Origin of the sequence: Rhodococcoides fascians NBRC 12155 = LMG 3623 (assembly GCF_001894785.1) — a bacterium.
In the GTDB taxonomy this organism is placed as follows: Bacteria; Actinomycetota; Actinomycetes; order Mycobacteriales; family Mycobacteriaceae; genus Rhodococcoides; species Rhodococcoides fascians.
On sequence record NZ_BCWW01000007.1, the window covers coordinates 229,656 to 286,357 of the forward strand.

General features: G+C 65.1%; 54 protein-coding genes and 1 riboswitch (2 of these 55 cut by a window edge). Of the genes, 35 read left to right on the forward strand and 19 right to left on the reverse strand.

Annotation, left to right across the window (positions count from 1 at the left end; all coding sequences use genetic code 11):
- The 6 genes from alr to tsaD all read left to right on the forward strand — a co-directional run.
- On the forward strand, positions 1-100 hold the 3' portion of the coding sequence (gene alr / locus RFA01S_RS16280) for an alanine racemase (RefSeq protein ID WP_081371352.1). Its footprint begins 1,103 nt before the window's first position; the window shows 100 of its 1,203 coding nt (coding positions 1,104-1,203); its start codon lies beyond the left edge, outside the window; its stop codon occupies positions 98-100.
- A 3-nt stretch (positions 101-103) separates the two neighbouring features.
- Positions 104-1,117, forward strand: coding sequence for an alpha/beta fold hydrolase (locus RFA01S_RS16285; RefSeq protein WP_027496355.1), 1,014 nt, complete (start codon positions 104-106; stop codon positions 1,115-1,117).
- A complete protein-coding gene (tsaE, locus tag RFA01S_RS16290; protein ID WP_032365613.1) occupies positions 1,110-1,637 on the forward strand; it encodes a tRNA (adenosine(37)-N6)-threonylcarbamoyltransferase complex ATPase subunit type 1 TsaE in 528 nt (175 codons plus the stop codon). The genes RFA01S_RS16285 and tsaE overlap by 8 nt, the downstream gene beginning before the upstream one ends.
- Positions 1,638-1,761: 124 nt before the next feature.
- Positions 1,762-2,436, forward strand: a complete 675-nt coding sequence (gene tsaB, locus RFA01S_RS16295; protein ID WP_032365683.1) for a tRNA (adenosine(37)-N6)-threonylcarbamoyltransferase complex dimerization subunit type 1 TsaB — start codon at positions 1,762-1,764, stop codon at positions 2,434-2,436.
- Positions 2,433-2,921, forward strand: a complete 489-nt coding sequence (gene rimI / locus RFA01S_RS16300; protein ID WP_032408018.1) for a ribosomal protein S18-alanine N-acetyltransferase — start codon at positions 2,433-2,435, stop codon at positions 2,919-2,921. Before tsaB ends, rimI begins: the two co-directional genes overlap by 4 nt.
- The gene (gene tsaD / locus RFA01S_RS16305) at positions 2,918-3,955 is read left to right on the forward strand and encodes a tRNA (adenosine(37)-N6)-threonylcarbamoyltransferase complex transferase subunit TsaD (RefSeq protein ID WP_032365611.1); all 1,038 of its coding nucleotides are present in this window, start codon (positions 2,918-2,920) and stop codon (positions 3,953-3,955) included. The genes rimI and tsaD overlap by 4 nt, the downstream gene beginning before the upstream one ends.
- On the opposite strand, the gene RFA01S_RS16310 is transcribed toward tsaD, so the two are convergent.
- Positions 3,940-5,625 (reverse strand): DUF7159 family protein, encoded by a 1,686-nt coding sequence (locus RFA01S_RS16310; protein WP_052055055.1) that lies wholly within the window; start codon positions 5,623-5,625, stop codon positions 3,940-3,942. The two genes, tsaD and RFA01S_RS16310, sit on opposite strands and share 16 nt — an antisense overlap.
- A gap of 521 nt (positions 5,626-6,146) precedes the next feature.
- Here RFA01S_RS16310 and groES point away from each other — a divergent pair.
- Positions 6,147-6,446 carry a co-chaperone GroES gene (gene groES, locus RFA01S_RS16315; RefSeq protein ID WP_008718149.1) on the forward strand — a complete coding sequence of 100 codons (300 nt, stop codon included), beginning with the start codon at positions 6,147-6,149 and terminating at the stop codon, positions 6,444-6,446.
- Positions 6,447-6,544: 98 nt separating this feature from the next.
- Positions 6,545-8,158, forward strand: a complete 1,614-nt coding sequence (gene groL, locus RFA01S_RS16320; protein WP_032408017.1) for a chaperonin GroEL — start codon at positions 6,545-6,547, stop codon at positions 8,156-8,158.
- Positions 8,159-8,236: 78 nt separating this feature from the next.
- On the opposite strand, the gene RFA01S_RS16325 is transcribed toward groL, so the two are convergent.
- Positions 8,237-8,530 carry a WhiB family transcriptional regulator gene (locus RFA01S_RS16325; protein ID WP_027496361.1) on the reverse strand — a complete coding sequence of 98 codons (294 nt, stop codon included), beginning with the start codon at positions 8,528-8,530 and terminating at the stop codon, positions 8,237-8,239.
- Between the two features lie 686 nt (positions 8,531-9,216).
- On the opposite strand from RFA01S_RS16325, the gene RFA01S_RS16335 reads away from it, so the two are divergent.
- From RFA01S_RS16335 to RFA01S_RS16345, 3 genes are all read left to right on the forward strand, one after another.
- Entirely contained in the window at positions 9,217-10,059 is an 843-nt protein-coding gene (locus tag RFA01S_RS16335) for a hypothetical protein (protein WP_139278457.1), read from the forward strand.
- A 135-nt stretch (positions 10,060-10,194) separates the two neighbouring features.
- Positions 10,195-10,773 (forward strand): sigma-70 family RNA polymerase sigma factor, encoded by a 579-nt coding sequence (locus RFA01S_RS16340; RefSeq protein ID WP_027496363.1) that lies wholly within the window; start codon positions 10,195-10,197, stop codon positions 10,771-10,773.
- Complete coding sequence (locus RFA01S_RS16345; RefSeq protein WP_052060833.1) at positions 10,766-11,782, forward strand: anti-sigma-D factor RsdA; 1,017 nt, start codon at positions 10,766-10,768, stop codon at positions 11,780-11,782. Before RFA01S_RS16340 ends, RFA01S_RS16345 begins: the two co-directional genes overlap by 8 nt.
- An 89-nt stretch (positions 11,783-11,871) precedes the next feature.
- Here the strand turns inward: RFA01S_RS16345 and RFA01S_RS16350 are convergent, their stop codons facing one another.
- Entirely contained in the window at positions 11,872-12,276 is a 405-nt protein-coding gene (locus RFA01S_RS16350; protein WP_027496364.1) for a DUF5319 domain-containing protein, read from the reverse strand.
- 300 nt (positions 12,277-12,576) lie between these two features.
- Between RFA01S_RS16350 and guaB the strand changes: the two genes are divergently transcribed.
- From guaB to guaA, 4 genes are all read left to right on the forward strand, one after another.
- Complete coding sequence (guaB, locus tag RFA01S_RS16355) at positions 12,577-14,100, forward strand: IMP dehydrogenase (protein ID WP_032365609.1); 1,524 nt, start codon at positions 12,577-12,579, stop codon at positions 14,098-14,100.
- Between the two features lie 55 nt (positions 14,101-14,155).
- A complete protein-coding gene (locus RFA01S_RS16360) occupies positions 14,156-15,295 on the forward strand; it encodes a GuaB3 family IMP dehydrogenase-related protein (protein WP_027496367.1) in 1,140 nt (379 codons plus the stop codon).
- 204 nt (positions 15,296-15,499) lie between these two features.
- Positions 15,500-17,254 (forward strand): FAD-dependent oxidoreductase, encoded by a 1,755-nt coding sequence (locus RFA01S_RS16365; RefSeq protein WP_032408015.1) that lies wholly within the window; start codon positions 15,500-15,502, stop codon positions 17,252-17,254.
- Positions 17,255-17,304: 50 nt separating this feature from the next.
- Positions 17,305-18,894 (forward strand): glutamine-hydrolyzing GMP synthase, encoded by a 1,590-nt coding sequence (gene guaA / locus RFA01S_RS16370; protein WP_032365606.1) that lies wholly within the window; start codon positions 17,305-17,307, stop codon positions 18,892-18,894.
- 5 nt (positions 18,895-18,899) lie between these two features.
- Here the strand turns inward: guaA and RFA01S_RS16375 are convergent, their stop codons facing one another.
- Together RFA01S_RS16375 and RFA01S_RS16380 are read right to left on the reverse strand one after the other, a co-directional pair.
- Positions 18,900-19,157 (reverse strand): hypothetical protein, encoded by a 258-nt coding sequence (locus tag RFA01S_RS16375; RefSeq protein WP_032408014.1) that lies wholly within the window; start codon positions 19,155-19,157, stop codon positions 18,900-18,902.
- A complete protein-coding gene (locus RFA01S_RS16380; RefSeq protein WP_032408152.1) occupies positions 19,154-20,545 on the reverse strand; it encodes a PspC domain-containing protein in 1,392 nt (463 codons plus the stop codon). Before RFA01S_RS16380 ends, RFA01S_RS16375 begins: the two co-directional genes overlap by 4 nt.
- A gap of 277 nt (positions 20,546-20,822) precedes the next feature.
- Between RFA01S_RS16380 and RFA01S_RS16385 the strand changes: the two genes are divergently transcribed.
- Genes RFA01S_RS16385 through RFA01S_RS16395 form a run of 3 tightly spaced genes read left to right on the forward strand, consistent with a single transcriptional unit; the run spans position 20,823 to position 23,775 of the window.
- Complete coding sequence (locus RFA01S_RS16385) at positions 20,823-22,070, forward strand: sensor histidine kinase (RefSeq protein ID WP_045842100.1); 1,248 nt, start codon at positions 20,823-20,825, stop codon at positions 22,068-22,070.
- Positions 22,067-22,714 (forward strand): response regulator, encoded by a 648-nt coding sequence (locus RFA01S_RS16390; protein ID WP_032365604.1) that lies wholly within the window; start codon positions 22,067-22,069, stop codon positions 22,712-22,714. Before RFA01S_RS16385 ends, RFA01S_RS16390 begins: the two co-directional genes overlap by 4 nt.
- A 53-nt stretch (positions 22,715-22,767) precedes the next feature.
- The gene (locus tag RFA01S_RS16395; protein WP_032408013.1) at positions 22,768-23,775 is read left to right on the forward strand and encodes a DNA polymerase III subunit beta family protein; all 1,008 of its coding nucleotides are present in this window, start codon (positions 22,768-22,770) and stop codon (positions 23,773-23,775) included.
- A gap of 22 nt (positions 23,776-23,797) precedes the next feature.
- On the opposite strand, the gene RFA01S_RS16400 is transcribed toward RFA01S_RS16395, so the two are convergent.
- Positions 23,798-25,018 (reverse strand): serine/threonine-protein kinase, encoded by a 1,221-nt coding sequence (locus RFA01S_RS16400; protein WP_174557273.1) that lies wholly within the window; start codon positions 25,016-25,018, stop codon positions 23,798-23,800.
- A 205-nt stretch (positions 25,019-25,223) separates the two neighbouring features.
- On the opposite strand from RFA01S_RS16400, the gene imuA' reads away from it, so the two are divergent.
- Genes imuA' through RFA01S_RS16425 form a run of 4 tightly spaced genes read left to right on the forward strand, consistent with a single transcriptional unit; the run spans position 25,224 to position 28,956 of the window.
- Positions 25,224-26,087, forward strand: a complete 864-nt coding sequence (imuA', locus tag RFA01S_RS16410) for a DnaE2-dependent mutagenesis accessory factor ImuA' (RefSeq protein ID WP_032408012.1) — start codon at positions 25,224-25,226, stop codon at positions 26,085-26,087.
- Complete coding sequence (locus RFA01S_RS16415; RefSeq protein ID WP_027496378.1) at positions 26,084-27,658, forward strand: DNA polymerase Y family protein; 1,575 nt, start codon at positions 26,084-26,086, stop codon at positions 27,656-27,658. Before imuA' ends, RFA01S_RS16415 begins: the two co-directional genes overlap by 4 nt.
- A 20-nt stretch (positions 27,659-27,678) precedes the next feature.
- Entirely contained in the window at positions 27,679-28,437 is a 759-nt protein-coding gene (locus RFA01S_RS16420; RefSeq protein WP_032371036.1) for an alpha/beta fold hydrolase, read from the forward strand.
- Positions 28,438-28,446: 9 nt separating this feature from the next.
- Complete coding sequence (locus RFA01S_RS16425) at positions 28,447-28,956, forward strand: hypothetical protein (protein ID WP_032408011.1); 510 nt, start codon at positions 28,447-28,449, stop codon at positions 28,954-28,956.
- A gap of 13 nt (positions 28,957-28,969) precedes the next feature.
- Here RFA01S_RS16425 and RFA01S_RS16430 read toward each other — a convergent pair whose 3' ends face one another.
- Genes RFA01S_RS16430 through RFA01S_RS16440 form a run of 3 tightly spaced genes read right to left on the reverse strand, consistent with a single transcriptional unit; the run spans position 28,970 to position 33,848 of the window.
- A complete protein-coding gene (locus RFA01S_RS16430) occupies positions 28,970-29,629 on the reverse strand; it encodes a methyltransferase family protein (protein WP_238325155.1) in 660 nt (219 codons plus the stop codon).
- 54 nt (positions 29,630-29,683) lie between these two features.
- Entirely contained in the window at positions 29,684-31,684 is a 2,001-nt protein-coding gene (locus RFA01S_RS16435) for an SDR family oxidoreductase (RefSeq protein ID WP_032408010.1), read from the reverse strand.
- A 34-nt stretch (positions 31,685-31,718) separates the two neighbouring features.
- Positions 31,719-33,848: an MMPL family transporter gene (locus RFA01S_RS16440; protein WP_032408009.1), complete on the reverse strand. Its 2,130-nt coding sequence runs from the start codon at positions 33,846-33,848 to the stop codon at positions 31,719-31,721.
- Between the two features lie 127 nt (positions 33,849-33,975).
- On the opposite strand from RFA01S_RS16440, the gene RFA01S_RS16445 reads away from it, so the two are divergent.
- Together RFA01S_RS16445 and RFA01S_RS16450 are read left to right on the forward strand one after the other, a co-directional pair.
- Positions 33,976-37,251 (forward strand): error-prone DNA polymerase, encoded by a 3,276-nt coding sequence (locus tag RFA01S_RS16445; protein ID WP_032408150.1) that lies wholly within the window; start codon positions 33,976-33,978, stop codon positions 37,249-37,251.
- A 56-nt stretch (positions 37,252-37,307) separates the two neighbouring features.
- On the forward strand, positions 37,308-37,808 hold the full coding sequence (locus RFA01S_RS16450) for a metallophosphoesterase family protein (protein ID WP_032408149.1): 501 nt from the start codon (positions 37,308-37,310) through the stop codon (positions 37,806-37,808).
- A gap of 19 nt (positions 37,809-37,827) precedes the next feature.
- Here RFA01S_RS16450 and RFA01S_RS16455 read toward each other — a convergent pair whose 3' ends face one another.
- The 3 genes from RFA01S_RS16455 to RFA01S_RS16465 all read right to left on the reverse strand — a co-directional run bounded on the left by RFA01S_RS16455 (position 37,828) and on the right by RFA01S_RS16465 (position 41,652).
- Entirely contained in the window at positions 37,828-38,553 is a 726-nt protein-coding gene (locus tag RFA01S_RS16455; protein WP_032408008.1) for an SDR family NAD(P)-dependent oxidoreductase, read from the reverse strand.
- A 53-nt stretch (positions 38,554-38,606) separates the two neighbouring features.
- Entirely contained in the window at positions 38,607-39,560 is a 954-nt protein-coding gene (locus RFA01S_RS16460) for a methyl-accepting chemotaxis protein (protein ID WP_032365671.1), read from the reverse strand.
- Between the two features lie 76 nt (positions 39,561-39,636).
- Positions 39,637-41,652, reverse strand: coding sequence for a DUF222 domain-containing protein (locus RFA01S_RS16465; protein WP_139278458.1), 2,016 nt, complete (start codon positions 41,650-41,652; stop codon positions 39,637-39,639).
- A 156-nt stretch (positions 41,653-41,808) separates the two neighbouring features.
- Between RFA01S_RS16465 and RFA01S_RS16470 the strand changes: the two genes are divergently transcribed.
- Positions 41,809-42,345, forward strand: a complete 537-nt coding sequence (locus tag RFA01S_RS16470; protein ID WP_052060855.1) for an SDR family oxidoreductase — start codon at positions 41,809-41,811, stop codon at positions 42,343-42,345.
- 26 nt (positions 42,346-42,371) lie between these two features.
- Here the strand turns inward: RFA01S_RS16470 and RFA01S_RS16475 are convergent, their stop codons facing one another.
- From RFA01S_RS16475 to RFA01S_RS16490, 4 genes are all read right to left on the reverse strand, one after another.
- Positions 42,372-42,926 (reverse strand): DUF6764 family protein, encoded by a 555-nt coding sequence (locus RFA01S_RS16475; RefSeq protein WP_174557274.1) that lies wholly within the window; start codon positions 42,924-42,926, stop codon positions 42,372-42,374.
- A gap of 489 nt (positions 42,927-43,415) precedes the next feature.
- Positions 43,416-43,883, reverse strand: a complete 468-nt coding sequence (locus tag RFA01S_RS16480) for a MerR family transcriptional regulator (RefSeq protein ID WP_027496394.1) — start codon at positions 43,881-43,883, stop codon at positions 43,416-43,418.
- A gap of 28 nt (positions 43,884-43,911) precedes the next feature.
- The gene (locus RFA01S_RS16485) at positions 43,912-44,784 is read right to left on the reverse strand and encodes an SDR family oxidoreductase (RefSeq protein ID WP_032374655.1); all 873 of its coding nucleotides are present in this window, start codon (positions 44,782-44,784) and stop codon (positions 43,912-43,914) included.
- 43 nt (positions 44,785-44,827) lie between these two features.
- On the reverse strand, positions 44,828-45,292 hold the full coding sequence (locus RFA01S_RS16490; protein WP_179273747.1) for a tRNA (cytidine(34)-2'-O)-methyltransferase: 465 nt from the start codon (positions 45,290-45,292) through the stop codon (positions 44,828-44,830).
- A 33-nt stretch (positions 45,293-45,325) separates the two neighbouring features.
- Between RFA01S_RS16490 and RFA01S_RS16495 the strand changes: the two genes are divergently transcribed.
- From RFA01S_RS16495 to RFA01S_RS16505, 3 genes are read left to right on the forward strand one after another with little or no spacing between them, the layout of a single operon-like run.
- Positions 45,326-45,934 (forward strand): pentapeptide repeat-containing protein, encoded by a 609-nt coding sequence (locus tag RFA01S_RS16495; protein ID WP_032366683.1) that lies wholly within the window; start codon positions 45,326-45,328, stop codon positions 45,932-45,934.
- 56 nt (positions 45,935-45,990) lie between these two features.
- Entirely contained in the window at positions 45,991-46,848 is an 858-nt protein-coding gene (locus tag RFA01S_RS16500) for a bifunctional methylenetetrahydrofolate dehydrogenase/methenyltetrahydrofolate cyclohydrolase (protein ID WP_032400121.1), read from the forward strand.
- A gap of 43 nt (positions 46,849-46,891) precedes the next feature.
- Entirely contained in the window at positions 46,892-47,176 is a 285-nt protein-coding gene (locus RFA01S_RS16505) for a DUF3017 domain-containing protein (RefSeq protein ID WP_027496399.1), read from the forward strand.
- Positions 47,177-47,196: 20 nt separating this feature from the next.
- On the opposite strand, the gene metX is transcribed toward RFA01S_RS16505, so the two are convergent.
- Together metX and RFA01S_RS16515 are read right to left on the reverse strand one after the other, a co-directional pair.
- Positions 47,197-48,330: a homoserine O-acetyltransferase MetX gene (gene metX, locus RFA01S_RS16510; RefSeq protein ID WP_032408179.1), complete on the reverse strand. Its 1,134-nt coding sequence runs from the start codon at positions 48,328-48,330 to the stop codon at positions 47,197-47,199.
- Between the two features lie 8 nt (positions 48,331-48,338).
- Positions 48,339-49,688 carry a bifunctional o-acetylhomoserine/o-acetylserine sulfhydrylase gene (locus RFA01S_RS16515; protein ID WP_072692118.1) on the reverse strand — a complete coding sequence of 450 codons (1,350 nt, stop codon included), beginning with the start codon at positions 49,686-49,688 and terminating at the stop codon, positions 48,339-48,341.
- A 154-nt stretch (positions 49,689-49,842) separates the two neighbouring features.
- Positions 49,843-49,965: riboswitch (SAM riboswitch) on the reverse strand.
- Between the two features lie 371 nt (positions 49,966-50,336).
- Between RFA01S_RS16515 and RFA01S_RS16520 the strand changes: the two genes are divergently transcribed.
- The gene (locus RFA01S_RS16520; RefSeq protein ID WP_032367243.1) at positions 50,337-51,476 is read left to right on the forward strand and encodes an MFS transporter; all 1,140 of its coding nucleotides are present in this window, start codon (positions 50,337-50,339) and stop codon (positions 51,474-51,476) included.
- A 1-nt stretch (position 51,477) separates the two neighbouring features.
- Here RFA01S_RS16520 and RFA01S_RS16525 read toward each other — a convergent pair whose 3' ends face one another.
- Complete coding sequence (locus RFA01S_RS16525) at positions 51,478-52,527, reverse strand: ABC transporter substrate-binding protein (RefSeq protein ID WP_052060856.1); 1,050 nt, start codon at positions 52,525-52,527, stop codon at positions 51,478-51,480.
- A gap of 135 nt (positions 52,528-52,662) precedes the next feature.
- On the opposite strand from RFA01S_RS16525, the gene RFA01S_RS16530 reads away from it, so the two are divergent.
- From RFA01S_RS16530 to yidC, 6 genes are all read left to right on the forward strand, one after another.
- Positions 52,663-53,337, forward strand: a complete 675-nt coding sequence (locus RFA01S_RS16530; protein WP_032371022.1) for a response regulator transcription factor — start codon at positions 52,663-52,665, stop codon at positions 53,335-53,337.
- Positions 53,334-54,308 carry a HAMP domain-containing sensor histidine kinase gene (locus RFA01S_RS16535; RefSeq protein ID WP_032366682.1) on the forward strand — a complete coding sequence of 325 codons (975 nt, stop codon included), beginning with the start codon at positions 53,334-53,336 and terminating at the stop codon, positions 54,306-54,308. The genes RFA01S_RS16530 and RFA01S_RS16535 overlap by 4 nt, the downstream gene beginning before the upstream one ends.
- A 94-nt stretch (positions 54,309-54,402) precedes the next feature.
- Positions 54,403-55,833, forward strand: a complete 1,431-nt coding sequence (locus RFA01S_RS16540) for a DUF4153 domain-containing protein (protein WP_052060874.1) — start codon at positions 54,403-54,405, stop codon at positions 55,831-55,833.
- A 42-nt stretch (positions 55,834-55,875) separates the two neighbouring features.
- Complete coding sequence (locus RFA01S_RS16545) at positions 55,876-56,160, forward strand: DUF6412 domain-containing protein (RefSeq protein WP_032408070.1); 285 nt, start codon at positions 55,876-55,878, stop codon at positions 56,158-56,160.
- A gap of 61 nt (positions 56,161-56,221) precedes the next feature.
- Entirely contained in the window at positions 56,222-56,611 is a 390-nt protein-coding gene (locus tag RFA01S_RS16550) for a DUF6412 domain-containing protein (RefSeq protein ID WP_052060857.1), read from the forward strand.
- Between the two features lie 63 nt (positions 56,612-56,674).
- Positions 56,675-56,702 carry the 5' portion of a membrane protein insertase YidC gene (yidC, locus tag RFA01S_RS16555; RefSeq protein ID WP_052057203.1) on the forward strand. It continues 875 nt past the right edge of the window, so 28 of the gene's 903 nt are visible here — the first part of the coding sequence; its start codon is at positions 56,675-56,677; its stop codon lies off the right edge, out of view.

Genomic DNA, 56,702 nt, shown 5'->3' on the forward strand with positions numbered 1-56,702 from the left:
GGATGCGCTCGACACCATCGGCTACGAGGTCGTCACCGGCGTTCGTGGACGTGTTCGACGTCGTTTCGTCGGCACGCGCTCAGGGGAGGCGGCGAAGTAGGCCATGCTGGGATTGCTGGAGAGTCTTGCGATAGTGGTGCGGGAGACGGCGTTTCGATCCAACAAGGATCCGCTGGCGACCGAGAATCTCGACCTGATGGACGCCGATCGAGGCAGTATCGTCACGGCGGACGACGGTGTTCCGCTGGCGGTCCGTGAGGTGGGGCCGGCGGATGCACAACTGACCGTCGTGTTCGTGCACGGATACTGCCTGCGCATGTCGTCGTGGCATTTCCAACGACGTGCGCTCGAACAGCAGTGGGGTTCGAGCGTGCGCATGGTGTTCTACGACCAGCGCGGTCACGGCCGCTCCGGGGTGCCGAGTGCAAGCAGTTGCACCATCGGTCAGCTCGGTCTCGACCTCGACGCGGTCATCCGTTCGGTCGTGCCCAAGGGACGCATCGTTCTGGTCGGGCACTCGATGGGCGGCATGTCGATTCTCTCGATGGCGCGACAGCGGTCGTCCGTCGTCCGGCAGCGAGTGATCGGTGCCGTGCTGATCTCCACTACGGCTGCCGGCCTCGCACAGACGGGAGTCGGCCGCAGCCTGCAGAATCCGGCGGTCGATGCTTTTCGACTGGCTGTACGCACGTCACCCGGCCTGGTGCAATTCGGGCGAGGAGCGGTGCGCGCCATCATTTCACCGGTGCTGCGCGCTGCCTCGTACGGAACGCGGGTGTCTCCTCGGCTGGTGGCATTCTCGCAGTCGATGATCGACGACACCTCCGTTGTCACTATCGTGAATTTTCTCGAGACGCTCGAACTGCACGACGAGTCGGCGGCTCTGGCGGAATTCGAGAACATTCCGGTGTCGGTGGTGTGCGGCGACGAAGACTGGATCATTCCCTTCGCGAGTTCGGAAGCACTCACCGACGCCCTGCCCAAATCGGAGATGGTGCGGGTGCGTCAAGGTGGGCACCTGGTGCAGTTGGAGTTCCCCGAACAGGTCAACGGTGCGATCCTTCGCCTGGTGGCGCGAGCATCGGAGCCCAAGAAGAAGCGGTGGGGCGTTGTCTGATTCCGAGAGTCCACCGAACTCCCGGCTCGACCTGCCCGTCGAGGCCGAACTGGCGACGGCGACGGACACGGCCGAGTTCGGTGCTCGGCTCGCGGACATTCTGGTCGCCGGCGATCTCGTCGTACTCGACGGTCCGCTCGGTGCGGGGAAGACCGCGATGACCAAGGGGATCGCTGCGGGTCTCGGGGTGCACGGTCGCGTTACCTCACCGACGTTCGTCATCGCCCGCGAGCATCGACCAGGCTTGCGCCCCAACGGTTTACCGCCTGTCGCCCTCGTGCATGTCGACGCCTACCGTCTGGGTATGACGGGACAGTCCGCGTTCGACGAGCTGGACGCGTTGGACCTCGATACCGATCTCGAGCACGCCGTCGTCGTCGTCGAGTGGGGCGAGGGCGTGGTGGAAACCCTGACGGATCAGCATGTCTCCGTGCGCTTGTCACGCGATCCGGAATCGGACGTCCGAAGGGTGAGTGCTCGCCGGGTGAATGGCGATGCGCTCGGCCGCCTACCCGAGTGAGCACCGAAACCCGGCGCGCCCGTAACGGCACTCGACGAAGCGTGCGATGCGGGTATCCCGGGTTCCTGGTGCCGCGGCTACGGGAGTGCTGGGTGCGGCCACCGGGCGGGTAGCCTTGATCCTCGTGCTCGTACTTGCCGTGGACACCTCGACCCCTGCCGTCACCGCAGGTGTAGTGCGGTTGTCCGACTCCGCTGCCGACGGGGCCGATGTCACCACCGTCGCCACCCGCATCAAGGTCGACGCGCGATCGCACGCCGAGGTTCTGACTCCTCACATCCTCGAGTGCCTGGCCGAGGCCGGAATCGTGGCTGCCGATCTCGCGGCCGTCGTCGTGGGGGTGGGCCCCGGTCCCTACACCGGCCTGCGGGTGGGGATGGCGACCGCGGCCGCATTCGGTGATGCGCTCGGACTGCCGGTCCACGGTGTCTGCAGTCTCGACGCGATCGCGGCTGACGTCGACGAATCCGGATCGCTGTTGGTGGTCACGGACGCACGTCGTCGCGAAATCTATTGGGCACGTTACGAAGCCGGGGTTCGGGTAGCGGGCCCCGACGTGATCGCTCCGGCCGAACTGGAGCACGGAGGCGTCGACGCTGTCGCCGGTTCCGCGCCGCATGCCGCACTGTTCGGGTTGCCGGTGCGTGACGTGCAGGCCCCGTCGCCGGCAGGGTTGGTTCGGGTCGCTGCCACCGACATCGGCAGCGGGGTGCCACCGGGACCGCTCGTTCCGCTCTATCTGCGGCGCCCGGACGCGAAGACACTCGCCGAACGGGCTGCGGAGAAGGCCGCTCGATGACGGTGACGATCGAACCGATGACGGTGCACGACTGCGCACGATGCGCGTATCTCGAGACGGTGCTCTTCGAGGGTGACGACCCGTGGTCGGCAGACGCGTTCGTCGCGGAACTGGCTGCGCCGCACAATCATTACGTCACGGCGAAGGAGGCCGGCGAGATCGTCGGTTATGCGGGAATCTCTCTGCTGGGGCAACCGAGCCGCGGCGCGTTCGTCGTCGGTGAGGCCGAGGTGCACACCATCGGAGTCGATCCCGCGCACCATCGCCGGGGGATCGGCGGACGACTGTTGGGCGAATTGCTGCGCGTCGCCGACGATCACGGTGGGCCGGTGTTTCTCGAGGTGCGCACCGACAACGACCCGGCCATCGAGTTGTACCGACGTGAGGGCTTCGAGATCGTGGGTACCAGGGCGAAGTACTACCAGCCCAGCGGAGCCGATGCGTTCACCATGCGTCGACCGGAGAAGACGGAGGCTGCCCGATGATCGTCATGGGTATCGAAAGCTCCTGCGACGAAACAGGAGTCGGCATCGTTCGCTGGCGCGACTCGGGTGTGTGCGAGTTGCTGGCCGACGAGGTGGCATCCAGTGTCGACGAGCACGCCCGGTACGGCGGGGTGGTGCCCGAGGTGGCGTCGAGGGCCCACCTCGAGGCCATGGTTCCGACGATGCGCCGCGCTCTCGCCGCCGCCGACATCGATCGTCCCGACGCGGTCGCAGTGACCATCGGACCGGGACTGGCCGGTGCTTTGCTGGTCGGTGTTGCCGCTGCCAAGGCCTACGCAGCGGCGTGGGACGTTCCCTTCTACGCCGTCAATCATCTGGGCGGCCACGTCGCGGTCGACACCCTCGAACACGGTCCGATGCCGTCGTGCGTGGCACTTCTGGTTTCCGGTGGCCATACTCATCTGTTGCACGTCGACGATCTGTCCAAGCCCATCGCGGAACTGGGTACCACCGTCGACGACGCGGCCGGTGAGGCGTTCGACAAGGTGGCCCGCCTGCTCGGTCTGGGCTACCCGGGCGGTCCGGCGCTCGACGATGCGGCGCGCGAAGGCGATCCGACTGCAATTGCTTTTCCGCGCGGAATGACCGGCCCACGGGACGCGCGCTACGACTTCTCGTTCTCGGGGGTCAAGACGGCCGTCGCCCGCTTCGTCGAGGCCCGTCAGCGGGCCGGAGATCCGATTCCGGTCGCCGACATCGCGGCGTCGTTCCAGGAGTCCGTTGCGGATGTGTTGACGATGAAGGCGGTACGCGCCGCGACCGACGTGAACGTCGACACCGTCGTTCTCGGTGGCGGTGCAACGGCCAACTCGCGGATCCGCTCGTTGATCGAATCACGGTGCGCCGACAACGGTTTGACGCTGAGAATTCCGAAGCCGCGGCTGTGTACCGACAACGGTGTCATGATTGCCGCCCTCGGTGCTCACCTGGTTGCCGGGGGCGCGGCACCGTCTGCTCTGACAGCGGTGACGGACCCCGGCCTGTCGGTCGCGACCAGTCAGGTTCCCGGCTGAGCGTCCTGAGGGGGCTCGGAGGTTCGCGGCGCTGCCGTGTCCGGTGACGTCCGGGGTTCGACGCTCTGACCCGATACAGCAGGTGGTGGTGACCAGACCGTCGGCGGAGCGGTCAATTCCGGAGTGGGATCCGAGCCACGGACGACCGTCGTGGGAACGGTGATCGATCCGGTCGGTACTTCCGAGCTTTCCGGAACCGACCCTGCCGAGGGCCGAGGTGTCGGTCCTGGGCTGAGCTCGATCGGGCCGGACGGCGTGGTGGGTTCGGAAGTCTCACCCGGGGCCGGGGTCGGCTCGACGGGCGAGCTGGTGGTCGGCGCGGGCGTCGTCGTGGGCTCGGGCGAGACCGGCGTCGACGGCTCGACGGTGACGCTGGTGCCCGCGTCGGGCGACGACGACTCCGGTGCCGGATCCATGGGCCAGTCGATCCGCGGGAGGTCGGGAGCAGGTCGCAGCGTCGGCGTGGTGGTCGGTGCGGAGGACGCGGGGAGTCGGGACGTCGGACGCGAGGAATCGGCTGTGGTCGCTGCGGGGCCGATCGGGTCAGCCGAGTAACGGGTCGAAGTCGGCGTATCGCTCGGCGAGTAGCCCTCGGCTGCGGGTCGTCCTGCGTCCCCGGCTGCGACGGGTTCGGTGGCGCTACCGGCAGGGGACACGCTGGGGTCGTCTGCCGGGGTCATCGTCTGCAGCCCGTAGGCGAGGACCAGCCCGCCTGCGACGACGGCCGCCGCGATCGCACCCGAGTAGCGACCCATCCGGCCTGCAGTCCGGCGTGCGGCCGAGACCAGGGGGTAATCGTTGTCGGTCACCGATGCGGCGACGACGGCCGCGCCCACAGCGAGCACGGCATCCGGCTCGGGGAGACGAACGATGCGTGCATGGAACGTGTCGGTCAGAGACGTGGCCAGCAGCGGGATGTGGGCACCGCCGCCGATCAGCACGATGGCCTCGGGTTCGTGGGTGCTTTCGTCGAACACGCTGCGCACGAACTGCGCTGCCTCGTCGAAGAGGGGCAATGCAGCGGTCTCGAATGCAGCGCGGCTCACGGTGAGCGGTACACCGCTGTATCGCTCGATGCGTGCTTCGTTCTCGTGTGAGAGCAGTTCTTTGATCGCCCGGTACCGCGCCGATCCGATTCCGCGGTCGTCGCGAATGTCGTCTCGCAGATTGTCGAGCGTCATGTTCTGAACGAGGTCCTTGACCAGTGCGTCGAGAACGACGCCGCCGATGGCCTCGGATCGGCCGTAGGACAGAACGACACCGTCGGTACGGCGGGCCACGGTCACCGACAGTCCACTGGCTCCCAGGTCCACCAGGGCGATGGTGTCGTACTCGTCGACCAGACCGGTGGTGGCCAGATGTGCCGACGCGGCGGCGGCTTCCGGAACGAGCCGAACGTCTCGCGTGGTGTGTGCGAGTGCAGCGCGGATGCGCGCCGCATGTTCTTCGGTTCGGAAGGTGACTGCGATGGAATCGGGCTGTCGGTCGCCGGGAACGAGGGACGCCATCAGCTCGACCGCGGACGTCACGAGATCACCGACATCGATCTTCGCCTGGCGATCCGCCGAGACGGTGCGGTACTCGACTGCATGGCTGCCGTCGGATTCGACGGTGACCAGGGCTGCGCACACGCCCTCAGATCCGGTGGATACACCGACTCCTACCCGCATGGTGTACCTCCGCCCCGTTGTCCGTGTGTGGGAACCGTTCGGTTCCGCCGATGTCGTGCAGTGCCTCTCGTCTGTCGAGTCGTGGCGCGGCTGTCGATCGTTATCGTTCGGACAGCTCCGTTATCGTAACGTTACCGATCCCGTTGCGCGACCGTAATAATCTGCTCGGTCGGTTACTTCGCAGGCCCGGGTGCGGCCTCACCTGCACCTTCGGCAGTGTCGCGGCATCGAGAAAAAAGTGTGGAAATCCCCGTGTCGCGTGCCGAGGCGACCGGTGCGGGTCGGGTGGAAGTGCGATCCGGCCGAGTCGGTCCCCCGAACGCAAGCCTGGCGAACCCAGCCCTTGAGTGCTGGCACTCTCGTGTATAGAGTGCTAGTTGGCACCGAGCGAAGTCCCGGCACCCGCGACGACGGGACCGAGTTTCGTGCCGAGTTTGTCAGGACCGCACGAGAAGTACTTACACACAGCTGTCCGGGGATCCGACCCCGGACGCGTACCCCATAACTTTGGAGGGCTCAACGTGGCGAGCGTGAAAATCAAGCCGCTCGAGGACAAGATCCTCGTCCAGGCCAACGAGGCCGAGACGACGACCGCCTCCGGTCTGGTCATCCCCGACACAGCCAAGGAGAAGCCCCAGGAGGGCACCGTCGTCGCCGTTGGCGAAGGCCGTGTCACCGAGAAGGGCAACCGAATCCCGGTCGACGTCAAAGAAGGTGACACCGTCATCTACAGCAAGTACGGCGGCACCGAGATCAAGTACGCCGGCGAGGAGTACCTGATTCTGTCGGCACGCGACGTGCTGGCAGTCATCGCCAAGTAGGCCACAACGCATCCCGCCCCGGAATCCGATTTCAGTGTCGGTCCCGGGGCGGAGTGCGTTCGATCGAGTTTCTTTACTCGAAGGAGTAACACCGAAACATGGCAAAGCAAATCCAATTCAACGAGGAAGCACGCCGCTCTCTCGAGCGCGGCGTCGACAAGCTCGCCGACGCAGTCAAGGTCACTCTCGGACCGCGCGGTCGCCACGTCGTCCTCTCCAAGGCCTTCGGTGGCCCCACGGTCACCAACGACGGTGTGTCGATCGCTCGTGAAATCGACCTGGAAGATCCGTTCGAGAACCTCGGTGCCCAGTTGGTCAAGAGCGTCGCCACCAAGACGAACGACGTCGCAGGCGACGGCACCACCACGGCGACCGTTCTCGCACAGGCTCTCGTCCGCGGCGGACTGAAGAACATCGCCGCCGGAGCCAACCCCATCGCGCTGGGCACCGGCATCTCCAAGGCAGCGGACAAGGTTGCCGAGGCACTGCTCGCCGCCGCCACCCCGGTCGAGGGCAAGCAGGCCATCGCTCAGGTTGCGACCGTGTCGTCGCGGGACCCCGAGATCGGCGAACTCGTCGGTGAGGCGCTCACTCGCGTCGGTGCAGACGGCGTAGTCACCGTCGAGGAGTCCTCGACTCTGCTCACCGAGCTGTCGGTCACCGAGGGCGTCCAGTTCGACAAGGGCTACCTCTCGCCGTACTTCGTCACCGACGTCGACACGCAGGAAGCTGTGCTCGAGGACGCCTACGTCCTGCTGTACCGCGAGAAGATCACCTCGCTTCCCGACTTCCTCCCGCTGTTGGAGAAGGTTGCCGAGAGCGGCAAGCCGTTGCTGATCATCGCCGAGGACACCGAGGGTGAGGTTCTGTCGACTCTGGTCGTGAACTCCATCCGCAAGACGATCAAGGCCGTTGCCGTCAAGGCTCCGTTCTTCGGCGACCGTCGCAAGGCGTTCCTCGACGACCTCGCAGTCGTCACCGCAGGCCAGGTCATCACTGCAGATGTCGGCCTGAGCCTGAAGGAAGCCGGCCTCGAGCTGCTCGGCCGGGCGCGTCGCGTCGTCGTCACCAAGGACGAGACGACCATCGTCGACGGTGCCGGCTCGCAGGACGACATCGATGCCCGCGTCGGCCAGCTTCGTCGCGAGATCGAGAACACCGACTCCGAGTGGGATCGTGAAAAGCTCGAAGAGCGGCTCGCGAAGCTCTCCGGCGGCATCGCCGTCATCAAGGTCGGTGCCGCAACCGAGACCGAGCTCAAGGAACGCAAGTTCCGCGTCGACGATGCAGTTGCAGCGGCCAAGGCTGCGGTGGAAGAAGGCATCGTTCCCGGCGGTGGCTCTGCTCTGACTCAGGCCGCGTTGTCGCTTGCCGACGATCTGGGCCTGACCGGTGACGAAGCCACCGGCGTCGCAGTGGTGCGCACTGCTCTGAACGCACCACTGTTCTGGATCGCTACCAACGCCGGCATCGACGGTTCCGTCGTCGTCAGCAAGGTGGCCGAGTTGCCGAAGGGCCACGGTTTCAACGCCGCGACCCTGACGTACGGCGACCTGCTGGCCGACGGCGTGGTGGATCCGGTGAAGGTGACCCGATCTGCCGTGGTCAACGCCGCATCCGTCGCGCGCATGATCCTGACGACGGAAAGCTCCATCGTCGAGAAGCCCGAAGAGGAATCCGAGGCCGCAGCCGGCCACGGACACGCTCACTGATTTTCGGGTAGTACGACGAAGCCCCCAACCCGAACGGGTTGGGGGCTTCGTCGTGTGTGCAGCTGTGAAGTCGTGTGCTCAGACCGCGATGCGGCGGCGGTTGTGCCGGGCGTGCAATTCGCGCTCCGTCTCGGACATCCCTCCCCAGATGCCGTACGGCTCGCTGACGTTGAGTGCGTGGGTGCGGCACTGAGCGAGTACCGGACAGCTGCGGCACATCTCTTTGGCGCGCATCTCTCGCTGTGCTCGCGCCCGACCCCGCTCGCCGTCGGGGTGGAAGAACATGGACGAGTCGACGCCACGGCACAGGCCGTGCATCTGCCAATCCCAAATATCGGCGTTCGGCCCAGGGAGGTGGTTCGGCTGCGGCATGGAAACTCCTAGGGTGGTGTGGCTTCGACGGATTCGTGATCCGAACAGCGACAACGTTATGTGGGTCGACGAAATCGAGTCAATAGAGCTCGATCGTGGGCAAATGCATAGCGGGAGGGCGAAGAATTAACACGTTCGATATTTACTTCGAACCGCTCGCATGTGTGCGCTTCCGGTTGAGAAATCGGCCGAGTCGGGAGACGATGCTCATGGCACGACGCGGCGCAGGATCGACGGTGACGTGTCGGCGCGAGCCGGTGTCGCTCCGCATTCCACCGCGCGTTTCTCGAAGACCTGCAGCTTGAAGGTGTTGTCGCAGAGCGTCGAGCAGTGGCGAGCCGGGTTCGGCCTCGATGCACGAGCGGCCGAGCGGATCGAGCGAGGAGTCGGTCGTTGTTGCCGAACGATTCCGATCGGCGGTGTCGAATGTGCCCGACGCATTCTTGTCCGGCTCCGATAAACGACCCGCCGTTTAACCCATTCGCCACACAGCGTTCAGACAACTGTTTCCGAAACAACACCTATTCACATTGTTAATTCTGTGAAAACTGCAGCGGCGTCCTGAAAGGTCGTCGTGAAAGAGGCAGCCGTCCGGCGCGACATTCGCATTCGTGCGTTGCGTGTCCGTGGTTCTCGGTCGGCCGACTCGCGTGCCTGCAGTCCGTCCGTGGCCATACCCTGACGTCGTGCACAGTGTTTCGAAGTCCTCGCCCGTCATCGGAGAGCCCGATTGCATCGGGCTCGAGCTGAAAGAGGCGGCGTTCGGAGCAGACCCCGGTCGAACCGACCTACCGGCGGCTACCGATGCGCGGCAGAGTTGGTGCCGCGGCGTCGCACTGGCCGGCCAGGGTCGGTACAACGCTGCCCGGGTCGAGCTCCGGCGGTTCCGGCCGGCGTCGCAGGCGCTCGAGTCCCTGTACGAGTCGACCAGGGCGTCATGGCTACGCCAGGTCGGTCGGCACCGGCTCGCCCGCGGGTTCGACGGGAGGGCGGTGTTCCTGATCGGGCTCACCGGCGAGGCGCGAACGACGGACGCGGTGGAGGCGCGCAGTGATGCGCTGGTCGGATTGGCGGCGGATGCACTGGGGACCGGCCGATTCGGGTTCGCGGATGCGTTCCTGGCGCGCAACGCAGAGCTGCTCTCGGTGCGTGGGGGGTCGGATCTGTGGCGTCCGGCGCTGCGCGCGCACTGGGTGGCAGCCGAGCTGGCAATGATGCGTGGGGACGGCTCGGGAGCGCTCCGACACGCCGAGTCTGCTCGCGCACTTGCCGACGACACCGATTCGTTACGGCATCGCATCAAAACCGATCTGGTGATGGCCGCTGCCCTGAGCTGCGCCGGTGCGACCGAGCGCGCACGTGCAGGAGCCGTCGACGTGGCCTGCGCTGCGGCGATGCACGGTTTACTGCCCCTGCGCTGGGCCGCGACGATGCTGTGCGAAGGAACCGGGGGAGCGGATCCGAACATGGTTCCGGCGCGCGACCTGGGAGCCGCACTCGAACGACTGGGTGGATCCGCGGTCGGTTGACCTGGACCGTAGCCGCACACGGACCGAGCGGTTCGATTGTGGGCCGTCGGTATCGCTATCCTTGGTTCGTTCCACCACCACGTGGAAGCGCTCCCAGGCGGGTGCGTACCTGTAACGCGGGGAAATTTGTCGACGATGAACAGTGCGGGTGAGGAGTTGGACTCTTTCGTCGTTGCCGCAGCGCAAGGCGATCGACTGGCTCTGTCCCGGGTCTTGGAATTCATCCGACCACTCGTCGTCCGGTATTGCCGGGCTCGAGTCGGTTCGGCTGAGCGTGGTCAGCTTTCGGCCGACGACGTGGCGCAGGAGGTCTGTTTGGCAGTCATGACCGCCTTGCCGCGTTACCAGGATCAAGGTCGTCCGTTCATGGCATTCGTGTACGGCATCGCGGCGCACAAGGTCGCAGATGCTCATCGCAGTGCCTCGCGTAACAAATCGGACCCGGCCGCCGAAGTACCAGATGTCGTGTCGACAGAACACGGTCCGGAGCAGCGAGCTCTGGAATCCGAGTCGAGTCGTCAGATGACTGCACTACTGGACACCTTGCCCGCCAAGCACCGAGAGATTCTGGTGCTCCGACTCATCGTCGGATTGTCGGCCGAGGAGACGGCAGCTGCGGTCGGCAGCACTGCAGGCGCTATCCGCGTGGCTCAGCACCGAGCTATCGCAAAACTGAAGAACGAAGTTGTGAGAGCAGGTGAAATGTATGGCTAGGGACAATGGTCACGGTGGCACCGGTGAGACCCCGCGTCGCGGAATCTCGCGTATCGGAGAGCACGTGACACCCACTGGACCGAAGCAGAACGATCCCTATGCCGACATCGGCGCAGACGGTGGTCCCGTGGACCTCGTCGCCGTTCGTCGTGACGATGCCTTCATCGACGCGATCAGTGGTGACGGACCGATCGCAACCGATGATGCGGACGATTACCAACTCGCGCTCCTGCTCGCCAATTGGCGAGCGGACGTGATCACACCGTCCATGCCGGCCGGTCCTTCTCTCGACACCGTTGTCGCGGCCGTCGAGCGCGAGAAGGTGGCAGCCGACATGGCGCGATCCAGCGCGGCGAACCGCGGGGGCCGGATGCGTCTGTTGCGTCCCCTCGCCGGTGCCGCCGCCGCGATCGCCGTCGTGTTGGGCGGTCTGGTGGTCATCTCGTACAACTCGACGCCCGAGGATCCGCTGTGGAGCGTCAAGTCGGTCGTGTTCTCCGAGCAGGCCGATTCGACTGTCGCGCAGATAGATACGACATCGAAGCTGCAGGAGGCGGAGAACCTTCTGTCGTCCGGCGATGCCGACGCTGCCCGCGCTCTTCTCGACGGCGCATCGAACCGCAGTTCCGCGATCATCGACGATGCACAGCGAGCCGAACTCGACCAGTGGCTGGCCCGTTTGCTGCAGGAGTTGCAGGCCATGACGGTGCCGCCCGTGGTACCTCCGATGGGTGCGGCCCCGGCAGCCCCGTTGTCGGTGCCCAGCCAAGCAACTCTGGTTCCGACGGCTCCGGTGGAGACGGTTGCACCGGAATCCACCGCGGTTCCGAGCACGCCGAATCCGGAAACGACGACACCGGTCAGCCCGCCCGTCACCACGAGTCCGAGTCCGACGACCACCGACGTCACGCCGACGGTGCTCGACAACCCGAATCAGCCGACGGCCACTGCCAGTGGCAGTTCGTCCGAGAACGGCGACCGCATGTCGGTTCCGTCCGGCGGAAGCTGAGCGACAGGCCCTGTTCGACGACGCAGACCGTAAACAACGAAGAAGCCCGACACGATGATCGTGTCGGGCTTCTTCGTTTGTCTGGGGTCTCAGCTCTCGAAACCGTCTCCGTGCAGAGCGTCGTTCATGGATGCGTCGGCGAAACCACGGCAGTAATCCCACGTGACGTACGCGTCGGGCACCGGGTCGTAGGCCGGCTCGTGCGGGCGCACGGTGCCGTCGACGAGCAGCTGCAGCAGATTCGCACGCAGCATGTCCCAGTCGTGGTAGTGGTCCTGCTGGCAGTCTTCGCAGCACACGACGAGTCCACGGATACCGCGGTGGCCGAGGAGTGCCTCGTAGACAGCGAGGTCCGCCAAGTCTTCTTCTACGGCCAGCCGTTCTTGGGGATCGAGAGGCTGGCCGGGCTCGATTGCATCGAGGGCGGCCGACGGGTCGGCGGGGTCTCCGGCGAACGGATCCGGGGGTAGACCGGGAGGCAGTTGATCGCGCACGCCTCCACGGTACGCAGAACTGGTGGGTCTGCGCCAGCCGTTCGAGTGCGACATGCCGGACGATCCGTACCGCCGGACCCCGTCGGGTCTTCGATTCGGTGCCTCCGAGCGTCCGCAGCGGGAGGCGTGCGCACTGATTGTGCCGCAGGCCGATACCATGGTTCCCGGCGCTGAACAGATGAGTGCAAGTGCCGAAACTCCATCCGTTCTCCAACACCGCACCGCGGTGCGCCTGCGAGCTCTCACCGGCCGCATGCCGCGCCCACGATGCAACCAGGCTCTAGGGAGGGCCAGATTCGTATGAGTAGTCCCGGAGCCCACGTCCGCACAGGCGGCGACGATCCCAACAAGGTCGCGATGCTCGGCCTCACGTTCGACGACGTCCTGCTGCTGCCGGCCGCTTCGGATCTGATCCCCAGCGCCGTGGACACGTCCAGTCAGATCACCCGCGAGATCAGGCTGCGAGTCCCGCTGGTCAGTTCTGCGATGGATACCGTCACCGAGGCGCGGATGGCCATTGCGATGGCACGTGCAGGCGGCATGGGTGTGCTGCACCGCAATCTTTCGCTGCACGATCAGGCGTCTCAGGTCGAGACCGTCAAGCGCTCGGAGGCCGGGATGGTCACCGACCCGGTCACCTGCAAGCCCACCGACTCGCTGGCCGAGGTCGACGCGATGTGTGCGCGCTTCCGTATCTCGGGGCTCCCGGTCACCGACGAGACCGGTGCGCTGGTCGGCATCATCACGAACCGCGACATGCGGTTCGAGGTGGATCAGAACCGTCGCGTCGCCGACGTCATGACGAAGGCACCGTTGATCACCGCGCAGGAGGGGGTCACCGCCGAAGCGGCCCTCGGCCTGCTGCGTCGCCACAAGATCGAGAAGCTACCGATCGTCGACGGCAAAGGCGCACTCACCGGCCTGATCACGGTGAAGGACTTCGTCAAGACCGAGCAGCACCCGGACGCCACCAAGGACCGTGACGGTCGACTGCTGGTCGGAGCAGCAGTGGGCGTCGGGCAGGATGCCTGGGCCAGGTCGATGGCACTGACCGATGCCGGCGTCGACGTCATCATCGTCGACACCGCGCACGGCCACAATTCTCAGGTGCTCGAGATGGTCAGCAAGCTCAAGGCAGAGGTGGGCGAGCGCGTTCAGGTCGTCGGCGGAAACGTCGCCACCCGCGCGGGCGCACTCGCCCTCGTCGAGGCCGGTGCCGATGCGGTGAAGGTGGGCGTCGGACCCGGTTCGATCTGCACCACCCGCGTGGTCGCCGGCGTCGGCGCTCCGCAGATCACCGCTATCCTCGAAGCCGTGGCCGCGTGCAAGCCGCACGGTGTACCGGTCATCGCCGACGGTGGTATGCAGTTCTCCGGTGACATCGCCAAGGCACTCGCCGCAGGCGCGTCGACCGCGATGCTCGGATCGTTGCTGGCCGGCACCGCCGAGTCTCCGGGTGAGCTGATCCTGGTCGGTGGCAAGCAGTTCAAGAGCTACCGCGGCATGGGCTCGCTCGGTGCGATGCAGGGACGCGGGGGAGCGAAGTCGTTCTCGAAGGACCGCTACTTCCAGGACGACGTGCTGGCCGAGGACAAGCTGGTTCCCGAGGGGATCGAGGGACGCGTCCCGTACCGGGGTCCGTTGAACCAGGTCATCCACCAGCTCACCGGTGGGTTGCGCGCTGCCATGGGGTACACCGGGTCGACGTCCATCGAGCACCTGCAGCAGGCTCAGTTCGTGCAGATCACCGCGGCCGGTCTCAAGGAGAGCCACCCGCACGACATCACGATGACCGCTGAGGCTCCGAACTACACCACCCGATAGTCGCGTCGGCCCGTGGTGGCCGATCGATTCGCTCTCGAAGTAGAAAGGTGCGCGCGTGCGCGACCTCGTTGAAATCGGCATGGGCAGAGAAGCCCGTCGCACCTACCAGCTGGACGACGTCGATATCGTGCCGTCTCGGCGCACCCGGTCGTCCAAGGAGGTGTCGACTGCCTGGCAGCTCGATGCCTACCGGTTCGACATCCCGGTGCTCGCCCATCCGACCGATGCGTTGGTCTCACCTGCGTTCGCCATCGAGCTCGGTAAGCAAGGCGGGCTCGGGGTGATCAACGGCGAAGGGCTGTGGGCGCGGCACGCCGACGTGCAGGCCAAGCTCGACCAGTTGATCCACATCGCCGAGACCGATCTCGATCCCGACGCGCCGATCGCATTCCTGCAGGAGCTGCACGCTGCGCCGTTGCAGCCCGATCTGTTGGCCGCCGCAGTGGGCCAGGTGCGTGATGCAGGCGTCACTGTCGCTGTACGAGTGAGCCCGCAGAACGCCCGTGCTCTGACGCCTGCGCTGATCGCATCGGGTCTGGATCTGCTGGTCATCCAGGGCACGATCATCTCCGCCGAGCACGTTGCGCACGGCGACGACGAGCCGCTCAACCTCAAGACGTTCATCGCAGAGCTCGACGTCCCCGTCATCGCCGGCGGCGTCAGCGATCACCGGACCGCGTTGCACCTGATGCGCACGGGTGCGGCCGGCGTCATCGTGGGCTACGGCTCCGTCGAAGGCGGCACGACCACCGGTGAAGTTCTCGGCATCGGTGTTCCGATGGCCACTGCGATCGCCGACGCGGCAGCCGCACGTCGGGACTACCTGGACGAGACCGGTGGACGCTACGTGCACGTCATCGCCGACGGTGACATCACCACGTCCGGCGCACTGGCGAAAGCCATCGCCTGCGGCGCGGATGCTGCAGTGCTCGGTGCGCCGTTGGCCGTGGCCGCCGAGGCTCCCGGTGGCGGCTGGTACTGGCCGTCCGCCGCGGCGCATCCGTCGATGCCGCGTGGCGCGTTGCTGCCGATGTCCGCGGGGGAGCGTCCGAGCCTCGATCAGGTGCTGCACGGACCGTCGCGTGAGTCGTACGGCTCGATCAACCTCGTCGGCGGATTGCGTCGCTCGATGGCGAAGTCGGGCTACTCCGATCTGAAGGAATTCCAGAAGGTCGGCCTGAACGTTCGGGCCTGACAGAACCCCCATACGACAGAACCCCCACACCGCAGGGCGCGCACTCGATCTTCGGGTGCGCGCCCTGTGTCGTTCGTCGGGCAGGCACCGGTAAGCCGACCCTCGGTTGGTGATACCTTCCGTAACAGCTAGAATCGCTTGTGGCGGTAGTCACACAGCGATGTGCATACTGTTCGACAGGTAACGGACGTAGCGGAGGTCACCATGGGTTCAGCTGGACGCGCAACGGATTACGACGTTCTCATCGTCGGTTCGGGCTTCGGTGGAAGCGTCACCGCGCTTCGGCTGGTGGAGAAGGGATACCGCGTCGGAATCCTGGAAGCCGGGCAGCGATTCGAGGACAAGGACTTCGCCAAGAACAGCTGGGATCTCAAGCGCTTCCTGTGGGCACCCAAGCTGGGTCTCTACGGCATCCAGCGGGTGCATCTGCTGCGCGACTGCCTGATCCTCGCCGGTGCAGGGGTCGGCGGCGGATCGCTGAACTACGCGAACACGCTGTACAAGCCGCAGGCACCGTTCTTCGAGGACAAGCAGTGGGCGCACATCACCGACTGGAGCAGTGAGCTCTCCCCGTTCTACGACCAGGCCACCCGCATGTTGGGTGTCGTGCGCAACCCGCACATGACCCCCGCCGACGAGGTGATGAAGTCGGTGGCCGAGGACATGGGCGTCGCCGACACGTTCATTCAGACACCGGTGGGCGTGTTCTTCGGAGACGAACCCGGTAAGACCGTCCCGGACCCGTACTTCGGTGGTGCCGGCCCCGAGCGCACGGGATGCATCGAATGCGGCGAGTGCATGACCGGGTGCCGCCACGGTGCCAAGAACACTCTGCTGAAGAACTACCTCGGGCTGGCCGAACGTGCCGGAGCCGAGATCGTGCCGATGACCACGGTCACCGGCCTGAATCCTCGGTCCGACGGCACCTGGGACGTCGACACCGAGCGCACCGGGGCGCGTCTGCGCAAGGGTCGCAAGACGTACAGCGCTGCCAATGTCGTGCTGGCAGCCGGCACGTGGGGCACGCAGAACCTCCTGCACAAGATGAAGGACACGGGCACGTTGCCGCGGTTGTCGGACACTCTCGGTGAGCTGACCCGCACCAACTCGGAGTCGATCGTCGGAGCCGCGAAGTTGGCGGTCGATCCGAACATGGATCTCACGCGCGGCGTAGCCATCACGTCCTCGTTCCACCCCAGCCCCAACACCCACATCGAACCGTGCCGCTACGGCAAGGGCTCCAACGCGATGGGCATGCTGCAGACCTTGATGACCGACGGCGGAGGAAAGATTCCGCGTTGGCTCAAGTTCGTCTTCGCGCTGATCGCGCATCCGATCCAGTTCGTCCGCGTCGTCAACGTCCGGCACTGGAGCGAGCGGACAATCATCGCGCTGGTGATGCAGAACCTCGACAACTCGATCACCACGTTCACCAAGCGGGGCCCCTTCGGCCGCAAGATCTCGAGCAGGCAGGGACACGGTCAGCCCAACCCGACGTGGATTCCCGAGGGCAACGACGCCACTCGGCGCATCGCGAAAAAGATCGGCGGCGTCGCGGGAGGGACGTGGGGCGAGCTGTTCAACATTCCGCTCACCGCACACTTCCTCGGCGGGTGCGCTATCGCCGAGGACTCCCAGCACGGCGTCATCGACCCGTACCACCGCGTCCACGGCTACCCGACTCTCAGTGTGGTCGACGGTGCGGCAGTCTCGGCCAACCTCGGAGTCAACCCGTCGCTGACCATCAGCGCGCAGGCCGAGCGGTCGGCGGCTCTGTGGCCGAACAAGGGCGAGTCGGACCTGCGTCCGGCGCAGGGCCAGCCCTACCAGCGCCTCGATCCGATCGCTCCGAACTCGCCCGTCGTGCCCGTCGACGCACCCGGCGGCCTGCGGCTGCCGATCGTGCAGATCAGATCCGGTTCGGCGGCCATGCCCGTCGAACATTCGGGTGTCGCGTGAGCGATTCGGGTGCTGCGAGTACACCGAAGCCGTCCCACTAGACTGACCAGGTGACCGACTCCTCTGCACACGATCCCGCACACGCACGGCCGGTTCTGGTCGTCGATTTCGGAGCCCAGTACGCACAGCTGATCGCCCGCCGGGTGCGCGAGGCCAGCGTGTACTCCGAGGTCATCTCGCACACCGCGACCGCCGAGGAGATCGCCGCCAAGGATCCCGTTGCTCTGGTGCTGTCCGGAGGTCCGTCCAGCGTTTACGCCGAGGGTGCACCCGAACTCGACTCCGCTCTGCTCGAACTGGGCGTCCCGGTATTCGGTATCTGCTACGGCTTCCAGGCCATGGCGCAGGCGCTCGGCGGAACCGTCGAGCACACCGGAACGCGTGAGTACGGGCGTACTCAACTCAGCGTCGACGGCGGCCGCCTGCACGACGGTCTGCCTTCCACCCAGCCGGTCTGGATGAGTCACGGTGACGCGGTCACCGCTGCTCCCGACGGCTTCACCGTCACCGCGACCAGTGCCGGGGCTCCGGTTGCTGCCTTCGAGAACGAAGAGAAGCGGATGGCGGGTGTGCAGTACCACCCCGAGGTACTTCACTCACCACACGGACAGCAGGTCCTGAGCCGATTCCTGCACGAGACCGCCGGAATCAAGCCGGACTGGACTGCCGCCAACATTGCCGACGCGCTGGTCGACGCCGTCCAGGAACAGGTCGGTCCGACGGGCAAGGCGATCTGCGGCCTGTCCGGTGGTGTCGATTCCGCGGTGGCCGCGGCTCTGGTGCAGCGTGCGATCGGTGATCGGCTCACCTGTGTCTTCGTCGACCACGGCTTGCTACGCGCAGGCGAACGCGAGCAGGTGCAGCAGGACTTCGTAGCCGCGACCGGTGCCAAGCTCGTCACCGTCGATGCCGTCGACACCTTCCTCGGAGCGCTCGAAGGCGTGTCGGATCCCGAGGAGAAGCGCAAGATCATCGGCCGCGAGTTCATTCGCAGTTTCGAGGGTGCCGTGGCCGAGGTGCTGGGCGAGAACGCCGAGCACGGTGATTCCGTCGAGTTCCTGGTGCAGGGCACCCTGTACCCGGACGTCGTGGAGTCCGGTGGCGGTTCGGGTACCGCGAACATCAAGAGCCATCACAACGTCGGCGGTCTGCCCGACGATCTGCAGTTCGCGTTGGTCGAGCCGTTGCGTGCGCTGTTCAAGGACGAGGTGCGCGCCGTCGGACGCGAGCTGGGCCTGCCCGAGGACATCGTCGGCAGACAGCCGTTCCCGGGACCGGGACTGGCCATTCGCATCGTCGGAGAGATCACCGCGGACCGACTGGCCACGTTGCGTCACGCGGATTCCATTGTTCGAGAAGAGCTTACGGTCGCAGGCCTGGATCAGCAGATCTGGCAGTGCCCGGTGGTGCTGTTGGCCGACGTGCGCAGCGTCGGCGTGCAGGGAGACGGTCGGACCTACGGACACCCCATCGTGTTGCGTCCGGTGTCGAGCGAGGATGCGATGACCGCGGACTGGACCCGGTTGCCGTACGACGTGCTGGAAACGATTTCGACTCGGGTGACCAACGAGGTTCCGGAGGTCAACCGAGTCGTACTCGACGTCACGAGCAAGCCGCCGGGCACCATCGAGTGGGAGTAGCGGGTTCAGTGCATTCTGCTGGGACCCAGCAGTAAGGCCGCACCCACCACTACCGCAGCGATGACGAACACCCAGCGGAACTGAACCTCGGCCAGGGCGGTGACGGCGTCCTGGCCGATCAGCGCGGCGATCGCCACGATCAGCGCGGCGAGTCCAGCGAGGAACAACGGAGCCGACGGGCCCTGCCTGCTCGAACTCTGTGCCGCGGTGTCCGAAGAACTGTCTCCGTGGCCGTATTCGGTGTGAATTCCGTTGTCGCTCATTGCTGCACCACTTTCAGTTCTCCGAATGTCGCATCGCCTTCGATCGTCAAGACCGGCGCGTCGGGTCGTGCGTCCTTTCCGGCGCGGACGCCGGGATCACCGCACTCGGCCGAACCGAATTCGGCGTTGCATTTCGTCTCGATGCTCATCGTGCTCGGTACGGTCACCACAGCACTGCCGAACGTCACATCGATCGTCACCGTCTTGTTCTCGGTGAGCGTCAGGCCGGTGAGGTCGAGGTCCAGTTCACCGAAGCCGACGTCATAGGCGGGGGCAAGTGCGGCGGCGGTGGTCGGGGCAACCCGTTGCGCGCCCGACACACTGTCGTCCAGATTCACCGGCCCGACAACCGATGCCAGGATGACGAACCCGGCCAGCGGCGCGCCGACGACCAACAGGCCGTGGCCCTTTCGGAGAAATGCACCCAGGATCAGACCCACTGCGATGATCGACAACGCGACGGCACCGACGCGGCCCGGAGTGATCCAGTCGGAACCTGTCAGTGCTCCGAGTCCGGTGGTGACGGCAGCGCCGAGCAATGCTAGGCCGAGAAAGCTTGCCGTCCAACGCGATCGACGCTTACGTTCGATCGCTGCCGGTGGGAAGGTGCCGGCCGGTTCGGGGAGGTCCCACGCAAACGGTGCCACTCCCAACGGGTCCCACGACGGAGGTGTCACGGCCTGGGGTGTGGTCGGAACGGCAGTGGCAGAGGTACTTTCGGCACGTGTGCTCTTGGTGAGGTCGACGGTCGGTGCAGTACCGGATTCCGATACCGGCTGTGTTGTCTGCGGTGTCGGCTCGTAGCTCTTGGGTAGCGTCGTGTACGGGGTGTACTGCTCGTACTGGAACTGCGGCGGCCGGTATTGCGCGGCGGACCACTGCTCCGCGGAGGTGGTGGTCGAGCCGAACGGGGTCGGTGCGTACTGCTGCCGGGTGAATTCCGCTGTTCGCAGGTACGGCGGCGGCTCGGGGCAGCGCTGGTGAAGCAACCACAGTCCGCCGAGCATCGCCGCGAGAGAGATCACGCCGGATCCGCCGAGTCCCACACCGGCCGGACCGAGTGTCGACAGTGCGATCACCAACGCGACCGCCACGACGACGGTCTTCGTCGTCGAATCGGAGCTGTGCCCGCGGCCCACCATGGATTCGACCCCCGAGGCGGAGTCGCCGGCGCGGCTGAGGACCAGCCACGCCGCCAGGTACAGCACGATTCCGGTGCCGCCGAAGAGGGTGGACACGACGAATGCGACCCGGATCAGTACGGGGTCGACGTCGTATCGGTAGCCGATACCGGCTGCTACACCCGCCACGTGTCCGCGTTGCGGCAAGCGGTGCGGACGGGTGCGCCACATCTGCTGTAGCTGATCCGAGACGGTCACGTTGTTCATGACAACCATCGTGTCGGCTGCAACCTCGGAACACATCAGGGATTCCCCTGATCTCGTACCCCGGACTTGCACCCGGGTCTGTTGCAGGCCGAAAGATCAGGGCGAACCCTGATGCGGTACCGCCCCCGGCCGTGCCAGGATCGTGGGCGTGCACCCTGTCGACAATCCAGCCGTTGACGCCGCCGTCGGCGCGTCCGCCGCGCCCGGTGCTGCGCCGTCGACCCGTCCGCTCCCGCCGCACCCTGTCCTTGCGTCGGGTTCGGCTTCTCGTGCCGCGTTGGAACGTTCGGCCCCCGCACCGTATCGGCGCCGCGGCGGCGGTCGTATCGTCGGCGGCGTCGCGGGCGGACTCGCCGATCATCTGGGTGTCGACGTGTTCAAGATCCGGGTGGCGTTCGCGTTGCTCGCGGCGTCCGCCGGTGCAGGGATCGTTGCGTACGGCCTGATCTGGATGTTCACCCCGGTCGGTGACGACACGGCACGTCCGAGCGCTACCGAGCGGCAACGAGCATTGGGACTGGCCGCCATCGGCCTCGGACTCGCCGTCGGACTGGCCTGGTTGCTCAGTGGTACTGCGGCATCGGTCGTCGTGCCGGTCGTCGTGGTCGTCGTCGGTGCTGCCCTGGTGTGGCGAGAATTCGATGCCGAGGGGCCGCGGACGGCGCTGGGGCTGCCCAAGCAACCGACCGTGCTCAGCTGGGCTCGTGTCGTCGGCGGCGCGACGTTGATCGTCCTGGGCCTTGCCGTGGTGGTGTTGGCCCGCGTCGATCTCGCGTCGCTTCGGTCGTCCCTGTTGGCCGTAGTGGTCACCCTCGTCGGAGTCGGTCTGTTGACGGTGCCGATCTGGTTGCGGACCTGGCGTGCGCTCGGGGCCGAGCGATCGGCGCGTATCCGAAACGACGAACGTGAAGAGATTGCGTCGCATCTGCACGATTCGGTGCTGCAGACGTTGGCGCTCATTCAGAAGCAGGCGGATCGGCCGCAGGAGGTAATGCGGTTGGCGCGTGGGCAGGAGCGAGAACTGCGCAAGTGGTTGTTCGACGGCGGCGACACCGACAACTCGAGCTTGGCCGATGCGCTCAAGACCATCTCCGGCGAGGTCGAGGATCAACACGGCGTGACGGTCCGTCCCATCACGGTCGGGGACGTGCATCTGTTGCCGGACGACGTCGAATCGGGGCTGTCGCGAGAGAGCTTCACCGCGCTGCTGGGGGCCACTCGTGAAGCTCTGGTCAACGCGGCCAAACATTCCGGTGAGACCAACATCGATCTGTTCGCCGAAACCGAACCCGAGCAGGTCAGTGTGTTCGTCCGCGACCGCGGTACGGGCTTCGACGAGTCTGCGGTGCCCGAGGACCGACAGGGACTGGCCAAGTCCATCCGTGGACGAATCGAACGCCGCGGCGGTTCCGTACAGGTGCGGTCCACAGTCGGTAAGGGAACCGAGGTACGAATCTTCATGCCACGCAACGGCGGGGCAGTGACCACCGAATCCGAATCCAACCATCAGGAGCAGCCGACGTGACCGACCCTTTCCGCGTTTTTCTGGTCGACGACCACGCGGTGTTTCGCTCGGGAGTACGCGCCGAACTGGGCCGTGAGGTGGACATCGACGTCGTCGGGGAAGCAGGCGGAGTCGCCGAGGCGGTGTCGGGGATCGATTCCACCAAGCCCGACGTGGTGCTGCTGGACGTGCACATGCCCGACGGTGGTGGCGTGGCCGTGCTCAACCGAATTGCCGAGGGCCCGGTGTGCTTGGCGCTCAGCGTGTCCGACGCAGCGGAGGACGTCATCGCCGTCATCCGGGCCGGCGCGAGGGGGTATGTCACCAAGACCATCTCCGGCTCGGAACTGGCCGATTCCGTCCGACGCGTAGCCGGGGGAGATGCGGTGTTCAGCCCGCGTCTTGCCGGCTTCGTCCTCGACTCGTTCACCGGCCGCAGCGCAGCGCCCGAGCCGCCGTTGGATCCGGAATTGGATTCGTTGACGCCCCGTGAACTCGAAGTACTGAGGTTGCTGGCGCGCGGCTACACGTATCGGGAGATCGCCGAGGATCTGTTCATCTCGGTCAAAACCGTCGAAACGCACGCGTCCAATGTTCTTCGGAAGACCCAGCAATCGAACAGGAATGCACTGACGCGGTGGGCGCACAAGCGTCGAATCGATTAGGCCGTCTGCGTTGGGCTTGACCTTCGACCGACGCGAAGCTTCAGGATTTCGACATGACTGATTCGGACGAAGAATTCCTGACCATCGGTGTGTTCGCTCGCGAGAGCGGGCTGACCCCCAGCGCGCTGCGGTTCTATGACGATTGCGGCTTGCTGGCCCCGGCGTCCATCGACGCACAATCGGGTTATCGCTACTACACTCGCGCACAATCGAAGCGGGCGAACATCATTCGCCAGCTGCGCGAGATCGGGCTGCCACTCGACAAGGTTGCCGCTGCCCTCGACGGCGATGGAACTGCCGCCATCGAGATCGTGGATCGACACGTCGAAGCTCTGGCTGCACAGGCGCGGGCGGCAGCCGAGGCAGCAGTGTCGATTCGCCGGTTGTTCGACGAAAAATACTGCACGGCAACGGTATCAGCCGAGGATTTGGCCTCGGCGATGGCGCAGGTCTCGTCGGCGGCCGGGGCGAGCCAAGAATTTCCGGTACTGCAGGGCGTACTGATCGAGGTGGACGGAAGTAGCGTCACCCTCACCGCGACGGATCGGTATCGATTGTCCACGCGCAGTTTCGTCGCGCAGTGCTCGCCCGGACTACCGTGGTCGCGAATCGTAGGCGTCGGATCCCTCGAGGCCGTCCCCGCCTCGGGCACCCTCGTGCTGACGCGAACCGACGAGTCGATGGTGGTCGACTCCGACGGTTCTCGGGTGGCGGTGAACACGGTCGACGGTGAATTCCCCGACTGGCGCACGATGATGGACGGTCTGGCTCCGACTGTGACGAGGGTTGTGCTGCAACGAGATTTCGTTCCCGTTGATGGCGGTACCCTGCGCATCGTGGCCGGGCCCGACGGTTTCTCGGTCGATGGTGTTCCGGTTCCTGCACGGGTGACCGGTTCACAGAGTGTGGTGTTCTTCGATGCGGCCGTCCTGCAGGCCGCCGTCGCATCGGCCGTTGGACCGGATCTGATGCTCGATATCGCTGCACCGGATCAACCGATGCTGGTGCGTTCCGCGGTCGACGGTGCTCTGACGACGTTGGTGATGCCGGTTCTCGGCTGAACGGCGGACTGCGCGGGAGTTGTTACAGCAACAGGACGACAGCCAGGATCAGAAGAATCACGACCACGACGAGTCCGCCGAGGACGGCCGTCGCCGGGATGGACGTCCGGTCGCCGATGACGTCCTCGATGCGCATGAGTGCGTCCTGGACCGGGTTCTTTCTCTTCTTCGGAAGGTCGAACGGCGGCGGTGAGTACGAGGAGGGAGTCGGATCCGTTCGGCTCTCTCCCGGTTGCACGGCGGGCAGACCGGCGATGGTGCGTCCGAATTCTCGGGACGGTCGGCGAGATTCCGAGACGGGTGTCGATCGTCTCGCCCAGGCGGGGACGACGCCGTCCGCTGAGGTCAGAGGTACTCCGCGCAACTGAGAGATGGTGCCGCGCTTGCTTATTGCGGCAAGAATGATCTCGTCACGGGCCTGGGCCATGGTGGGACGTCGAGCCGGATCGGGCTCGAGCATGTGCAGTAGTGGGCCGGTGAGGTCTCCGCTGCGAGTGGGAGAGATGATCTGCCCCTTGGCAACTCGGTGCAGGAGCGCAATCGAATCGTGATCGATGCCGAAGGGCGGCGCACCTTCCATTGCGGTGTACAACGTGGCACCGAGGGAGAACACATCGCTGGCCGCAGTGGGGTCCTGGCCGCGCGCGACCTCGGGGGCGAAGTACGCGGGGGTGCCGGTGATGACGCTGTCGTCGGCTTCCTCCACGTCGCCCTTGGCTCGAGAGATGCCGAAATCGCTGATCTTGACGATGCCCAGATCCTTGCCGCGGTCGGCGATCAGAATGTTGCCCGGCTTGATGTCGCGATGCACGATTCCGGCGTCGTGTGCTTCGGTCAGGGCGTCGGCGATCTGCGCACCGATCTGAGCGACCTCGAACGGTGGTAGTGAGTCGGTGACGCCGAGCGCCTGCGCGAGGCTGCGTGAGGACAGGTATTCCATGATCAACCACGGCTCGCCGTCGACGAGAGCGACGTCGTGCATCGCGATGGCGTGTGGGCTCGACAGGCGGGCCGCGATCCGTCCTTCGCGCATGGCCCGGTTGCGCACGTCCACTGCCTGTTCCGGGGTCAACCGGGTGGTGGAGGTGACCTGTTTGACGGCCACCTGCCGGTGCAGAAGGGTGTCGGTGGCGAGCCAGACCGCGCCCATGCCGCCACCGCCGAGCTTGCCGGCGAGACGGTATCTGCCGGCGAGGAGGTAGTCGGGCCCGACTCCCCGTCGAACACGCTGCTGATCGGTCACGTCCACAGGTTAGTGGACGATGCCGCGGTGTGCCCGCAGCAGCGGTACTACCGCCTCTACCAGGGGCTACGGCATCGCCTTGACGAGTTGCCGTCCGAACGGCTTTACTGGGTGCAGATCGAAATTGTGTTCGAATACGTCACTTCCCGCGTCCGTCGAACACCGGTGTTTCGGCTCGATTTTTCATGCAGTGAAGGGGAGTGACATGTCTGTTTCCGAGGCTGCAGCACAGGCTTCCGTACCGCCGGATGCGCTCGACGGGTTGTCGCTTCCCGAGCGGGTGGCGCTGCTACGCAGTCGGATGGCTGCCGTACCGTCTCGCGGTGAAACGGCCTCGGTGCGCATCGAGAATTCTGCTCCCGTTCGTCCCCGCCCTACCGACCCCGAATCCGACCCCGAATCCGACGCCGTCGACGGCTCGGAGCAGGTGTCGGTACCGACCCGTAGGCGGCCTGTTCTTCCGGTGCCGTCGGCGCTGATGGAGGTTCTTCCGCACGGTGGTCTGGTGCGCGGAACGGTGGCCTCGGTGTCCGGTGCCGGTTCGTTGTTGATCGGGTTGGTAGCCGCGGTGACCGGTGCCGGCGGTCATGTCGCCGTCATAGGTCAGCCCCGCTTCGGACTTCTGGCTGCGGTGGAGATGGGCGCGCAGCTGAGCAAGCTGGCTCTCATTCCCGATCCCGGCCCCGACCCGGTGGAAGTGGCGGCGATCCTGCTCGACGGTGTCGATCTCGTCGTCCTCGGTCTCGGTGGCCTGTCGGTACCACCGACTCGGGCCAGGGCAGTAGTGGCGCGCGCCCGCAGCAAAGGGTCGACGTTGGTGGTGACCGACGGGCACTGGGACGGAGCCGAGCTACGACTCGACGCGTCGGTGCACGGCTACGACGGCCTCGGCACAGGCCGTGAGCTGGGGCGTGGCCGGCTGCGCGGGGTTCGATTGTCGGTGTGCGCGCGGGGTAAAGCGATGCGTCCTCGTACGGTTCGATTCGACTTGCGTGCGGAGAACGGCCGCATCGAATGGCATGCCGAACAGCAGGAGTCGAATCCGTTGTCGATCGCGGTCTCGACATGAGTACCGGCCAGTCCAACCGTGTTCTGGCGCTGTGGTGTCCCGACTGGCCTGCCGTCGCCGCAGCAGCTCAGGCCGATCTACCGGCGACGCATCCGGTGGTCGTCACGTCGGCCAACCGGGTCGTCGCCTGCTCGGCCACGGCACGGGCGTCGGGCATCAAGCGCGGCCTACGTCGCCGGGAGGCGCAGGCGCGGTGCCCCGACGTGCATGTGGCCGTTGCCGATACCGATCGTGATGCACGCCTGTTCGAGCCCGTGGTCTCGGCTGTCGCGGCCATCGCCCCCGGCGTCGAAGTGCTGCGGCCGGGCCTGTTGGTTCTTGCAGCGCGTGGTGTCGGACGGTACTTCGGTACCGAGCATCGCGCCGCGGAGCGGTTGATCGACGAAGCGTCGGCTGCAGGTGTCGAATGTCAGATCGGGATTGCCGACGAGTTGTCCACCGCAGTCGTCGCCGCGCGGTACGCACAGGTGGTGCCGCGCGGTGGTGGTGCCGGGTTTCTTTCGCCGTTACCGATCGCCGAACTCTCGGCGGAGCCCAGTATGGCCGCGGCCGATCGTGGTGAACTGGTGGATCTGTTGCACCGCTTGGGTTTACGCAGAATCGGGGACTTCGCTGCCCTGTCTCCGTCGGATGTGGCATCGCGATTCGGTACCGATGCCGTGCTGGCGCATCGCAGTGCCCGCGGTGAGCCCGAAAGGCCGCCGTCTGCCCGTGCTCTGCCTCCCGACCTGGATGTGGAGTATCTGTGCGATCCGCCGATCGACCGGGTGGATGCAGCCGCGTTCGCCGGGCGCGCATTGGCCGAGCAGCTGCACACCAAGCTTGCCGCGGCTGCTGTTGCGTGCACTCGGTTGCTGGTGCACGCCAGTACCGGCAACGGTGAGAATTTGTCGCGAATCTGGCGGTGCGCCGAGCCGTTGACGCCGGAGGGCACGGCCGATCGCGTGCGGTGGCAACTCGACGGCTGGATCACCGGACGCAGCGAGAACAAGCCGACGTCGGCGATCACCGTCCTGCGCCTCGAGCCGATCGAAGTGGTGGCAGCAGGGGAGTTGCAGCTGGGTTTGTGGGGCAGTGTCGGTGACGAGGACGACAGGGCGCGTCGGGCGTTGGTACGCGTTCAGGGTCTGCTCGGCGGCGAATCGGTGCTCGGGGGTGTTCTCAGCGGTGGACGCGGGCCGGCCGAGCGGATCACGTTGCGTCCACTGGGAGACGAGTTGGTGCCGCTGTCCGATCCATCGGCCCCGTGGCCGGGCCGACTACCCGAGCCGGCACCGGCGGCGGTGATCGAGACACGCCCGGCAGTGACGCTGATGAACCGAGCGGGTTCGGGAATCGGCGTCACCGACCGCGGTGTGTTCGATGCGCCGCCCAAGAGATTGCGGTGGGGGACCAAGGAATGGGAGTTGACGGGCCTGGCCGGGCCGTGGCCCGTCGACGAACGGTGGTGGGACAGCGGGCAAGGATCGACGGGGCCGACGGCGCGGGCACAGGTGGTGCTCGACGACGAGAGGGCGTTGCTGCTGGTGTTCGACGACGGTCTGTGGCGGGTGGAAGGAATCTACGAGTAGGAACCGCTACCGTCGGGGAAATGCAGATGATGTCCGAGACGGTCGACCTCGATGGCGTCGACATCGCGTATCGCTCGTTCGCGCCGCAGGAACACACGAGTGCGGCACCGGTGATGCTGGTGCACGGCATGGGCGGAGACAGCGGAACCTGGGATCGCTTCGCTCGGGCTCTGACCGCGCACGGTCGCCGGGTGATCACCGTCGACCTCCGAGGGCACGGCAAGAGTGCCCACACGCCCACGTACGAGTTCGACATGTTCGGCGGTGATCTCCTCGCCCTGATCGATCACCTCGGGCTCACCGAAGTCGATCTCGTCGGACATTCACTCGGTGGATACGCGGTCTCGCTCGTGGCGCAGCGTCGCCCGTCTCTCGTCCGACGCCTGGTTCTCGAAGAACTTCCGATACCGATCAGGCCGGGGGACGCCCCGCCGACCCTGACCGGGCGGATGCCGTCGGTCACCGAACTCTGGCATGCGGCGACCAGCGTTGTTCTGCATCCCCGTGCAGTACTCGCGTTCGATCGATCGATGACCGCCACTGCTCTCGAGCAGTTCCGTCGGCCGAACCCGCGGTGGTGGGAGTCGTTGGCCGACATCACTGCTCCGACGTTGGTACTTCGTGGAGGTCCGGGCGGCATGGTCGATCCGGTTCGGCTCGACGCGATGGTAGCGAGCATCCCGAACTGTCGAGTGGAGGCATTCAGGACCGGACACAGCATCCACCGCGATGGCTACTCAGCCTTCGAGGCGGTAGTTCGTCCATTTCTGACGCAGTAATCTGCTCTCATGTCGCTGACTGTGCTGGATCGGAAGCTACTGGGATGGTCGGCGTTGTTCGTCGTCTCCCAGGCCAATATCGCCCGGTTGCTCGGGCCCGCGGCACCGAAAGTGCTTGCCGTGCAGACGGCCTGGTCCGAACAGCGGTACCGGAAGATTCTGGCGAGCATGGACGAGACGGAGATCGCCCGCTTCCGCAGGCATTATCTGCCCGACTTCGTCCACCCGGCCATCTATGCCATCGCACTGCGTGCGGGTGCGAGGAGCTTGGCTGCGAAGACTCCGCTGAGCCCTACAATAACGACGGCATTGGCTCTCGCTCCCGTGGCCTCCGCTGCCGGTGACTACATCGAAAACATCGTCGGGCTGATACTGGTGGACAACCGAGAACAGATCTCCGACACCGTCGTACGGGCCACCACCGTGGTCAGCACCGTCAAATGGATACTGGCCATCGGCTCATTGACATACCTGAGTCAGGGATTTCTGCGAGTGTGGGCAAGAGCTCTGTTGCGCTGAGGAAAACCCCGGGCTAGAAGACGAAGGGCACCAATCGTTTCGAGCGTGCCATGTATTCGGTGTACGCGTCTCCCAATCCCTCGAGCATGGCCTTCTCCTCCGATGGGATTCTGCGTACGTATCCCCCGGCCAGAAATGCCACCATGGCGGGAGAAAGCCAGTTCCCGTACGCAATACAGAAACCGAGCGCACAGATCAGTGCGCCGGTATACGACGGGTGGCGAATGAACCGGTACGGGCCCGTCCGAACCACGAGTTGCTCAGGGTGTGTGTGGACCACGAAGGTGAAGGACTCTCCGAGTGTGCGAGCTGCCGAGACCCGAAGTGTCTGCCCGAGGGTTGCGGTGGCCAACCCTGTCAGGAAGACCGCCCGTCGGTGGCGGGTGCATACAGTGGCCGGTGAGATCACGCTCAGGAGAAGGCCTCCGCCATACGAGAGCACAAGGCCGCGGCCGACGGCGCGACCGGAACCATTGTCTCGATTCGAAGAGCCGGCCCGCGGCTTCCGCATTCCCATCTTGTATTCCGACCACACGAAGCCGGTGAATGCTGCCGCCAGAACAGCAGCGGCCGCACGATCGGTCACGAACAACGGCAGCTTCTCGGCGATCACGCGTGACAGCTTCGCAGACGTGGACCCGTAACGGAACATCACCCAGACCGCCCACTCCACGATCGAACGCGATCGCTGGACCCTGTGGACTGCCGTGGCCCCCTGACGTGCACGTCACCAACTGGTGCCGGGTACCAACCTGCCGATGCGGCGGACGACCTTGCCGATACGCGCGCTGGGGGTCGACGGGTCGTACGGCCGAACCCGATAGGGCACTTTCCCGTCTTCGACGGGTACCGGCGTTTCGCCCTTGGCGGCGGCCGACTCGGCAAATTTACGGTAGTGCTGATGCATCGTGCGATCTTTGCCCTTGGGGCTGAAGATGGCCCCGAACTGTCCGAGTGTTCCCAGCGGGGTGTCGATTCGCTTCGGCTTGTCGCTCAGCGCGCGGATGACGATCGCGGCTGCCTTCTCCGGTGAGAAGACAGTGCCGACGTTCTTGTCGCCCGTCGGGGTGATCATCGGGGTGTCCACCAGCGGCATGTGAATGGTCGTGTAGGTGATTCCGTCCGAGAGCGTCTCTGCTGCAGCAACATCGGTGAAACCGTCGAGTGCTGCCTTGCTCGCCACGTACGCCGAGAACCGAGGAGGGTGCCCCAGCACTGCAGCGCTGGAAATGTTGACCACATGCCCGAAGCTGCGTTCGCGCATGTGCGGCAGTAGCGCCAACACCACACGAATCGCTCCGAAGTAGTTGACGGCCATGGTGCGTTCGTAATCGTGCAGTCGGTCGGTGGAACGGTAGAGCGCGCGGCGAATGGATCGGCCCGCGCTGTTGACGAGCATGTCCACGTGCCCGTGGTCGTGCAGTATCGCTTTCACTGTTCGTTCGACCGACTCGCTGTCGGTGACATCGCACGAATACCCATGAGCGACATGGCCGTCGGCGCGAATCTGCTGGACGACCTCGTCCAACTGATCTTGGCCGCGCGCGAGCACGATGACCACCGCTCCTTTTCGCGCTGCGGCCTCGGCGCTGGCCCTGCCGATACCGGAGGACCCGCCGGTGATGACGATGTGACGTCCGAACAGCGGACCGCGTGGGTCGTCTCGGCGGTTGCGCTTGGGGTCGAGATTCTCGATCCAGTATTGCCACAGGCGGTCGGCGTACGTCCGCAGCGGCGGCGGTGCGATGGAGCTGCCCTGCAATGCTTTCTGTGTCGTTGCGGACTCGAAGACGGTCGGCAGAGTCAGATGATCGAGCATCACCGGCGGCACGCCCAGATCGCGAAGCGCAGCGTTGCGTTGTTTCCGAACCGCTGCGGATGTGGGTGACACCACGGGGGCAACCAGCTTCCCTGGGATGTCGACGATTCTGGCGCGGGATCCGGCAGCCGAAGAGAATGCGGAGTACACCTCGGCCATCGACTGAGGCTCCGGATTCACCAGGTGAAAAACGCTGCCGGACGGAGTGTCTCGGTGAACCAGTTCCACGATGGCGTCCGCGACGTAGTCGACCGGAACCAGGTTGGTGTGTCCGATCTTGGGTACCGTGATCGGCAGGACCGCAGGCAGTTTCGCCAGCTCGGCGAACAGTGGAAAGAAGTAGTACGGGCCATCGATCTTGTCTGTCGCGCCGGTCTCGGAGTGCCCGACCACGGCAGCGGGGCGGTACACCCGCCAGTCCGCGGAGCTGCCGCGAACCAGTTTCTCGGACTCGAACTTGGTGCGGTGATACGCCGTCGGAAAGTTCTGCCCCTTGTCGAAATCGTTCTCGGAGAACGTCCCTCGGTAGTCACCTGCCACTGCGATCGACGAGATGTGGTGCAGACGAGCGCCGGTCCTGTTCGCCAGTTCGATCACCGACGCCGTTCCGGCGACATTGGTCGGGGTTTGCTCGTCTCCCGCCGTGAGGTCGTAGACGGCACCGAGATGCAGAATGTGATCGACGTCGGCCGGAACGTCTTTCAGGCCGAGTCCGGGCTCGACGAGATCGCCGATCAGTGGGCGGATTCTGTCGCCGCCGTCCAGATCGTTGGCCAGCTTCTCGAGTCGAGCGACCGATTGCGGTCGAACGAGTACATGGACGAGGGCGTCCGCATCACGTCCGAGAAGTCGGGGCAGCACGTTCTTGCCCAGAAACCCGGTACCGCCGGTCACGATGTAGCTCGCCATGCGAGGCGACCTTACTCCTCGGTAAGTTTGACGGCTAGTGCCCCATACCGGCCTTCTCGTGCACCTTCTTCATCCACGCCGGGGCCCACCAGTTGGCTTCGCCCATGAGCTTGACCAAGGAGGGCACCAGCAGCATGCGGATGATGGTGGCGTCGATGATCAGCGCCAGAATCACGCCGAAGCCGAGGAACTTCATGATCGACAGGCCCGAGATCGTGAACGCACCGGTGACGACGATCAGAATCAGGGCCGCGGCAGTGACGATGCGTCCGGTGCGTTGAGCTCCGAAAACAACGGCCTTTTCGGTGGAAGCACCTGCCGAGCGAGCTTCGACCATCCGAGACATCAAGAACACTTCGTAGTCGGTCGACAGGCCGAAGATGACTGCGAGGATGAGTACGACGAAGGTCGACTCGAGCGGACCGGGCGTCACTCCCAGCAGGCTTGCACCGTGACCTTCCTGGAACACCCAGGTCAGTGCTCCGAAGGTCGCTGCCAGGCTCAGCCCGGCCATGAGAACTGCTTTGATCGGCAGCACTATCGAGCCGAAGGCCAGGAACAGCAGGACCAACGTCGAGATCACCATGATCGCGATCATCACCGGCAGCCATTTCGCGATCGCGGCATTACCGTCGTCGACGTTCGCGCGTCCGCCGCCGACGAGGATTTCGGTGCCGTCCGGTGGAGTGATCGCTCGGAGGGCAGTCACCGCATTCGATTGGGACCGAGCCTCGGTCGTTCCGTCGCTGGGTTCGCTGTAGGACGCCTGGAATGCCACCAAATCGTCCTTGGATCCGAGGAATTCGGCTCGGGCCACGCCGGGGGTGGTGTTCATCGCTGCGGTCAGTTCCGCAACGGGCGGGCCCTGAGGCTTGACGCCGTCGAGACCCCGCAGCACCACGGTGGCACCGTCGCCGGTGGACTCGAAGTCGGTGGCGAGGGTTTCGAAGGCTGCCCGTGCCGGGTCGTTCTTCGGTAGTGCGGTGTAGTCGACCTCCCCCAGGGAGACCTTCAGAATCGGGGTGGCGACAATCAACAAGCCGGCGACGATGACGGCGGCGACGATTCCTGGATTCTTCATCACTCGGGTGACGACACCACCCCAGAACTTGTGTGCGCGTGCGTCGCTGCGGTCCGAGGCGGTACGCGACCAGGTCCAGGAGTTGATGCGAGTGCCGAGAAGGGCGAGCAGGGCGGGCACCGCGGTCAGGGACAGCAGGGCGGCGCTGGCCACCGCGGCCATGGCACCGAAACCGAGGGATCGGATCACCGCCTGCGGGAAGACCAGCATGCCCGCGAACGCGCAGATCAGGAGCAGTCCGGAGAAGACGACGGTGCGCCCTGCAGTGGACACGGTACGTACGGTCGCCTCCATCGACGACGACCCAGTGCGGAGTTCCTCGCGGAATCGACTGACGATGAACAGTCCGTAATCAATGGCCAAGCCGAGGCCGAGCAGCGACGCGACGTTGATCGAGAACGAGCTCACCTCGGTGAATTCGGTGAGCACCCGCAGGATTGCCAGCGAGCTGAGCACACTGAGAATCCCGACGAATACCGGTACCGCTGCGGCGATCACGCCACCGAAGATGAAGACGAGAAGCAGAAGTGTGATGGGGACGGCGATGATCTCCGAGCGCACGAGGTCTCGCTCGAGGGTTTGGCTGAGCGAGACTCCCACGACCGATGCGCCGGCGAATTGCGACTCGATGCCGGGGACGACGAGTTGTGGAGGTAGCTCACCGAACGTGTTGAACGTAACTCCCGATTTCGCACCGAGGGAGATCGTCACCAGTGCTTTGGTTCGGTCTTTCGAGACCAGGAATTCCTTGGTCACCGGGTCTGCGGTCCAGTAGGAGTTCACGTTTCCGAGGGTGTAGCGGCTGCGGAATTCGTCGAGTGTCGACTGCACCTGTGGTCCGATGTCGTCGATCGTTCGTCCGTCGGGTGCGGTGTAGATCGCGACGATGTCGGGGGTCGGTTGGCCGATGCCCTGGACCAGCCGCGCGACCTGTGACGATTCGCTGCCTGCGTCGGCGTATCCGCCCTCGCTCAGTTTCGAGAAGACGCCCAGTCCCAGCACGCCGCCGACGGCTACGACCGCGACGACGACGGCGAGCACCCATCGCTTGTGCGATACGACGAACGATGCCCAACGCGTCACAACTGTGCTCCGGCTCTGTGGAAGGGGTGAGTAGCGATTCGACTGTAGTTGATCGTGTCGGACCCTCGTGTTCTCATTAGAACAAGTGTTCGACGATGTGTGTGACGGTGTGAAGGAGGTGGTCTCGATGGGATGGAACGACGGGCCGCCCACCTGGTCGGAAATGGAGCGAGTCCTCTCCGGGCGCCCCAAGCCGGTCGTCGAAGGCGATGGGGGCGACAGCCCGGCGTGGTCGCGCAAACGCGACGCCTACCAGGGTCGCCGGCTCGATTCGGTGGGGCCGTCGACACCGTACGCAGAACTGCATGCGCATTCTGCGTTCAGCTTTCTCGACGGCGCATCGCAGCCGGAGGAAATGGTCGAGGAAGCGGTGCGTCTGGGACTCGAATCCATTGCGATCACCGACCACGACGGCTTCTACGGCGTCGTACGTTTCGCCGAGGCAGCACGAGCCCTCGGCATCGGAACGGTGTTCGGTGCCGAGCTGTCGCTCGACACCCACCGGTCCAGGGCCGGAGCGACCGATCCCGACGGTACGCATCTTCTGGTGCTCGCTCGTGGACAGGAAGGGTATCGACGGCTGTCGCGTCGGATCGCGGCCGCGCATCTGGCCGGCGGAGTCAAGGGTGAGCCGCGGTACGACGTGGACGAACTCACCGAATCGGCGGGAGGGCACTGGCAGATCCTGACCGGTTGTCGCAAAGGGCATGTCCGCCAAGCGCTCTCGCGGGGTGGGCCGGAGGCGGCCGATCTCGCGCTGCGTGATCTGGTCGATCGGTTCGGGGCCGAGCGCGTCACCGTCGAGCTCACCAGGCACGGTACTGCCGACGACGACGAGCGCAACGACGCTCTCGCGGCCCTGGCTCGCCGGTACGGTCTGCCGATGATCGCCACCACGGCGGCGCACTACGCCAGTCCACGTAGCCGAAGGTTGGCCATGGCGATGGCTGCGGTACGTGCCCGGAGCAGTCTGGACGAGGCGGCAGGGTGGCTGGCACCGACGGGTGGTGCACATCTGCGGTCGGGGGCGGAGATGGCGGAGCTGTTCGAGCACTATCCCGGTGCAGTGCGCGGTGCCGTCGAACTGGGTCGAGAATGCACGTTCGATCTGAAACTGATTGCGCCTCGTCTCCCACCGTTCGAGGTGCCCGACGGTTACACCGAGATCAGTTACCTGCGGCGGCTCACGTTCGAGGGTGCTGCCCAGCGGTACGGCCCGCAGTCGGCGAACCCGGCTGCATATTCGCAGTTGGAGTACGAGCTCGACATCATCGAGCGGCTCGAATTTCCGGGCTACTTCCTGGTGGTGCACGACATCGTTCATTTCTGCAAGACCCACGACATTCTGTGCCAGGGGCGAGGTTCGGCGGCGAACTCGGCCGTCTGCTACGCCATCGGAATCACGAACGTCGATCCGGTTGCCAACAAGTTGCTGTTCGAGCGGTTTCTCGCACCCGAACGCGACGGACCACCCGACATCGACATCGACATCGAGTCGGATCGGCGGGAAGAGGCCATTCAGCATGTGTACGCCAAGTACGGCCGAACCCATGCCGCTCAGGTCGCCAACGTCATCACCTATCGCGGGAAGTCCTCGGTACGAGACATGGCCCGCGCTCTCGGGTTCTCCCAGGGACAACAGGACGCGTGGAGCAAGCAGATCACCCGGTGGTCCGGAATCGGCGATCAGGACGGCGACGGGATCCCCGATTCCGTTCTCGACCTCGCCCGTCAGATCGAGGGCTTTCCGCGTCACCTCGGCATCCATTCGGGAGGAATGGTGATCTGCGACCGACCGATCGCCGACGTGTGCCCGGTGGAATGGGCGACGATGGAGAATCGCAGTGTGCTGCAATGGGACAAAGACGATTGTGCCGCAGTGGGTTTGGTCAAGTTCGACATGCTCGGGCTCGGGATGCTCTCGGCTCTGCATTACATGATCGACCTGGTCGCCGAACACAAGGGCATCGAGATCGACCTCGCCTCGATCGACCTGTCCGAACATGCGGTGTACGAGATGCTGCAACGGGCCGATTCGGTCGGTGTGTTCCAGGTCGAGTCGCGGGCCCAGATGGCCACTCTTCCGCGGCTCAAGCCGCGTAATTTCTACGATCTCGTCGTCGAGGTCGCCTTGATTCGTCCCGGTCCCATCCAAGGTGGCTCGGTGCACCCGTACGTCAAGCGGCGCAACGGACTCGAACCGGTCACCTTCGATCATCCGTCGCTGAAGAAAGCTCTCGATCGAACTCTCGGCGTGCCGCTGTTCCAGGAACAGCTGATGCAGATGGCCATCGACGTCGCGGGCTTCAGCGCCGCCGATGCCGATCAGCTGCGTCGCGCCATGGGATCGAAACGGTCTCCGGAGAAGATGGAATTGCTTCGTGGACGGTTCTACGACGGAATGCGTGATCTGCACGGCATCACCGGTGCAGCCGCGGATCGAATCTACGAAAAGCTCTCGGCGTTCGCCAACTTCGGCTTTCCCGAGAGCCATTCGCAGAGCTTCGCCTCGTTGGTCTTCTACTCGTCGTGGTTCAAGCTGCACCATCCGGCGGCGTTCTGTGCTGGTCTCCTTCGTGCTCAGCCGATGGGCTTCTACTCACCTCAGTCTCTGGTGGCCGATGCCAGACGGCACGGCGTGGTCGTGCACGGTGCCGACGTCAACGCCAGCCTCGGCCATGCAAATCTCGAGGCAGACGGTCTCGAGATCCGCATGGGTTTGGCGGACGTGAAGTTCATCGGGACGACACTTGCCCAGAAGATCGTCGATGCGCGAGACGCACACGGGCCGTACACCTCGTTTCTGGATCTGACGGGACGCGTCGAACTGTCGGTGGCGCAAGCGGAAGCACTGGCCACGGCCGGCGCGCTGGGGTGTTTCGGCATCACTCGTCGAGAGGCGTTGTGGGCTGCCGGAGCGGCCGCGGGGGAGCGGCCCGGTCTGCTCCCCGGCGTCGGCGCATCGACGAAAGCGCCTGCGCTGCCGGGTATGACGGACCTCGATCTGGCGTCGGCCGATGTCTGGGCAACGGGAGTGTCACCCAATTCCTACCCCACTCAGTTCTTCCGGGATCGGCTGGATTCCCTCGGCGTGGTGCCCGCGAATCGGCTGCTGCAGATCCCCGATGGCGACCGGGTCCTCGTCGGCGGTGCAGTGACGCATCGTCAACGTCCGGCAACCGCGGGAGGCGTTACGTTCATCAACCTCGAAGACGAAACCGGCATGGTCAACGTCGTGTGCTCGGTGGGGTTGTGGGCGAAGTACCGCAAACTCGCAATCACCGCTCCGGCGTTGCTCATTCGAGGCAAAGTGCAGAATGCCGAGGGAGCGGTGACCGTGGTGGCAGATCATCTGCAATTGATGGATCTGCGAGTTGCGTCCCGATCCAGAGACTTTCGCTGATGGACTCCCGCCCTGCCCGTGCGTCATCGAGCAGGACGCCGGTGCAGAATCGAGGCGTGAAGCTACTGATCATCGCGGACACTCACCTGCCCACCCGAGCGAAAGTGCTGCCCGATCAGGTGTGGGCCGCCGTCGACGACGCCGATGTGGTGATCCATGCCGGCGATTGGGTGAATCTCGCGACGTTCGAGGCACTCTCGCAGCGATCTCGTTCGCTGGTCGCCTGCTGGGGAAACAACGACGGCGACGAGCTGCGTGCGGTCATGCCCGAACGTGCCGACGTGGCACTCGGCGGCGTGCGCTTCACCGTCGTCCACGAAACCGGAGCCGCCACAGGACGCGAGCGCCGGATGGCGGCCGAATACCCCGATACCGACGTCCTCGTGTTCGGACACAGTCACATTCCGTGGGATACGACGGCCGACAACCGTCTACGGCTGCTCAACCCCGGATCTCCGACGGACCGGCGTCGGCAGCCGTTCTGTACCTACCTCACCGCCGTTGCCGAAGGCGGCGAGCTGACAGACGTCGAGCTGCATCGACTTCCGCCTCGCTGATCGGCATGCCGAGTGTCCGTCACATTCCGCCTGCGACTCGGACGACCGTTCCGGTGGCGTAGCGCGCATCCTCGGACAACAGCCACGACACCGCGCCGGCGATCTCGTCGGGCACTCCGGGGCGGCCGAGGGGGATGCTCGACGCCATCTTCCGTGGTCGCTCACGGTCTTTGTGAAACTCGGTCTCGATGACTCCCGGCGCGACGGCGTTGACACGAATGTTCTGCGCGGCAAGCTCTTTGGACAGGCCGGCCGTCAAGGTGTCGACGGCTGCCTTGGCCGCGGCGTAGTGCACGTACATACCGGGGCTTCCGATGGTGGCTGCCGCGGAGGAGATGTTGACGATGGCACCGCCGTGGTCGGCCATCGCGTGTATGGCGTACTTGCAGCAGGTCAGGACGCCGAGCAGGTTGACGTCCAAGTCTGCCCTGATCGTCTCGATGTCGTTGTTCGCCAGGGTCCCTACTGCACGCGCCGATCCGGCGTTGTTCACCAATCCGGTGACAGTGCCAATCTCGGCAGCCGCAGCGAACAGATCGATCACCGACCGCTCGTCAGTGGTGTCGGCACGTATCGCGACGACCGTTCGGTCGGCGCTCGACAGTTCGTTCACCACTGCGTCGGCGGCCGCAGAATCGGAGCGGTAGGCGATCACGACGTCGTGCCCATCGGCCACGAGACGCCGAGATACTGCGGCTCCAATTCCGCGGCTGCCGCCGGTCACGATCGTCAGTGGAGCGTTCATCGTTCGACAATAGAGCGGCTCGGCGGCGACAGCTAACCGTCACCGCTGGGTTCTCACTGCTGGGTCGGTGCGGGCTCTCTGGCATGGTCGACCAAGTCGTGCACCAGTCCGATGATGACGTCCATCTGTTCGATGACCTCCACGCGCAGTCGGTCCTGTTGCTCGTCGGGCATGACCGGGGCATTCGGGCCGTCGAGGGACATCAACAGATCGATGTTGGTGCGCAGAGCGGTCAATGGTTCCATCAGTTCGGCACCGGCGTCGACTATCAACTGTCCCTGTCGTGCCCGCGACCGCGAGAGCGCAGCCAGCATCTCGTTGAAACTGTTGGCGAGAGACGCCAGTTCGTCGTCTCCGTTGACGTCGATGGGCTCGAAGGCACCCGTCCTGGCCACTCGTTCCGTTCCGGCGCGTAACCGTCTGACCGGACGAAGCCCGGTGCGAGCGACGGCTGCGCCGGCCACACCAGCGAGGGCGACGAGGAACGCCCCGACGAGGATCAGGGCAAGCGTGAGTTTTCCGAGCAGTGGTGACGTACCGCTCAGGGCTTCGGCCACCATGATCGTCTCACCGGAATCGGTGCGCTCGGCGGATATGTAGTAGCCGCGAACCTCCCGCAGTGACCGATCGGTGCGGCCCTCGGTGACCGCCTTCTCCGGATCGTCGAGCCCACCATCGGAGTTGGTGAAGGGGTAGGTGCCGTTGGACGAGGACACCAAGGTGCCATCGGTGGTCATCAACGCAACTTTGACCGCGGTTCCTTCGGTGTCCTCGATCCCGAACCCGAAGAGATCGGCAGGCACTCCCGACGCGGCGCTGGCGATCAGTGCATCGCTGTTTCGGCCGACACGGTCGATGATCTGCGAGCGAAGCGACTGCTCTGCGACGAGGTAGATCGCCAGAGCGCTGACCGCAACGGCGAGCGCGGCCAGGCTCATCGTCAACACTCGAATCCGTCCGTGCAACGACAGCGCCCTCGGGCGGGTGTGCGCACGTGAATACCTCATGGATCGAGTATGCCGGTCGGCAGCGACCAGAATTCGCGAGGCTGCCATGAGTAGGCACCGAAGAGCGCACCGATACTCAGAAGGGCGGCTCCTCGTCTTCTTCGTTGGTCGGTTCTGGCTCGGGGGTCGGGTTGTCGGGTGGGTCGGGTGGGTCGGGGTAGGCGATGATGCCTGATCTTCTGGGTTGGGTGGGGATGTGTGGCCGGAGGTCGTTGCCGATGATGGGTACTGTGGTTCCGTTGGCTGGCAGGGTGATTCGGGTGGTCTTCGAGGTGGAGGTCCACAGGATGGCGCCGCCGGGGAGCATGACGGCGGTCCAGTAGCCTGCGGTTTTGACGCTGTGGTGGTATTCGCAGAGGCATTGGAGGTTGTTGACGGTGGTCCAGCCGCCGCCGAGTGGGTTGGCGTGGTCGAACGGGATCACGTGGTCGAGTTGGCAGCGTGCGGCGGGTCGGTGGCAGCCGGGGAAGCGGCAGTGGCGGTCGCGGAGTCGGACGGCGGCGATGGTGAGGGCGTCGGGTCTGTAGATCAGGGCTCGGTCGGTGAGTGGGTCGCGCCCGACGGATGTTCCGAGAGTGGGGTCGGCGGCGATGGCGGCTTCGAGTGCTGCGGCGAGGGACGCATTGCCGAGGTAGATGCCTGCCGGTGTGTGCATGATGCGGCGGTTCGACCGGATCATCGAGGCTAGGTCTAGGGCAGAGCTGTGCCGTGCGCCCCGGCCGATTGGGGTGTGAGTACAGAACAGTGCCGCTGCGGAGGCGAGGGCATTCCGACGTCGTTGCCGGGTGTCGTCATCAACGGTCGGCTCAGGTGGTGTCGGAACAGTCGTCGAATCGGTCTGTGCAGCAGCCGAACCCGGACCCGGCCCTGCATCGTCCACGCGTTCTGCATTGTCGGTTGCATTCTTGGTCGCGCTGTCGGTGTGAGTTGTCGGTGCTGCCGTGTCCGCTGGCGCTGACTTCTCCGTTGCGTTGTCCGTCGGCGCTGCTGAGCGTGTTGCGGTGCTGGTGCCTGTGTCGGTGCGTGTATCCGCATGCGCTGGAGGTGTATTCGATTCCGTCGCGTTCGATTCGGCTACGTTCGATTCTGCCGAGTTCGGCTGTGCAGGCTCGGGGTCTGCCCTGTTCGGCTCGTCTGTGGTGTCTGTGGGTTCAGCGGAGCGTCGTTCCCATTCCCCGGTTTCCGGGTTCTGCACCGCCAGTCCGAGTGTCTCGGCGAGGGTGACTGCTTCGGTGAGCAGGATCTGCCACTGACTGTTGCGCGCCAACTCTCGTGCCAGATCAGGGTCGATGGATCCGTGCCCAGCCAAGTACGCAGGATTTGCCAACAGTCCGATGAGAGTTGCGATGTCGACAGTGACCATCGTCAACGGCACCCGACGATCAGGCAGCTCTGCATCTTTCTTCGGGCAGCCCGCGCGTTGGCACAGGCATGTCAGCCGGGGTTCTCCGTGCATTCGCGCCATGAACGCATCGCACAGTCGTTCCTGTTTGCCGCGCGGATCCTTCGCGCACACCGTGTCGGCCATCTCCTCGAGCAGCTGCCATGCGGCGGCGGCTTCGGGGGCGGTCAATTCTGCTCGGATCCGGGCCAATTCCCCAGCCGGGGCGTAGGAAACATTGCGGAACTTCTTCGCGAACTCTCGCAACGCTGCTGCTTCCTCCGGTGCGACGCGCAGCAAAATCTCCCAGATCTCCTTCTCCAGTGGACCCGGTGACGACCGTCGGGCCGCTTCGACGATGTCGCCCTCGACGGACTTGACGATGTCGTCCGAGAGGTTGTCGAGGATCCGGCACACCGCACGTACGCGGGGGAGGTCGATGTCGCCGGCCTCGAATGCGGCTTTCACCAGAGGAAGCCGGGTGTGCAGTGCCACGCCGACGGACACGTAGGCTTCGGCGACGGTGGCGGAGCAGCTCAACGCGAGTGCCATCTCGGTGCGTCCGTACCGGCTGTACTGCCGATGCTTCGCATCCTGCGCGATGCAGGTGAGGTGGAAGTCGTAGCAGGCAGCGATCTTTCGGGCCGCATGCCGATTCTCTTCCCGCGCGGCAGTGATCAACGCCTCCAACGACACCACTGGTGCAGCCATTTTTTTCACCCCCCGGTGACCCCCAGTTCAGAACATGCGTTCGAACTGGGGAAAGCGTATCTCCACCCACCGACAAGAATGGAAAGGTGCCTCGTGGGCACGTGCTGACACTGCCTGAATACGTCGGGCTGATGCTGTGGTGCGGCAATCGACGCCATGTTGCACGTTGTCGTTGCCGAGTTCGGCGCAATCGACGTTCTGGTTCTCAATGCCTCGGGTGGCCTGGAGTTCGGTGCAGAACCCGACTACGCGATGAGTATCAATCGCGACGCGCAGGTGGCGTTGGCTCGCGCGAGTATCGCCCGTATGGAGCCGGGCTCGCGGATCGTCTTCCTCACCAGCCACCAGGCGCATTTTCACGGCAAGAAACCGGTCCCCGTCGAATACGAACCCGTTGCTGCGAGCAAACGGGCGGGGGAGGATGCACTGCGTGGGATGATTCCTGAATTGGATTCTCGGGGAATCGAATTGGTCGTGGTGTCCGGGGACATGATCGAGGGCACGATCGTGGTCACCCTGCTCGAACGCCGTAATCCGGACTCAGTCGCTGCGCGAACCGCGCAGGGTGCGCTCCCGACCATTGCGGAGTTCGCGTCGGCTGTGACTGAGGCTGCAATCGGACCCATCGAGAAGTCCGGCCGGACTGTCTACGTCGGTGGAGCCGACTACCTCGACGGGTCCGTGTCGGGGTAGTCGGCTCCGCTCGATCGGATGAAGAATCAGCTACCGAGAACGCAGAACTGACCGCTCGTGAGGTTCAGTGCCAACGACAGCGGCCCTACGCAGTCGACGCCTCGTGCCTCGGATGTGGCACCGGATCCCCATCCTGCGACCGCGAGGGTCGTCTGGCCGGCATCTGCCCACGAGTGCGCGATTCCGCCGCCGAGTGCGAGCGCGTATGCCGTGCCCGCGTTCTTGCTTGCTCCGAGCGCGACACCGTAACCGTTGGCGTAGGTGTTGGTTGCGCCCGGCCCGTCGTTGACACTGACGGCAGTTCCGCTGTCAGCGGCACCGGCGGTGGCGGTTCCGGGTCCGTTCGAGGTGGCTCCGCAGCTCGCTGTGTCACTCACCTGGATGTCGTTGGCCGAGGGCGGCGACACGCACGTGACCGGTGCCGCCGACGCGGTGGCGGTGCCGGCGAAGGCGGCCGCCGTCAGGCCCGATCCGATGGCGAAAATAGCTGCGGTGCGGGCGATTCGACTACCGAACCGACTGAACGTTCGCGCGGAGGAGGAGTTGGAAGAAACCGTACGGGGCAGGGAAACAGAGAACAACAGAAAGCTCCTTCACGAGCGAAACGGGTCGGTGCGGCACACGGTACCCCGCTCCGGGGGTCCGTGACAGCAAGCAGACACAGATTGTGTAACGGTGCCGATGGCATCGGGAGATGAATCGTCGTAGAAGTCCGATTTCTCGGACCCCTGCGGTATAGGTCGAGCCGGTTCGTACCGCCTTTGTACTGCCCAGGTTCTACGTGCGCAGTCCGGTCGATTCCGTTCCGTCAGTTCATGATTGGGGCTTGTTTGTCGGCTCGGTGCCGGTGTCCGAAGCGGGTGGCGATGCTCCGAGTCGGCATGCCCGGGCGACCGCCGAACGAAAGGAAATTGTTATCGGAGGGCTGGCGAGCCGTCGGACGCGGCTCGATAGTTGGGTCTCACAGCGCAGGTGCCGTTCCGACCAGATCGATTTGTCGACGCTCACAATCGATTTGACGTGCGAGGACGCAGACATTCCCACCGGGCCGAACGGTTGTTTCACCCGGATCACGGACCCGTGGCGCCGCCGTATGTTGCGATCTTGTACTCGGTTGCCACGAGAGACAGTTGCAGTTCTCGGATGCGCTTGTGAACAGCGTCGCGATGCGCGACGAGCATCTCGAGTCGTTCCGGGACGGTCTGGTCGCCGCTGTCGACCAGCGCGACGTATCTCCGGAGGTCGCGCATGGGCATACCCGAGAGCCGCATCCTTGTCAGGAACACCAATCGACGGACGGCCGCGGAATCGTATCGTCTGTGCTCGAGTCCGTCGCGATCGACGTCGATGAGGCCGCATCGCTCGTAGTACCGCAGCGTGTGTGTGGAGATGCCGAGTAGTTCGGCTACCTCGGCGATACCGAGCGGTTCGGGCAGTTCCGACGGCTCGATCAGGTCGTGCAGCAGCTCCACCGTCAGGGGCGCAGCCGAGTCCACGGCCGCCGACAGCGCCCTGTTCATCAATTCGTTCGTCGACATGAGAGGGAAGATAGTCCTACCTGGGCAGTCATACCGGACGGACGGATTCGGGCACACCGGGGAAATCCGCGCTTGCGGACAATTCGGCATGGGTGTTCAAGGAGTCGAGTTCCCGACGGTACGACTCGCGTAGCCGTCGAACCGCTTCTCGCCCCAGTGGGATGCGCAGGGGAGCGGATTCGGTGTCGACCAGTCGGCGGATGATGTGCGCGGCGCGGGCCGGATCGCCTTCTTGCCGTCCGTCGACGTCGAGCATGTCGACTCTGAGCGCGCCCAACAGGGCGGTGTAGGCATCGATGGGGTCTGCGATCTCGAGTACATCGGCATTGTTGAACCCGGTCCTGAACCGACTCGGTTCGACGATGAGAACTCGAATGCCGAACCGAGCGACCTCGCCGGCAAGGGCTTCAGACCAGCCTTCGAGCGCGAATTTACCTGCAGAATACGAGCCGGCACCCGGGAACGAGACGCGGCCGCCTTGGCTGCTGACCTGCACGATGGTTCCCGCGCTCCGCTCTCGCATGTGAGGCAGGACTGCGCGGGTCAGAGCAGCAGGCCCGACCACGTGTTGTTCGAGCATGTCGCGCAATCGCGTGTCGTCTATCTCCTCCGCCGCACCGATCTGCCCGACGCCTCCGTTGTTCACCAGTACGTCGACGCGTCCGAACCGGCCGATCGCGGCCTCGACGACGGTCGGCGCGGATTCGGTGTTTCTGACGTCGAAGGCGATGGTCAGTAGGGATTCCGGGTTCTCGGCAACCAGGTCGTCGAGACGTTCGGGTCGCCGCATCGCTGCGACGACGGTGTCGCCTGCCTCCAGGGCGGCGACGGTGAGCGCCCGACCCAGGCCGGAGGATGCTCCGGTGATGAGCCAATGCCGTTGTCCGAGCGGTTGTGTCATGAACGGAAAGCTATGGCTTCGAGCGCACTCGAACGCAAATCGTTCAGACGCTGCCCTGATAGTCGTGTTGGCGCCAGGCCTCGTACATCGTCACTGCTGCGGCGTTCGCCAGGTTGAGTGATCGTCGTCCGGGGATCATCGGGATGCGCAGCTGATCGGTCACATGGGGGTCGGTCAGGACGTCGTCGGGGAGTCCGGTGGGTTCCGGTCCGAACAGTAGGACGTCACCGGGTTGGTAGGCGACGTCGGCGTAGGAGCGTGTTGCGTGCGCGGTGAAGGCGAAGACCCGTTCCGGGGCCAGTGCGGACCACGCCGACGGCAGGTCCTGGTGCACGGTGACCGACGCGAGGTCGTGGTAGTCCAATCCCGCGCGTTTGAGCTTGGGTTCGGACATGTCGAACCCGAGGGGGCCCACGAGATGCAGTTCGCATCCGGTGCCGGCGACGAGGCGAATCGCATTGCCGGTGTTCTGCGGAATCCGGGGCTCGAAGAACATGAGTCGAAACACCCGGATCACTCTGCCACCACGAGCCCGGGGAGGATGGGGCAGGTGGACGACGAACAGACCATCGGCGAAGATTTCTCGGATTCTCGACTCGACGGGCGGGAGTGGTCGGGCAGGCAGTTCGTCCGGTGCACCTTCCGTGACGCAGACATGAGCAATGTGCGAACCGACTCGGTCGTCTTCACCGAATGCGACTTCACCGGTACCGACCTCACGGATTCGGTGCACACCAACTCGGCCTTTCGATCGTGCACGTTCACTCGAACCAACCTGCAGCACAGCGTCTTCCGTCACTCGACGTTGATGGGATCGGTGTTCGTGGACACTCGCATGCGTCCGGCCACCTACGACGAAGTCGATTTCACGTTGGCCTCGCTGGGTAATGCCGACCTGCGCGGCGTCGATCTGACCGGATGTCGGATGCGGGAGGCGAACCTGACCTCGACCGATCTTCGCAAAGCGGTGCTGCGGTCCGTCGATCTCGCGGGCGCACGAACCGTCGGTGCCAAAATGGAGGAGTCGGACCTGCGCGGAGCCGTCGTCGATGCGTCGCTGTGGGTCGGCGCAGGGGTGCGCGGGGCCAAGATCGAACTGATGCAAGCAGTGGCCTTCGCGGCTGCGCAGGGTCTGATCGTCGAGAGCTGACCGCGGTGATCGGCCCGGCGCGCCGCCGGACGGGCAGAACCTGAAACAATGGCCCGGTGACTGCAACGATCCTCGATGGCAAAGCGACTCGTGACGAGATTTTCGTCGACCTCACCGCCCGTGTGGCACGGCTGCGTGAGCAGGGCATCACTCCCGGCCTGGCGACGGTGCTCGTCGGAGATGATCCGGGTTCTGCCGCGTACGTGCGGGGCAAGCACAACGACTGCGCGAAGGTGGGCATCACTTCCATTCGACGCGATCTTCCCGCGGATATCACTCAGTCCGAACTCGAAGCGGTTATCGACGAACTCAACGCCAACCCCGACTGCACCGGGTACATCGTGCAGCTTCCGTTGCCCAAGCATCTGGACGAGAACGCCGCGCTCGAGCGCATCGATCCCGACAAGGATGCCGACGGTCTGCACCCGATCAACCTCGGCCGCTTGGTGCTGGGCAAGGACGCCGCACTGCCGTGCACCCCGCGGGGCATCGTCCACTTGCTGCGGCGCTACGACGTCGCACTCGACGGGGCGCGCGCTGTGGTCATCGGCCGCGGTGTGACGGTGGGCCGGCCGATCGGACTGCTGCTGACCCGCCGTTCGGAGAACGCGACTGTCACGTTGTGCCACACCGGAACTCGTGATCTTGCCGCAGAGGTCTCCCGCGCCGACATCGTCATCGCGGCCGCCGGGGTTCCCGGTTTGATCACCGCAGACATGGTCAAGCCCGGGGCTGCTGTGCTCGACGTCGGGGTCACCCGCACCGAGGACGGATTGCGCGGAGACGTCGCGGACGACGTCGCCGAGGTGGCCGGTTTCCTGTCGCCCAACCCCGGTGGAGTCGGGCCGTTGACGCGCGCGTTTCTGCTGTCCAATGTCGTGGAGCGAGCCGAACGCACTGCGGCCCAGAGTTGAGCGCGTCGAGGTGAACGACGTACAGGATGCGCGAGGCGATCACATGCCGGGTCTCCGAGCGGCGCTCGCTCGGAATCTACCGATGGTCGTGGTGTCGATCATCGTGCTCGCCGCGCTGGTCCTGGTTCTCGCCGACCGTTGGCGGCGCGGCTCGTTCATCTTCGGGTGCGCAGCGGTGGTGGCAGCGTTGCTGCGACTGTGCCTGCCCGAGTCACGCGTCGGCACCCTGAAGGTGCGCAGCAGGGGATTCGACGTGTTGGCGCTGGGAGGCGTCGGCGGTGCCATCGTCTTTCTGTCGCTGTCGATCGATCCCCTGGGGACGGACTGACGTAGACCGATCGGCTCGGGTCAGCGCCGTCCGAGGCGGGCGAGCTCCATCGTCTCGGCCAGCAGCTTCGCCACCGAATCGGCCTCGGTGAGAAATCCGTCGTGGCCGTCTCGCGACTGGATCACTTCGAGCCCCCGGCACTGTGGGAGCTCACGCGCAATTTCTTTCTGCAGTCGAAGCGGGTAGAGGCGATCGGAATCGACGCCCCCGACGATGGTCGGAACCGGCACGGATGCAAGGGCTTCGGCGACTCCGCCGCGTCCTCGGCCCACGTCGTGGCGGTTCATCGCTTCGCTCAGGAGAACGTACGTCGCCGCGTCGAATCGATTGACCAGTTTGGCGGCCTGATGCTCGAGGTAGCTCTGCGCGGAGTACCTGCCGCCGGCCCACGGATCCTCGTCGTTCTGCGGAGAGTTTCCGAACCGAATGTCGAGTTCGCTCTCGGTTCGGTACGTCAGATGCGCGATGCGTCGAGCGATCCCGAGTCCGGCGGTCGGGGCGGTGCCGGTGTCGTGGTAGTTGCCGCCGAGCCAACCCGGATCGGCCTTGATCGCAGCGATCTGGGTGGTTTGCGTTCCGATCTGGTCCGCTGTCGCGCGGGCACCGACGGCGAGCACCAGCGCGGCACCCACCCGATCCGGATGTCCCACAATCCATTCGAGGGTGCGCATACCACCCATCGACCCGCCCACGACGGCGGCGAACCGATCGATGCCCAGAACGTCGGCCACCGCGACCTCTGCCGCCACCTGATCGCGAATCGAAATTTCCGGGAAGCGAGAACCGTACGGGGTGCCGTCGGGGGAGGTGCTGCTCGGCCCGGTGGTGCCTCCGCATCCGCCGAGAACGTTGGTGGCGAGGACACACCATTCGTCGGTGTCGATGGGGCTGCCCGGTCCGACCATCCCGTTCCACCAACCGGGCAGTACGTGGTCGGCATCCGGCGGTCCCGAAACGTGGGAATCGCCGGTCAACGCATGTTCGACGAGCACGACGTTGCTGCGATCGGCTGCCATCTCGCCCCAACGCTGCACCGCCACGGTCACGTGCGGAATGTGAGAACCGTTCTCGAGATCGAGACCACCGATGTCGATGGTTCCCAACCGCCCGTCCGGAGACGGAAGGACCGCCTCCGGACGAACGCCTGTGTTCAAGCTGTGGCTCAAGACGCCGCCGCGCGGAAGCCGACCTCGAGATCGGCGATGATGTCGTCGATTCCTTCTATACCGACGGCCAGACGCACGAGGCCGGGAGTGACGCCGGAGGCCAACTGCTCTTCCGGGGTCAACTGCGAATGCGTGGTGGACGCGGGATGGATGACGAGAGAACGCACGTCTCCGATGTTAGCCACATGACTGTGCAGAGTGAGAGCGTTGACGAACTTCTTGCCCGCGTCCACTCCTCCCTTCAGCTCGAACGCGATGATCGCGCCCTGCCCCTTCGGGAGCAGCTGCTGCCCGCGCTCGTACCAGGGCGAGGACTCGAGTCCGGCGTAGTTGATCGAGACGACGTCGTCGCGACCGGCCAAGAAGGTGGCCACCTTCTGCGCGTTCGCCACGTGCCGCTCGATTCGAAGACTCAACGTCTCGAGGCCCTGGCTGATCAGGAACGCATTGAAGGGTGACACCGCAGCCCCGATGTCGCGCAACAACTGCACCCGCGCCTTCAGCGCGAAGGCCGGAGCGCCGAGATCGGCGAAGACGACACCGTGGTAACTCGGATCCGGGGTGGTGAAGTTGGGGTGACGGCCCTGCGTCCAGTCGAACGTTCCGCCGTCGACGATGACGCCCGCGATCGCCGTGCCGTGACCGCCGAGGTACTTCGTCGCCGAGTGCACCACGATGTCGGCACCGTGCTTCAGCGGCTGCAGCAGGTACGGCGTCGCGACGGTGTTGTCGACGATCAGCGGAATGCCGTTCTCGTGGGCGATCGCCGAAATGCCGGGGATATCGAGAACGTCGTTCTTCGGGTTGGAGATCGTCTCACCGTAGAACGCTTTGGTCGACGGTGTGATGGCCGCGCGCCACTGCTCGAGATCGTCCGGATCGTCGACGAACGAGACGGTGATCCCGAGCTTGGGAAGCGTGTAGTGGAAAAGGTTGTACGTGCCGCCGTAGAGCCGCGGGCTCGAGACGATGTGATCGCCCGCCTCGGCGAGATTGAGAATGGCGAACGTTTCTGCTGCCTGGCCCGACGCGAGCAGAAGTGCTGCGACGCCCCCTTCGAGAGCGGCGATGCGCTGCTCGACGACGTCCTGCGTGGGATTGATGATGCGGGTGTAGATGTTGCCCGGTTCCGCGAGGCCGAACAGTGCGGCCGCGTGATCGGTGTTGCTGAAGGTGTACGAGGTGGTCTGGTAGATGGGCAACGCACGAGCCCTGGTGGTGCCGTCCGGTGTCTGACCCGAATGGATCTGCTTGGTCTCGAAGCTCCAGTCGGCTGCGGGATCGGTGAACGGATCCTCGGTAGGTGCTCCGGTGGCGTCGACGACGTCGGGGGTCGAATCGGTCATGGCTGGTGATACTCCGTTTTCTCAGACGTGTTTTCTGTCGAATGAAGCTCGAGAACTCGAGCGTTACGGGGCGTATCGGTACAGCAACACATGAGAACCTCCTGACATGCCTCGGCCCGTGGGGACCGAAGATCAGTGGGTCCGCTTCGGAGCGGACCCGCGCTTGTCGATACGACACGGATGTGTTGCATCGGCCTGGTCGTTCACCCGGGGCACCCCACCGCGGTTGGAGGGTTGCCGGCCAGCAAGCCGGGGCTCGATGCTGGCACTCATGACCTGGCAGGAATCTTAGCGGGTACGGGTGTCTCGGGGGAACGAGGGCGCTCACGACCCTCGAGCAGATGCTCTGGTGAGGACAATCACCGCCCGGCGACTCGAAAACCGGTCGCCTCGGGGAAGAGAATGAACACGACGAACGTTGTGCCGTCCGGTCGGGCTGTACTGAATCGATCCACCAGGTCGTCGATTTACCAGGTCGTCGATCCACCAGCCCCTGGCCCGCTCTGTAATCCGATTGCTTACGAAGGTTGTTCTGCTGTGACTGTCACCGATTCCGCTCTCGCCAGAAACGTCAGCGCCGTGCGCGGCAAGGTGTCGAGTGGGTTGAGTGTCGGCCATCGCCCGCACTCGACCCGCCGCAGGCTCGCCATGCTGGCCCTGTCCATCGGCGGCTTCGGCATCGGCACCACCGAATTCGCGTCGATGGGCCTGCTCCCGGACATCGCGACGACGATGGGAATCTCGGAGCCGTCGGCCGGCCACATGATCTCCGCCTACGCGCTCGGCGTCGTCGTCGGTGCGCCGACCATCGCTGCTCTCGCGGCGCGTGTTCCTCGACGCATGTTGTTGCTGGCGCTGATGGTGGCGTTCACGCTCGGCAATCTCGGGACGGTCTTCGCGCCGAGTTTCAACGAGTTGGTGGCCTCCCGGTTCGTGGCCGGTCTGCCGCACGGCGCGTATTTCGGCGTTGCGGCATTGGTGGCAGCGCACCTCGCCGAACCGGGTAAACGAGCCAAGGCCGTCGCAATGGTGATGATGGGTCTGTCGGTGGCCAACGTCGTCGGTGTACCGGTGGCGACCTGGATCGGCCAGGCCCTCGGGTGGCGAAGCGCATTCGCGCTCGTCGCCGTGATCGGGTTGCTCACCGTCAGTGCGCTGGTCCTGTGGATGCCGCGACTCGACGCCATGCCGACCACCAGCCCGATCACCGAGCTCGGTGCCCTCCGCCGTGGCCAGGTCTGGATGACCCTGTTCGTCGGCATCGTCGGATTCGGCGGCATGTTCGCGGTGTACACCTACATCGCGTCTACCCTGACCGACGTCGCAGGCCTTGCCCGTGCACTGGTTCCGGTGGCCTTGATGATCTACGGCCTCGGCATGGTTGCCGGCAACTACGCAGGCGGTTGGTTGGCCGACAAGTACAAGCTCAAGGGCACCTTCATCGGGCTGGCCGCGACCGCAGTGTCCCTGGCCGTCTTCGTCGTCGCGGCTCACAACCCGGTGACCGCGCTGCTTCTCGTGTTCTTGATCGGCGCGTCCGGCTCGTCCGTCGTCCCCGGACTTCAGACCCGTCTGATGGACGTGGCGGAGGACGCGCAGACTCTCGCCGCGTCACTCAACCACGCGGCGTTCAACCTGGCCAATGCCATCGGAGCCGCGGTGGGCGGCGCGGTGATCGCCGCAGGCCTCGGCTACACGGCACCGGCCGCCGTCGGCTCGGGTCTCGCTGTTGCCGGCCTGGGCGTTCTGTCCGTCGCCATGTGGATGGAGAAGCGCTCCGCGGCATGAGTCAGGACGTGATGGTGGTGGCGGTGCCGCCAAGCGCCTCGGACAGCGCCGGAGCCACCTTGTCGATCACGTACGGCAGGCTCAGCACGCTCGTGAAGTAGATCGCGCCCGCCGTCACCCCGTCGGTGAAGACGAGGTTGCCGTCCTTGACCGGCTGCAGAGCGTTGTACACCGGTTCCTTCTCCAACTGGCCGCGATCGCCCGGGTTCTCCGTTCCCCAGATCAGCACATCTGCAGTGTCGAGGACCGACAGGTTCTCCAGCGGGATGCTCGCCTGCGCACTGCCGTCGGCCGGCACGAACGCGTCGATGTCGTCGGGGATCACAAAACCGAGCTTCGTCAGGAAGTCGGTGCTCAAACCGTCCTGGTACGCGATGGCCTTGCCCTCGTAGAACGCGTTCTGCAGGAAGATCGCCTTCTTGCCTGCGAACTCGGGGTGCGCCGCCGCGGCATCGGCGAATTTCTGATTCACGCCGTCGATGAGCCCGTCCACCTGGGCCTTCTTGCCCAGTGCCCGGCCGATCTTCTCCGCCTGAACGTCCCAGGGCTCGAAGTAGGCGGTCGACGCGTCGGACTGGGCGAGCGTTGGTGCGATGTTGCTCAGAGTCCGGTAGCTGTCCGCGGTGAGACCGGCGTTGGTGGCGATGATCAGATCGGGCTCGAGGGCGGCGATCTTCTCGGTCTCGAAGCCGTCGCCGTTGTTGGTCAGCACCTCGGGCTGGGCATCTCCCAGCGCGTCCCGTGCCCAGGGCCAGGTCGCGTACGGCTGGTCGCCGTACCACTCCGTCACTCCGACGGGGATCACGCCGAGGGCCAACACCGTGTCCTGTTCGGTGTATCCCGCCACCACGACGCGCGTGGGCTCGTCTGGAACGACGGTCTCGCCGAACGCATGCTCCACCGAGACGGGAAAGACGCCCGAGCTGGCGGTCGTGGGGGAGTCGGCACCGTCGGACGTGCCGTCGGAGTTCGAGCAGGCGCTCAGTAGTCCCGCCGTGGTCAGCGCGATCGCGCACACCGCCAAAGTTCTCCGAAGTGGTCGGATACGCATCGAATGGGCCTTTCGTCAGGGCGGGTATCGAAAGGAAGGGTAGCCCACCCTTAGTCAGACATTCACGTCAACCTTCACCGAACCTCCACATTTCCCGACGAAGTCCTCCATGTCCGACCTCTAGGGTCAATTCTCATGAGCCGCACAGTTCTCGTAGTCGACGACGAACCCACGATCTCCGACGCCGTGGCCGCTCGACTGCGAGGCGAAGGGTACGACGTGGTCACCGCCGCAGACGGCCCGTCCGCGGTGGAGGTGTGCGGCCGGATCGACCCCGACGTGGTGGTGCTGGATCTGATGCTTCCCGGTTTCGACGGACTCGAAGTATGTCGACGCATCCAGGCGTCCCGGCCGGTACCGGTACTGATGTTGACGGCCAAGTCCGACGAGACCGACATGCTCGTCGGGCTGGGCGTCGGTGCGGACGACTATCTGGGCAAGCCGTTCAGCATGCGCGAACTGGTTGCACGTGTGCATGCTCTCATCCGGCGTGCCGAACGCGTCGTCACTCCCGAGCAGTACACCACTCGAATCGGCGACGTGCACATCGATCACCGGGAGCGACGCGTCTCCACCGACGCGGGCGACATCCACGTCACCAGAACCGAATTCGACATCCTGGCGTATCTGGCCGCTCGACCTCGCACGGCGGTGTCCAGGGAGACTCTGCTGTCGGAACTGTGGGGTTGGGACGATTCGGCCAGCAGTCGTACCGTCGACAGTCATGTGAAAGCGTTGCGGCGCAAGCTCGGTGGCGACCTGATTCGTACCGTCCACGGCGTCGGATACGCCGTGGAGGCACCGCGATGAGGCCGATGCTGCCGCGTCCGCTCGATCCCTTGCGGTCGTTCAAACTCAAGGTCTCGCTCGTGGTGGGCATCGTGCTGGTGCTGGCGAGCGTCGTCTTCTGGATCGGGGCCGGCTGGCAGTTTCGCTACACACTTCTCGCCGCATTGATCGTGTCTTTGGCTGCAACACAATTCGTCGCGCACGGCATGACGTCGCCCCTGCGAGAGATGACTTCGGCGGCCAAAGCGATGGCGCGAGGCGACTATTCGACCCGGGTGCGTGCCACGTCCCGCGACGAGGTGGGCGAGCTCGCCACCGCGTTCAACACCATGGCGAGCGACTTGGAAGCCGCCGAGAAGTACCGCCGCGAGCTGATCGGAAACGTCTCCCACGAATTGAAGACTCCCATCGCTGCCTTGCGGGCAGTGCTCGAGAACATGGTCGACGGGGTGACCGAACCCGACCCGGCCACGTTGTCTGTCGCCCTGGGCCAGACCGAGAGACTGGGAAACCTGGTGACCGAACTGCTCGATCTGTCGAGGGTCGAGGGCGGAGTGCTGAGCATCGCCCCGACGGAATTCCCGGTGCGCCCCTTCCTGGAGGAGGCGACCGGCGTTCATAGAGAACGAGTATCGATCGTCGTCTCACCCGGTGCCGGGACGGTTGTCGCCGATCGCGCTCGAATGACGCAGGTGATCACCAATCTCGTCGACAATGCCGTACGGCATTCGCCGCAGTCGGGCACGGTGAGTATCCGAGCGCATCGAGCCGGGGACCGGTTCGCGTTCGATGTTCGCGACGAGGGTCCCGGCATCGCACCGGCCGACCGTCACGCGGTGTTCGACCGGTTCACTCGCGGCGGATCCACCGACGGCGGAACAGGTCTCGGACTCGGAATCGCACGGTGGGCCACCGAACTGCACGGCGGGACAATCGACGTTCTCGACAGTGAGTCGGGCTGCCACATCAGAGTGGCCATCCCCGGGCGCTGACGACCCACCTTCTCTCTCACACACACCTCGACTGCTCGTCCCTGGACCGCAGCCGCGGTTCGGCATGCCTCGAACACAGAAATGGATCACAGTCATGACCACGATCGGAATACCCATTCAACCCAGAACGCGGCCTCGTCGATCGCTGTGGAGCGCTCGAACCTGGCCGGTGCTGCGACACTCTCGGGCACCCCGCGCGGCACTTCTCGGAGCGCTTGCTGCCGGGCTCGTCGCGACAGTGATATTGGGCTACAACAACTTCGGCGTAACCATCACCGCCGCAAGCATCATGGCTGTCGTCGTAGCGGTACGGCGTGCGTCGTTGTCGCCGTGGGAGTGGGTGGGTGTGGCGGGGGTCCTAGCCTTGTCCAGCGTCGCGGCGCTACGAGAGGCGGAGTGGATCGTCGCTCTGTCCGTTGCCCTTGCTGTCGTCGTCGGGTCGGTCGTTCTCTCGCGGGCCTGGACTTGGACGGGCATCGCTCTCGGCGCCGTGCTGCCGCTGCTGCTGCCCTTGCGGGTCGTGCGGTGGACGCGACGAGGGGCGGGAACCGTCGATCTCGACGGGCCCAAGCCGATCCGAATCGGCGTGGTCGCCGCCGTCACCGTCGCGCTCTGTGTGGTGTTCGCCGCGCTGTTCGGGGCGGCGGATCGACGTTTCGCGGATGCTCTGGGCTCGGTCACTCCGCAGTTCGATCTCGGATCGATTTTCGGGCGAGTGGTCGTATTCGTACTGACGGCTGCAGGTACGCTCGCCGCCGCATACGTGGCCGTGCATCCGCCGCGCTTCGACCGCCTGGCGGCAACACCGCGTCGCACACTTCGGTTGTGGGAGTGGGCAATACCGCTCGGCGCTGTCGTCGGCCTGTTCGGGGTATTCGTCGCCTTTCAGATTCCGAGCTTGTTCGGCGGCCAGGGACACGTTCTGAGCACCGAAGGTTTGACCAACGCCGAGTACGCACGGCAGGGCTTCTGGCAGTTGCTGACGGTGACGGTATTGACCTTGCTCGTCATCGCGGTCACCGTGACCAAGGCCGAACGAACGGACCTACGCGACCGACTTGCATTGCGGGTTCTGCTCGGCGCGCTGTGCGCACTGTCGGTGGTGATCGTGGCGTCGGCGTTGCATCGAATGTCGTTGTACGAGGAGCAGTACGGCTACACCACCCTGCGGCTGTTCGTCACCGCCGTCGAATGGTGGTTGGGTTCGGTGTTCGTATTGCTGCTCGTCGCGGGCGTACGTATGTCGGGTCGCTGGCTTCCGCGAGCAGTCGGTGTGGGAGCAGTGCTGACCGTTCTCGCCCTCGCGGCCGTGAACCCGGACGCATACATCGCGCGGCAGAACGTCGAACGGTTCGAGGAGACGGGGCGGATCGACGTGTTCTACCTCGGCGGGTTGTCGGCGGACGCAGATTCCGAACTCGATCGCCTGCCCGAACGTGTGCGTAAGTGTGTTCAGGCCCGAGGCCCGGTCTCCTGGGGAGACAGCTGGTACCAGTGCACAGACCCGACGGTATCTGTACCCTGAGCAACGACTCGACGATCGGTGACGTAAGGACGGAGGTGCACGATGGGCTATCAGAACCTCGTCGTCACGTCGGTGCTGTTCTTCACGCTGCTGCTGACTACTCCGGCCGGACCGGCGGATCTCGCGCTGATCATCTTCGCTGCTCTGGCGGCGGCGGTGTTCTACGCGCATCGTGCCGGGGCGCTGAGCCTTCTGTACCGTCCGTCGAACGTCGGACCGAATGCGGAGGAGCGCCACCTTCGTGGCTCGTTCCGACGTCAACATCGCCCCGACGCACCCGGTCGCCCGCAGCCGCGAGCACCCGGTCTCCTGGTGGGAGCGCTGTAGTTCGACGGCTCTCCCACACCTCACGTGCCCCTGGTCCACGAGGTTCATCGGGAGAATCGCTATGTTGTCCATCGACAACGCCACCCGCCGTGTCGGTTCGACGGCTGCATTCGACGCAATTTCCAGGCGTACGGTGTCGCCGTGGCGAGCCGCAGTGGTCACCCTCGTCGGGGTGGCGGCAGTCCTGCTGGTCGTCTTCGCCGTCGTCGATGCCCAGCCCGCGGCCCAGATAGCGATGTTCGGTGCGTTGGTGGCTGCGGCACTGCTGGTGACGGGTGCATCGGCCGACGTCCTCGTCGTGGTGCCGCCCGCGTCCACAACCGCCGGATCCGACGGCGGCAGACTCCGCGGGGCCTACCGCAGACAAGAGCAACCCGACACGCCAGGCCGCCCTATGCCGAGAGCACCCGGATCGGTTCACGGACCGGATCGGTGGCTCCAGTTCCGCTGAGCCACTGCGAGATCCGGTCGAGACGTCATCCGACCGATTTCTCTCTCAGTGAGGCACTCCATCATGCTCGATTTCGTCTATTACCCCGTCT

Excerpts from the sequence above, each read along its gene's own strand:
- RFA01S_RS16285 (WP_027496355.1), top strand. The coding sequence starts at position 104 with ATGCTGGGATTGCTGGAGAGTCTTGCGATAGTGGTGCGGGAGACGGCG.
- rimI (WP_032408018.1), top strand. The coding sequence starts at position 2,433 with ATGACGGTGACGATCGAACCGATGACGGTGCACGACTGCGCACGATGC.
- tsaD (WP_032365611.1), top strand. The coding sequence starts at position 2,918 with ATGATCGTCATGGGTATCGAAAGCTCCTGCGACGAAACAGGAGTCGGC.
- RFA01S_RS16310 (WP_052055055.1), bottom strand. The coding sequence starts at position 5,625 with ATGCGGGTAGGAGTCGGTGTATCCACCGGATCTGAGGGCGTGTGCGCA.
- groL (WP_032408017.1), top strand. The coding sequence starts at position 6,545 with ATGGCAAAGCAAATCCAATTCAACGAGGAAGCACGCCGCTCTCTCGAG.
- RFA01S_RS16325 (WP_027496361.1), bottom strand. The coding sequence starts at position 8,530 with ATGCCGCAGCCGAACCACCTCCCTGGGCCGAACGCCGATATTTGGGAT.
- RFA01S_RS16340 (WP_027496363.1), top strand. The coding sequence starts at position 10,195 with ATGAACAGTGCGGGTGAGGAGTTGGACTCTTTCGTCGTTGCCGCAGCG.
- RFA01S_RS16345 (WP_052060833.1), top strand. The coding sequence starts at position 10,766 with ATGGCTAGGGACAATGGTCACGGTGGCACCGGTGAGACCCCGCGTCGC.
- guaB (WP_032365609.1), top strand. The coding sequence starts at position 12,577 with ATGAGTAGTCCCGGAGCCCACGTCCGCACAGGCGGCGACGATCCCAAC.
- RFA01S_RS16365 (WP_032408015.1), top strand. The coding sequence starts at position 15,500 with ATGGGTTCAGCTGGACGCGCAACGGATTACGACGTTCTCATCGTCGGT.
- RFA01S_RS16375 (WP_032408014.1), bottom strand. The coding sequence starts at position 19,157 with ATGAGCGACAACGGAATTCACACCGAATACGGCCACGGAGACAGTTCT.
- RFA01S_RS16380 (WP_032408152.1), bottom strand. The coding sequence starts at position 20,545 with ATGAACAACGTGACCGTCTCGGATCAGCTACAGCAGATGTGGCGCACC.
- RFA01S_RS16395 (WP_032408013.1), top strand. The coding sequence starts at position 22,768 with ATGACTGATTCGGACGAAGAATTCCTGACCATCGGTGTGTTCGCTCGC.
- imuA' (WP_032408012.1), top strand. The coding sequence starts at position 25,224 with ATGTCTGTTTCCGAGGCTGCAGCACAGGCTTCCGTACCGCCGGATGCG.
- RFA01S_RS16415 (WP_027496378.1), top strand. The coding sequence starts at position 26,084 with ATGAGTACCGGCCAGTCCAACCGTGTTCTGGCGCTGTGGTGTCCCGAC.
- RFA01S_RS16420 (WP_032371036.1), top strand. The coding sequence starts at position 27,679 with ATGCAGATGATGTCCGAGACGGTCGACCTCGATGGCGTCGACATCGCG.
- RFA01S_RS16425 (WP_032408011.1), top strand. The coding sequence starts at position 28,447 with ATGTCGCTGACTGTGCTGGATCGGAAGCTACTGGGATGGTCGGCGTTG.
- RFA01S_RS16435 (WP_032408010.1), bottom strand. The coding sequence starts at position 31,684 with ATGGCGAGCTACATCGTGACCGGCGGTACCGGGTTTCTGGGCAAGAAC.
- RFA01S_RS16445 (WP_032408150.1), top strand. The coding sequence starts at position 33,976 with ATGGGATGGAACGACGGGCCGCCCACCTGGTCGGAAATGGAGCGAGTC.
- RFA01S_RS16455 (WP_032408008.1), bottom strand. The coding sequence starts at position 38,553 with ATGAACGCTCCACTGACGATCGTGACCGGCGGCAGCCGCGGAATTGGA.
- RFA01S_RS16460 (WP_032365671.1), bottom strand. The coding sequence starts at position 39,560 with ATGAGGTATTCACGTGCGCACACCCGCCCGAGGGCGCTGTCGTTGCAC.
- RFA01S_RS16465 (WP_139278458.1), bottom strand. The coding sequence starts at position 41,652 with ATGGCTGCACCAGTGGTGTCGTTGGAGGCGTTGATCACTGCCGCGCGG.
- RFA01S_RS16470 (WP_052060855.1), top strand. The coding sequence starts at position 41,809 with ATGTTGCACGTTGTCGTTGCCGAGTTCGGCGCAATCGACGTTCTGGTT.
- RFA01S_RS16480 (WP_027496394.1), bottom strand. The coding sequence starts at position 43,883 with ATGTCGACGAACGAATTGATGAACAGGGCGCTGTCGGCGGCCGTGGAC.
- RFA01S_RS16485 (WP_032374655.1), bottom strand. The coding sequence starts at position 44,784 with ATGACACAACCGCTCGGACAACGGCATTGGCTCATCACCGGAGCATCC.
- RFA01S_RS16495 (WP_032366683.1), top strand. The coding sequence starts at position 45,326 with ATGGGGCAGGTGGACGACGAACAGACCATCGGCGAAGATTTCTCGGAT.
- RFA01S_RS16505 (WP_027496399.1), top strand. The coding sequence starts at position 46,892 with ATGCCGGGTCTCCGAGCGGCGCTCGCTCGGAATCTACCGATGGTCGTG.
- RFA01S_RS16515 (WP_072692118.1), bottom strand. The coding sequence starts at position 49,688 with ATGACCGATTCGACCCCCGACGTCGTCGACGCCACCGGAGCACCTACC.
- RFA01S_RS16520 (WP_032367243.1), top strand. The coding sequence starts at position 50,337 with ATGCTGGCCCTGTCCATCGGCGGCTTCGGCATCGGCACCACCGAATTC.
- RFA01S_RS16525 (WP_052060856.1), bottom strand. The coding sequence starts at position 52,527 with ATGCGTATCCGACCACTTCGGAGAACTTTGGCGGTGTGCGCGATCGCG.
- RFA01S_RS16530 (WP_032371022.1), top strand. The coding sequence starts at position 52,663 with ATGAGCCGCACAGTTCTCGTAGTCGACGACGAACCCACGATCTCCGAC.
- RFA01S_RS16535 (WP_032366682.1), top strand. The coding sequence starts at position 53,334 with ATGAGGCCGATGCTGCCGCGTCCGCTCGATCCCTTGCGGTCGTTCAAA.
- RFA01S_RS16540 (WP_052060874.1), top strand. The coding sequence starts at position 54,403 with ATGACCACGATCGGAATACCCATTCAACCCAGAACGCGGCCTCGTCGA.
- RFA01S_RS16545 (WP_032408070.1), top strand. The coding sequence starts at position 55,876 with ATGGGCTATCAGAACCTCGTCGTCACGTCGGTGCTGTTCTTCACGCTG.
- RFA01S_RS16550 (WP_052060857.1), top strand. The coding sequence starts at position 56,222 with ATGTTGTCCATCGACAACGCCACCCGCCGTGTCGGTTCGACGGCTGCA.